This window comes from Amycolatopsis sp. NBC_01488, from assembly GCF_036227105.1.
Classification (GTDB): Bacteria; Actinomycetota; Actinomycetes; order Mycobacteriales; family Pseudonocardiaceae; genus Amycolatopsis.
In genome coordinates, this window is sequence record NZ_CP109434.1 from 3,031,610 (window position 1) to 3,089,280 (window position 57,671).

50 protein-coding genes and 1 tRNA gene (2 of these 51 running past the window's edge) are annotated in these 57,671 nt (G+C 71.2%); 27 read left to right on the top strand and 24 right to left on the bottom strand.

What is annotated here, in order from left to right; all coding sequences use genetic code 11:
- From OG738_RS14700 to OG738_RS14740, 9 genes are all read right to left on the bottom strand, one after another.
- On the bottom strand, positions 1 to 865 hold the 5' portion of the coding sequence (locus tag OG738_RS14700) for an MBOAT family O-acyltransferase (RefSeq protein ID WP_329054405.1). It extends 569 nt beyond the left edge of the window; only the first 865 of its 1,434 coding nucleotides appear in the window; the start codon lies at positions 863 to 865; its stop codon lies beyond the left edge, outside the window.
- Between the two features lie 52 nt (positions 866 to 917).
- A complete protein-coding gene (gene rlmB / locus OG738_RS14705) occupies positions 918 to 1,874 on the bottom strand; it encodes a 23S rRNA (guanosine(2251)-2'-O)-methyltransferase RlmB (protein WP_329054407.1) in 957 nt (318 codons plus the stop codon).
- 29 nt (positions 1,875 to 1,903) lie between these two features.
- Positions 1,904 to 3,292 (bottom strand): cysteine--tRNA ligase, encoded by a 1,389-nt coding sequence (gene cysS, locus OG738_RS14710; RefSeq protein ID WP_329054409.1) that lies wholly within the window; start codon positions 3,290 to 3,292, stop codon positions 1,904 to 1,906.
- Between the two features lie 43 nt (positions 3,293 to 3,335).
- Entirely contained in the window at positions 3,336 to 4,022 is a 687-nt protein-coding gene (locus OG738_RS14715) for an HAD family hydrolase (RefSeq protein ID WP_329054411.1), read from the bottom strand.
- A 22-nt stretch (positions 4,023 to 4,044) separates the two neighbouring features.
- Positions 4,045 to 4,440, bottom strand: a complete 396-nt coding sequence (locus OG738_RS14720; RefSeq protein WP_329054412.1) for a PPOX class F420-dependent oxidoreductase — start codon at positions 4,438 to 4,440, stop codon at positions 4,045 to 4,047.
- Positions 4,441 to 4,450: 10 nt separating this feature from the next.
- On the bottom strand, positions 4,451 to 4,846 hold the full coding sequence (locus OG738_RS14725) for a PPOX class F420-dependent oxidoreductase (RefSeq protein ID WP_329054414.1): 396 nt from the start codon (positions 4,844 to 4,846) through the stop codon (positions 4,451 to 4,453).
- A gap of 186 nt (positions 4,847 to 5,032) precedes the next feature.
- Positions 5,033 to 5,500: a 2-C-methyl-D-erythritol 2,4-cyclodiphosphate synthase gene (gene ispF / locus OG738_RS14730; protein ID WP_329054416.1), complete on the bottom strand. Its 468-nt coding sequence runs from the start codon at positions 5,498 to 5,500 to the stop codon at positions 5,033 to 5,035.
- Complete coding sequence (locus tag OG738_RS14735; RefSeq protein WP_329054418.1) at positions 5,497 to 6,141, bottom strand: IspD/TarI family cytidylyltransferase; 645 nt, start codon at positions 6,139 to 6,141, stop codon at positions 5,497 to 5,499. The genes ispF and OG738_RS14735 overlap by 4 nt, the downstream gene beginning before the upstream one ends.
- Before the next feature lie 54 nt (positions 6,142 to 6,195).
- A complete protein-coding gene (locus OG738_RS14740; RefSeq protein ID WP_004559016.1) occupies positions 6,196 to 6,687 on the bottom strand; it encodes a CarD family transcriptional regulator in 492 nt (163 codons plus the stop codon).
- A 275-nt stretch (positions 6,688 to 6,962) separates the two neighbouring features.
- Here OG738_RS14740 and OG738_RS14745 point away from each other — a divergent pair, with 275 nt between their 5' ends.
- Positions 6,963 to 7,649, top strand: a complete 687-nt coding sequence (locus tag OG738_RS14745) for a hypothetical protein (protein ID WP_329054423.1) — start codon at positions 6,963 to 6,965, stop codon at positions 7,647 to 7,649.
- Positions 7,650 to 7,688: 39 nt separating this feature from the next.
- Positions 7,689 to 9,047, top strand: coding sequence for a DNA repair protein RadA (gene radA / locus OG738_RS14750; protein WP_329054425.1), 1,359 nt, complete (start codon positions 7,689 to 7,691; stop codon positions 9,045 to 9,047).
- Between the two features lie 41 nt (positions 9,048 to 9,088).
- Here the strand turns inward: radA and OG738_RS14755 are convergent, their stop codons facing one another.
- The 4 genes from OG738_RS14755 to OG738_RS14770 are packed head-to-tail and all read right to left on the bottom strand — an operon-like array spanning position 9,089 to position 12,657.
- Positions 9,089 to 10,159 (bottom strand): CU044_5270 family protein, encoded by a 1,071-nt coding sequence (locus OG738_RS14755; protein WP_329054426.1) that lies wholly within the window; start codon positions 10,157 to 10,159, stop codon positions 9,089 to 9,091.
- Complete coding sequence (locus tag OG738_RS14760) at positions 10,152 to 10,748, bottom strand: RNA polymerase sigma factor (RefSeq protein ID WP_329054428.1); 597 nt, start codon at positions 10,746 to 10,748, stop codon at positions 10,152 to 10,154. Before OG738_RS14760 ends, OG738_RS14755 begins: the two co-directional genes overlap by 8 nt.
- 40 nt (positions 10,749 to 10,788) lie before the next feature.
- Positions 10,789 to 12,072, bottom strand: a complete 1,284-nt coding sequence (locus OG738_RS14765) for an alpha/beta hydrolase family protein (RefSeq protein ID WP_329054430.1) — start codon at positions 12,070 to 12,072, stop codon at positions 10,789 to 10,791.
- Between the two features lie 18 nt (positions 12,073 to 12,090).
- Positions 12,091 to 12,657, bottom strand: a complete 567-nt coding sequence (locus tag OG738_RS14770) for an ArsR/SmtB family transcription factor (protein WP_329054431.1) — start codon at positions 12,655 to 12,657, stop codon at positions 12,091 to 12,093.
- Positions 12,658 to 12,776: 119 nt separating this feature from the next.
- On the opposite strand from OG738_RS14770, the gene OG738_RS14775 reads away from it, so the two are divergent.
- Positions 12,777 to 13,595, top strand: coding sequence for a helix-turn-helix domain-containing protein (locus OG738_RS14775; RefSeq protein WP_329054433.1), 819 nt, complete (start codon positions 12,777 to 12,779; stop codon positions 13,593 to 13,595).
- 14 nt (positions 13,596 to 13,609) lie between these two features.
- Positions 13,610 to 13,792 (top strand): DUF397 domain-containing protein, encoded by a 183-nt coding sequence (locus OG738_RS14780; protein WP_329054435.1) that lies wholly within the window; start codon positions 13,610 to 13,612, stop codon positions 13,790 to 13,792.
- Here the strand turns inward: OG738_RS14780 and OG738_RS14785 are convergent.
- The 4 genes from OG738_RS14785 to OG738_RS14800 form a co-directional block, all read right to left on the bottom strand.
- Complete coding sequence (locus OG738_RS14785) at positions 13,770 to 14,297, bottom strand: hypothetical protein (RefSeq protein WP_329054437.1); 528 nt, start codon at positions 14,295 to 14,297, stop codon at positions 13,770 to 13,772. The two genes, OG738_RS14780 and OG738_RS14785, sit on opposite strands and share 23 nt — an antisense overlap.
- Positions 14,298 to 14,382: 85 nt before the next feature.
- Positions 14,383 to 16,914 carry a trehalose-phosphatase gene (gene otsB / locus OG738_RS14790; RefSeq protein WP_442875899.1) on the bottom strand — a complete coding sequence of 844 codons (2,532 nt, stop codon included), beginning with the start codon at positions 16,912 to 16,914 and terminating at the stop codon, positions 14,383 to 14,385.
- Between the two features lie 41 nt (positions 16,915 to 16,955).
- Positions 16,956 to 18,398, bottom strand: a complete 1,443-nt coding sequence (locus OG738_RS14795) for an alpha,alpha-trehalose-phosphate synthase (UDP-forming) (protein ID WP_329054441.1) — start codon at positions 18,396 to 18,398, stop codon at positions 16,956 to 16,958.
- A gap of 82 nt (positions 18,399 to 18,480) precedes the next feature.
- Positions 18,481 to 19,980, bottom strand: coding sequence for a threonine/serine ThrE exporter family protein (locus OG738_RS14800; protein WP_329054443.1), 1,500 nt, complete (start codon positions 19,978 to 19,980; stop codon positions 18,481 to 18,483).
- Positions 19,981 to 20,158: 178 nt separating this feature from the next.
- Between OG738_RS14800 and OG738_RS14805 the strand changes: the two genes are divergently transcribed.
- A tRNA-Thr gene (locus OG738_RS14805) sits at positions 20,159 to 20,231 on the top strand.
- A gap of 587 nt (positions 20,232 to 20,818) precedes the next feature.
- Here the strand turns inward: OG738_RS14805 and OG738_RS14810 are convergent.
- Positions 20,819 to 22,027, bottom strand: coding sequence for a L,D-transpeptidase (locus tag OG738_RS14810; protein WP_329054444.1), 1,209 nt, complete (start codon positions 22,025 to 22,027; stop codon positions 20,819 to 20,821).
- A gap of 426 nt (positions 22,028 to 22,453) precedes the next feature.
- Here OG738_RS14810 and OG738_RS14815 point away from each other — a divergent pair, with 426 nt between their 5' ends.
- From OG738_RS14815 to OG738_RS14830, 4 genes are all read left to right on the top strand, one after another.
- Positions 22,454 to 23,275 (top strand): CPBP family intramembrane glutamic endopeptidase, encoded by an 822-nt coding sequence (locus OG738_RS14815; protein WP_329054445.1) that lies wholly within the window; start codon positions 22,454 to 22,456, stop codon positions 23,273 to 23,275.
- Complete coding sequence (locus OG738_RS14820; protein ID WP_329054447.1) at positions 23,272 to 24,429, top strand: sensor histidine kinase; 1,158 nt, start codon at positions 23,272 to 23,274, stop codon at positions 24,427 to 24,429. The genes OG738_RS14815 and OG738_RS14820 overlap by 4 nt, the downstream gene beginning before the upstream one ends.
- Positions 24,426 to 25,070, top strand: a complete 645-nt coding sequence (locus tag OG738_RS14825; protein WP_329054448.1) for a response regulator transcription factor — start codon at positions 24,426 to 24,428, stop codon at positions 25,068 to 25,070. Before OG738_RS14820 ends, OG738_RS14825 begins: the two co-directional genes overlap by 4 nt.
- Before the next feature lie 89 nt (positions 25,071 to 25,159).
- Positions 25,160 to 26,026: an alpha/beta fold hydrolase gene (locus tag OG738_RS14830; protein WP_329054449.1), complete on the top strand. Its 867-nt coding sequence runs from the start codon at positions 25,160 to 25,162 to the stop codon at positions 26,024 to 26,026.
- A gap of 14 nt (positions 26,027 to 26,040) precedes the next feature.
- Here the strand turns inward: OG738_RS14830 and OG738_RS14835 are convergent, their stop codons facing one another.
- Entirely contained in the window at positions 26,041 to 26,205 is a 165-nt protein-coding gene (locus tag OG738_RS14835; protein WP_329054450.1) for a hypothetical protein, read from the bottom strand.
- A gap of 407 nt (positions 26,206 to 26,612) precedes the next feature.
- Here OG738_RS14835 and OG738_RS14840 point away from each other — a divergent pair, with 407 nt between their 5' ends.
- Positions 26,613 to 26,867: a hypothetical protein gene (locus OG738_RS14840; protein WP_329054451.1), complete on the top strand. Its 255-nt coding sequence runs from the start codon at positions 26,613 to 26,615 to the stop codon at positions 26,865 to 26,867.
- Here the strand turns inward: OG738_RS14840 and OG738_RS14845 are convergent, their stop codons facing one another.
- On the bottom strand, positions 26,868 to 29,057 hold the full coding sequence (locus OG738_RS14845; protein ID WP_329054452.1) for an NB-ARC domain-containing protein: 2,190 nt from the start codon (positions 29,055 to 29,057) through the stop codon (positions 26,868 to 26,870).
- Between the two features lie 369 nt (positions 29,058 to 29,426).
- On the opposite strand from OG738_RS14845, the gene OG738_RS14850 reads away from it, so the two are divergent.
- The 12 genes from OG738_RS14850 to OG738_RS14905 all read left to right on the top strand — a co-directional run bounded on the left by OG738_RS14850 (position 29,427) and on the right by OG738_RS14905 (position 43,617).
- Complete coding sequence (locus tag OG738_RS14850) at positions 29,427 to 30,407, top strand: hypothetical protein (RefSeq protein ID WP_329054453.1); 981 nt, start codon at positions 29,427 to 29,429, stop codon at positions 30,405 to 30,407.
- Between the two features lie 380 nt (positions 30,408 to 30,787).
- Positions 30,788 to 31,366, top strand: coding sequence for a TerD family protein (locus OG738_RS14855; protein WP_329054454.1), 579 nt, complete (start codon positions 30,788 to 30,790; stop codon positions 31,364 to 31,366).
- 46 nt (positions 31,367 to 31,412) lie between these two features.
- Positions 31,413 to 32,492 (top strand): DUF475 domain-containing protein, encoded by a 1,080-nt coding sequence (locus OG738_RS14860; protein WP_329054456.1) that lies wholly within the window; start codon positions 31,413 to 31,415, stop codon positions 32,490 to 32,492.
- Between the two features lie 23 nt (positions 32,493 to 32,515).
- Positions 32,516 to 33,091 (top strand): TerD family protein, encoded by a 576-nt coding sequence (locus OG738_RS14865; protein ID WP_329054457.1) that lies wholly within the window; start codon positions 32,516 to 32,518, stop codon positions 33,089 to 33,091.
- Positions 33,092 to 33,114: 23 nt separating this feature from the next.
- Positions 33,115 to 34,329, top strand: coding sequence for a toxic anion resistance protein (locus OG738_RS14870; RefSeq protein ID WP_329054459.1), 1,215 nt, complete (start codon positions 33,115 to 33,117; stop codon positions 34,327 to 34,329).
- A gap of 4 nt (positions 34,330 to 34,333) precedes the next feature.
- Entirely contained in the window at positions 34,334 to 34,777 is a 444-nt protein-coding gene (locus tag OG738_RS14875; RefSeq protein ID WP_329054461.1) for a hypothetical protein, read from the top strand.
- Positions 34,777 to 35,328 carry a TerD family protein gene (locus OG738_RS14880; protein WP_329054462.1) on the top strand — a complete coding sequence of 184 codons (552 nt, stop codon included), beginning with the start codon at positions 34,777 to 34,779 and terminating at the stop codon, positions 35,326 to 35,328. The genes OG738_RS14875 and OG738_RS14880 overlap by 1 nt, the downstream gene beginning before the upstream one ends.
- The gene (locus OG738_RS14885; protein WP_329054464.1) at positions 35,325 to 36,356 is read left to right on the top strand and encodes a hypothetical protein; all 1,032 of its coding nucleotides are present in this window, start codon (positions 35,325 to 35,327) and stop codon (positions 36,354 to 36,356) included. Before OG738_RS14880 ends, OG738_RS14885 begins: the two co-directional genes overlap by 4 nt.
- Entirely contained in the window at positions 36,353 to 39,031 is a 2,679-nt protein-coding gene (locus OG738_RS14890) for a tetratricopeptide repeat protein (protein WP_329054466.1), read from the top strand. The genes OG738_RS14885 and OG738_RS14890 overlap by 4 nt, the downstream gene beginning before the upstream one ends.
- Before the next feature lie 21 nt (positions 39,032 to 39,052).
- Complete coding sequence (locus OG738_RS14895) at positions 39,053 to 40,837, top strand: protein kinase domain-containing protein (protein ID WP_329054467.1); 1,785 nt, start codon at positions 39,053 to 39,055, stop codon at positions 40,835 to 40,837.
- Positions 40,838 to 40,842: 5 nt separating this feature from the next.
- Positions 40,843 to 42,726 (top strand): ATP-binding cassette domain-containing protein, encoded by a 1,884-nt coding sequence (locus OG738_RS14900; RefSeq protein ID WP_329054468.1) that lies wholly within the window; start codon positions 40,843 to 40,845, stop codon positions 42,724 to 42,726.
- 36 nt (positions 42,727 to 42,762) lie between these two features.
- Positions 42,763 to 43,617, top strand: coding sequence for an ion transporter (locus OG738_RS14905; protein ID WP_329054469.1), 855 nt, complete (start codon positions 42,763 to 42,765; stop codon positions 43,615 to 43,617).
- Here OG738_RS14905 and OG738_RS14910 read toward each other — a convergent pair.
- Positions 43,606 to 44,295, bottom strand: coding sequence for a TioE family transcriptional regulator (locus tag OG738_RS14910; RefSeq protein WP_329054470.1), 690 nt, complete (start codon positions 44,293 to 44,295; stop codon positions 43,606 to 43,608). The genes OG738_RS14905 and OG738_RS14910 overlap by 12 nt on opposite strands.
- A gap of 29 nt (positions 44,296 to 44,324) precedes the next feature.
- Here OG738_RS14910 and OG738_RS14915 point away from each other — a divergent pair, with 29 nt between their 5' ends.
- Entirely contained in the window at positions 44,325 to 45,317 is a 993-nt protein-coding gene (locus OG738_RS14915) for an erythromycin esterase family protein (protein ID WP_329054472.1), read from the top strand.
- Between the two features lie 66 nt (positions 45,318 to 45,383).
- On the opposite strand, the gene OG738_RS14920 is transcribed toward OG738_RS14915, so the two are convergent.
- On the bottom strand, positions 45,384 to 47,711 hold the full coding sequence (locus OG738_RS14920; RefSeq protein ID WP_329054473.1) for a chitobiase/beta-hexosaminidase C-terminal domain-containing protein: 2,328 nt from the start codon (positions 47,709 to 47,711) through the stop codon (positions 45,384 to 45,386).
- A gap of 266 nt (positions 47,712 to 47,977) precedes the next feature.
- On the opposite strand from OG738_RS14920, the gene OG738_RS14925 reads away from it, so the two are divergent.
- Complete coding sequence (locus OG738_RS14925; protein ID WP_329054474.1) at positions 47,978 to 49,219, top strand: S53 family peptidase; 1,242 nt, start codon at positions 47,978 to 47,980, stop codon at positions 49,217 to 49,219.
- 126 nt (positions 49,220 to 49,345) lie between these two features.
- The gene (locus tag OG738_RS14930) at positions 49,346 to 49,966 is read left to right on the top strand and encodes a hypothetical protein (RefSeq protein ID WP_329054475.1); all 621 of its coding nucleotides are present in this window, start codon (positions 49,346 to 49,348) and stop codon (positions 49,964 to 49,966) included.
- Here OG738_RS14930 and OG738_RS14935 read toward each other — a convergent pair.
- On the bottom strand, positions 49,955 to 52,795 hold the full coding sequence (locus OG738_RS14935) for an alpha-L-fucosidase (RefSeq protein ID WP_329054476.1): 2,841 nt from the start codon (positions 52,793 to 52,795) through the stop codon (positions 49,955 to 49,957). The genes OG738_RS14930 and OG738_RS14935 overlap by 12 nt on opposite strands.
- A 151-nt stretch (positions 52,796 to 52,946) precedes the next feature.
- On the opposite strand from OG738_RS14935, the gene OG738_RS14940 reads away from it, so the two are divergent.
- Complete coding sequence (locus OG738_RS14940; protein ID WP_329054477.1) at positions 52,947 to 53,825, top strand: sigma-70 family RNA polymerase sigma factor; 879 nt, start codon at positions 52,947 to 52,949, stop codon at positions 53,823 to 53,825.
- Between the two features lie 23 nt (positions 53,826 to 53,848).
- Here OG738_RS14940 and OG738_RS14945 read toward each other — a convergent pair whose 3' ends face one another.
- Entirely contained in the window at positions 53,849 to 56,977 is a 3,129-nt protein-coding gene (locus OG738_RS14945) for a SpvB/TcaC N-terminal domain-containing protein (RefSeq protein ID WP_329054479.1), read from the bottom strand.
- A gap of 182 nt (positions 56,978 to 57,159) precedes the next feature.
- Between OG738_RS14945 and OG738_RS14950 the strand changes: the two genes are divergently transcribed.
- On the top strand, positions 57,160 to 57,671 hold the 5' portion of the coding sequence (locus OG738_RS14950; protein ID WP_329054481.1) for a S8 family serine peptidase. The gene runs 1,126 nt beyond the window's last position; only the first 512 of its 1,638 coding nucleotides appear in the window; its start codon is at positions 57,160 to 57,162; its stop codon lies beyond the right edge, outside the window.

Sequence of the window (57,671 nt, forward strand, 5' to 3'; positions counted from 1 at the left end):
AGCTCATGTGCCAGCGGCGCCAGAACTCCGTGATCGTCACCGACGAATACGGGCGCGCGAAGTTCTCCGGGAGGCGGAAGCCCAGCATGCGGCCCAAGCCGATCGCCATGTCCGAATATCCCGAGAAATCGAAGAACAGCTGGAGCGTGTAGCCGATCGCGCCGAGCCACGCCGTCGCGAACGTCATCTGGTCCGGTGGCACCTTGAAGCACGCCTCGACCAGGGGGCTCAGCGAGTCGGCGATGATCGTCTTCTTGCACAGCCCGAGCGCGAACCGGGGGAAGCCCGCCGCGATGTCGTCCAACCGGTGCGAACGCAGCTGCGGCAGCTGGTCGGCGATCTCGCGGTACCGGACGATCGGGCCGGCCACCAGCTGCGGGAACATCGCGATGTACGCGGCGAACGAGATCGGGTTCCGCAGCGCCTGCCGTTCGCCGCGGTAGATGTCGACCACGTACGAAATGTGGTGGAACGTGTAGAACGAGATGCCGATCGGCACCACCAGGCTCGCCACCGGCATGCTGCCGCCGAACCAGTGCGCGACGGCGGCGATCTGCTGCGTCGCGAACCCGGCGTACTTCCAGATCAGCAGCACCGTGACGTCGAGCGACACCACGGCGATCAGGATCCGGCGCCGCCGGACGCCGTGGACGTCGAACGGGTCCGGTGCCAGCAGCGGTCCGGCCAGGAAGTTGACGACCATGCAGCCGAGCAGCAGGAACACGAACGCGCCGGCGCCGATCATGTAGAACAGCAGGCTCGCGCCGGCGACGATGCCGTTGCGCCACGTCCGCGGGCACACCAGCACGGCGACGAGCACCGCCGGCATGAAGTACCACAGGAACAGTGGCGAAACGAACGACATCGGGTCCCCTCGGTTTATCCGACGGTGACCTTAACCCGAGTGGGTGGTCGCGTCAGACCCGACCGGCGAGACGACGGCGCCGCGCCACCTCGGCCAGCAGCACGCCCGCCGCGACCGACGCGTTCAGCGATTCCACGCCCGCTGCCATCGGGATCGACACGGTCGCGTCGCACGTTTCGCGCACCAGGCGCGACAGGCCGCGGCCCTCCGAGCCCAGCACGATCACCAGCGGGTCCGCCGCCAGTTCGAGGGAGTCGATGTCCACCGAGCCGTCCGCGTCCAGGCCGACCAGCATCAGGCCCTCGTTCGCCCACGCCTTGAGCTGGCGGGTCAGGTTGGTCGCCACCGCGATCGGCAGCTTCGCCGCTGTGCCGGCGCTCGTCCGCCACGCCACCGCCGTCATGCCCGCGCTGCGCCGCTCCGGCAGCAGCACGCCGTGGGCACCGAACGCGGCCGCCGAGCGGATCACCGCGCCCAGGTTGCGCGGGTCGGTGACGCCGTCGAGCGCGACGAACAGGGGCACCTCGCCCGAGTTGCGGGCCGCCGCCATCAGCTCGTCCGGGTGGGCGTACTCGAACGGCGGGACCTGCAGGCCGAGGCCCTGGTGCACGGCCCGGTTGGTCTTGCGGTCCAGCTCTTCGCGCGGGATCTCCAGGATCGAGATGCCCTTGTCGCCGGCCAGCCGGACGGCGTCGTTGACGCGGTCGTCGATCTCGATGTTCAGCGCGACGTACAGCGCGGTCGCGGGGACGCCCGCGCGCAGCGCCTCGACCACCGGGTTGCGCCCGGCGATCAGCTCCGGCTTGTCGGCCTTCTTCTGCCGGGCCTGGTCGCGCTTGGTCGCCGCGTTGGCCGAGCGGTAGGCCTTGTGCCCGGGACGGTCCTCCGCCTTCGGGGTCGGCCCCTTGCCTTCGAGGGCCTTGCGGCGCTGACCGCCCGAGCCGACGACGGCACCCTTCTTGGTGCCCGTCTTGCGGATCGCGCCCTGGCGCCGCGAGTTGCCTGCCATGGTGAAAGTTTCCTTGCTGTGTAACGGGATCAGTCGGACTTGACTGTCCACTGAGGACCGTTGGGGGTGTCCTCCACCACGATGCCCGCCTGCTGGAGGCGGTCACGGGCGGCGTCCGCGCGGGCGAAGTCCTTCTCGGCGCGGGCCTGCTGACGCTCGGCCAGCAGCCCTTCGACGATCCGGGACAGCGCCTCCTTGGTGGGCGAGTCGGAACCGCCCGCCTCCGACCAGCGCGCGGACAGCGGGTCGAGGCCGAGCACGTCGGTCATCGCGCGGACGGCCGCGGCGAATTCGAGTGCCTTCGGTGTGTCGCCCGCATCGAGCGCGGCGTTACCGTCGCGGACCGTGGTGTGGACCACGGCGAACGCCTGCGGGGTGGCCAGGTCGTCGTCGAGCGCGGCGGCGAACTCGGCCGGGATCGTGCCCAGCGCGACCTCGCCGGACTGCGCGGCGCGACGCAGGAACGTCTCGATCCGGCGGTAGCCCTGCGCGGCCTCCGACAGCGCGCCGTCGGAGTACTCGATCGTCGAGCGGTAGTGCGGCTGCACCAGGTAGTAGCGCAGTTCGGGCGCCCGGTAGCGCTCCAGCATCGACGGGATCGAGACGGTGTTGCCGAGCGACTTCGACATCTTCTCGCCGGACATGGTCACCCAGGCGTTGTGCAGCCAGAACCGCGCGAAGGCGTCACCGGCCGCGTTCGACTGGGCGCGCTCGTTCTCGTGGTGCGGGAAGACCAGGTCGATGCCGCCGCCGTGGATGTCGAACTCCGCGCCGAGGTACGCCGTCGCCATCGCCGAGCACTCCAGGTGCCAGCCCGGCCGGCCGTGTCCCCACGGCGTCGGCCACGACGGCTCGCCCGGCTTCGCGCTCTTCCACATGGTGAAGTCGCGCGGGTCGCGCTTGCCGCGCGTCGGGGTCTCGCCCTGCTGGACGTCCTCGAGGACCTGGCCGGACAGCTTGCCGTACTCGTCGAACGACTTGACCGAGAAGTAGACGTCGCCGTCCGCCACGTAGCCGTGGCCGCTCTCGATGAGGCGTTCCATCAGCTCGACCATCTGGGTGACGTGCCCGGTCGCGCGCGGGTTGATCGACGGCTGGAGGCAGCCGAGCTGCTCGTACGCCTCCTCGAAGGCGCGCTCGTGCGTCGCGCCCCACTCCCACCACGGCCGCCCGTGCTCGGCGGCCTTGGTCAGGATCTTGTCGTCGATGTCGGTGACGTTGCGGACCAGCAGCACGTCCATTCCACTGTGGACGAGCCAGCGGCGCAGGACGTCGTAGTTCAGCACCCCGCGGACGTGGCCGATGTGCGGAACGCCCTGCACGGTGGCACCACACACGTAGATCGACGCCGTTCCGCTACGGACGGGGTGGAACTCCCGCACGCTCCGGGTCGCTGTGTCGAAAAGGTGAAGGGCCACCCTCAAAGGGTACGGGGTGGGGCGTGAGCGACGTCGCAGGCCCTCAGGCCACGCCGAAGCCGCGCAACGCCGTGAGCAGGGCGTCCGGCCGGTCGGCGGTGGGCAGCGGGTCGACCAGCGCGAACTCGCAGCCGAGCGCGCGGGCGCCGCCGTCGGCCTCCTCGCTGTCGCCGACCATCAGCGTCTCGGTGGCCGGGACCCCGAGCGACTGGACGGCCGTCCGGAAGATCTCCAGCTCCGGCTTGATGGCGCCGACCTCGAAGGACAGCACGAACTCGTCGACGTAGGCGTCCCACCCGCGGGCGGTGAAGGCGGGCCGGATGTCGAAGGCGATGTTGCTGAGCACGCCCACCTTGAGCCCCCGCTCGGCGGCGGCCTTCAGCGCGGCTTCGGTGTCCGGGTACGGCGTCCACTGGCTGGGATCGATGAGCCGGTCGTACAGGGCTTCGGCCTGGTCGAAGTGCGGGACGCCGGACTTCTTGAGCACCTCGAGGTACACCTTGCGGTGCAGCACGGGGTCGCGGTCGCGGTGCTGCCAGGCGTGCACGTGCTCGGCGTCCAGCTCGACGACCTGCCCGACCGGCGCGGTCATCCGGCGCATCAGCTCGGCCTGCGCCTCGATGTCGAGCGGCGTGCCCTCGTGGTCGGTCAGCTCGGCCAGCCACGACTCGTCCTGCTCGAGCCGGAAAAGCGTGCCGGAGAAGTCGAACAACACCGCCCTGATCGTCATGGTTTCCAGCCTAACGGGATCGTCAGGCCGAATGCCCTGTGACGTGTTCGGGGACCACGCGCACGAGCACGCGCACGACCTCCGGCGGCTCGGGCGGGAACACCGTGCCGGTGTACTTGCGGGCCAGCTCGTCGTTCAGCTCGCGACCACCCTCGACGGTCACTTCGGCGCGGCCACGGATCTCGACGTAGTTCTCGGGATCGGCGAGGTCGAAGACGGACAGCGAGACGCGCGGATCGCGCTGGATGTTGCGTTCCTTGCGCCGGCCCTGGACGGTCACGAAGAGCACGGTGTCGCCGTCCCGGCGCGCCCAGACGACGGAGCTCTGCGGCGAGCCGTCGGCGTTGGTGGTGGCGACGACGGGGTAGTTGCGGCCGTCGAGCAGGGCCTTGGTGGCCTCGTTGAATGTCACGCCCATGGTCTGGACCCTATTCGACGTTGCCGGCGATCTTTTCGGCTTTGAGCCGGACGACGACGCGTTTCGCCTCGGGGCCTTCGGGCGGCGGGTCCTGGGCGAGGTACTTGTGGCTGAGGGTCTTCGGGAGAGTCTTGCCGGGGTCGGGCTCGATGGTGACCCGGCCGCGGAGCTGGGTGTGCCGGTATGGGTTGGCGGCATCGGTGATCGAGACGCTGACGCGCGGGTCACGGCGCAGGTTGCGGACCTTCCGGCGGTCCTCGGTCGCGCTGAAGACGAGGTCGCCGTCGTCAAGGCCGATCCAGACGACGGAGGTCTGGGGGCCGCCGTCCGGGTCGATCGTGGCGACGGTGGCGAAGTTCCTGCCGTCGATCAGCGCGCGGACACCGTCCGAGAGGGTGAGGGCCATATCACGCCGAACCGGCGCCGGCGCGGCACTATTCCGGGGCGGGCCGGCTCGCAGCCAGTTCCCGCCTCCTCTGGGGGTGCCCTTGTCCAGCGTATCGGGCCTGTCCGACGAAAGCGGAGGTCGCCGCGGCTACGGCCTCGCTGTCCACATCTCGGCCCGGATGTGGACAACCCAACCCGAGCGAGCCTATTCCGCCGCCAGCAGCAGGGCCGTCGCGAAGGCCGCGACGCCCTCGCCGCGGCCGGTCAGACCCAAGCCGTCCGACGTCGTGCCGGACACGCTCACCGGGCCGCCGACCGCCTCCGACAGGACCTTCTGGGCCTCTTCGCGCCGCTTCCCCACGCGGGGCGCGTTTCCCACGATCTGGACCGACGCGTTGCCCACCCGCCAGCCCGCCGCCGAGATCAGGTCGCGGACCTCCGCGAGCATGTCCGCGCCGTGTGCGCCGTCCATGCGGGGGTTGCCCGTGCCGAACACCGCGCCGAGGTCGCCGAGGCCCGCCGCCGACAGGAGCGCGTCGCACAGGGCGTGCGCGGCCACGTCGCCGTCCGAATGGCCCGCGCAACCGTCCACGCCCGGCCACAGCAGGCCCGCCATCCAGCACTCGCGGCCCGCTTCGACCGGGTGGACGTCGACCCCGTTGCCGATCCTCACAGCGTCTCCTCGTTCTTGGGTGCCGCCGCGATCGCCTCGGCCAGGGAAAGTTCGAAATCGGTCGTGACGCGCATCGCGTCCGGGTGGCCGGCCACGATCGCCGCGCCGGTGACGTCCCACGGTTCGGCCGAGCGGAAGGCCTCGAGGGTGTAGCCGATCGGGGTCTGGGCCGTGCGCAGCCGCGAGCGGTCCTCGGTGCCGACGATGAGCGAGGCATCGGTCACCTTCACCGTGTCCGCCATCGGCAGAACGGGCACGACGACCGATGCGTCACCGACCGCGTTGATGACCTCACGCACGGTCGCCGCAGGAATGAAGGCCCGCAGCGCGTCGTGAAGGAGTACAACTGAGTCGAGGGAAAGATCGGGCTCGACGGCGGCGAGGGCCTGCCGCGGCGAGCCGGGGACGACCTGGCAGCCGAGGACACGTTTTTCGAGGTCATGCTTTTCGAGGCCACCGACCGCCTCGGAAAACGACGAAGCACACCGCTGGGGGGCCGCCACGAGCACCAGATCGATTTCCGGTACGTCAAGCAGCCCCCGCACGGTGTGCGTGAGTAGCGCTTCACCATGGACCGGCGTGAGAGCTAGCTCTCCGTCGGAGGCATGATGTGCGACGGTCACGATCGCGACGACGTTCATCGGTTCGCGATCGTAGAGGCACCTGCCCGCCCGTCGAGCAGGACGCCCCTGGGCTCACACCGTCGCGGTTTCCAGAACTTCGTCGAGGAGGACTTCAGCCTTGTCCTCGTCGGTGCCCTCCGCGAGCGCGAGCTCGCTGACCAGAATTTGCCGCGCCTTGGCGAGCATGCGCTTCTCGCCTGCCGAAAGCCCGCGGTCCTTCTCTCGCCGCCAGAGGTCGCGCACCACTTCGGCCACCTTGTTCACATCGCCGGAGGCGAGCTTCTCGAGGTTGGCCTTGTACCGACGAGACCAGTTGGTTGGCTCCTCGGTGTGCGGAGCACGCAGAACGTCGAAGACCTTGTCCAGTCCTTCTTGCCCGACGACATCGCGCACGCCTACGATCTCGGCGTTGTCAGCGGGCACGCGAACCGTGAGATCCCCTTGCGCGACCTTGAGAACGAGGTACTTCTTTTCCTCGCCCTTGATCACGCGGGTCTCGATGGCTTCGATGAGTGCGGCACCGTGGTGCGGGTAGACGACGGTCTCTCCGACCTTGAAAACCATGTGTCCTCTGCCCCTTTCGCTGACTCCATCCTAGCACGGTCCGCCAGCGCCCACCTAGCGGGCCGGACTCGTCCTCGCAGGTCAGCGGCCTGAGCGGGGGTTGACAAACGTCCGACCCCCATGCTCATGCAGGTGACCGCGACGGGTTCCGCCGGACACTGGGAAATCCTTTGTGGACGGTTGATCTTGGGCGCAACGCGGACCGGTTCTGCCCGGGAGATCGCCCCCGGCTAGTCTTCGCGGGGACGAGGCCGTGAAAAGGGAAGGACTGCGACGTGAGGCTGCAGAATCGTCGCGTGCTCGGCGCGGGCGTGCTGGCGCTCGGTGCCGCGCTCGTGCTCGCCGGGTGCGGGGCCGGCCAGATCACCCAGACCGACACGCAGCAGCCCGCGGTCAACGGCACGTATGCCCAGGTCAAGACCCTCGTCCTGCGTGACGCCGCGGTGCAGTACCCGACGTCCGGCGTGGGCTATCCGGCCGGCGCGACCCCGGCGCTGACGCTGACGGTCGTGAACGTCGGCCCCCAGGACGACTCGCTCGTCTCGGTGACGGCCGACGGCACCCAGGCGACCATCGGCGGCTCGAAGGTCGTCGTCGCCGGGCACTCCCTGGTGATCGGCCCGGACGACGCCGTCGAATCCACCAATGAGGTGCTGACCACACCGCCGAGCGCGCCGGCCTCGTCGTCGTCGGCCTCGACGCCGACCAGCTCGAGCGCCACCGGTTCGGAGACCAACACGCCGGGCAGCCTGACGGCGTCGTCGACGTCCGAGGCCCCGTCGTCCGGCCCGGCCGCGACGCCGACGGCGCCCGAGAAGGTCGGCCAGGCCACCGTGACGCTGCCCGCGCTGAAGCAGCCGCTGTGGCCGGGACAGACCATCAGCGTGACGTTCGTGTTCCAGAACGCGGGCCAGCTGACCGTGCAGCTGCCTGTCGCGGCTCCGGCGCACGTCAAGGAGTAGGTCCCCGGTTTTGTCGGTGGTCGCCGATAGCCTCGCGGGGTGAAGAAAGGGACCACCTACCGCTGCGGGAGCTGCGGGTACGAAGCGGCCAAGTGGCTGGGCCGGTGTCCGGAGTGCCAGGAGTGGGGCACCCTCGAGGAACGCGGGGCCCCGTCCAGGCCGGCCATCCAGCGCGTCGCCGCCGGGGCACCCAGTGCGCCCGCGCGGCCGATCGGCGAGGTCGACGTCGAAGCCGCGCGAGCCCGGCGGACCGCCGTCTCCGAACTCGACCGGGTGCTGGGCGGTGGCCTCGTGCCCGGCGCCGTGGTGCTGCTCGCGGGTGAGCCCGGCGTCGGCAAGTCGACCCTGCTGCTCGAAGTCGCCTACCAGTGGGCGAAGACGGTCGACCGGTCCCTGTACGTCACGGGCGAGGAGTCCGCGGGCCAGGTCCGGTTGCGCGCTGAGCGAACCGGGAACGTCCACGACCGCATGTACCTGGCCGCCGAGAGTGACCTCGCGGCCATCCTCGGGCACGTCGACGACGTCAAGCCGGGCATGCTGATCGTCGACTCGGTGCAGACGATGGCGTCGCCGCAGGTCGAGGGCTCACCGGGCGGGGTGACGCAGGTCCGGGCGGTGACGTCCGGGCTGGTCGCGCTGGCCAAGGAGCGCGGGCTGCCGGTGGTGCTGGTGGGCCACGTCACGAAGGACGGCTCGGTGGCCGGCCCGCGCGTGCTGGAGCACCTGGTGGACGTGGTGCTGCAGTTCGAGGGCGACAAGCATTCGACGCTGCGGATGCTCCGCGGCATCAAGAACCGGTTCGGCGCGTCCGACGAGATCGGCTGCTTCGAGCTGCAGGAAGAAGGCATCGTCGGGGTGCCGGACCCGTCGGGCCTGTTCATCAGCCGCACGGCGGAGCCGGTGCCGGGCACGGCGATCACGGTGTCGATGGAGGGCAAGCGGCCGCTGCTCGGCGAGGTCCAGGCGCTCGTGTCGTCGACGTCGGCGCCCCAGCCGCGCCGTGCGGTGAGCGGGCTGGACTCGGCGCGGGTGGCGATGGTCCTGGCGGTGCTGGAGAAGCGCGGCGGGCTGAAGCTCGGCGACAAGGACGTCTACACGGCCACCGTCGGCGGCATGAAGATCACCGAGCCGGGGATCGACCTCGCGGTGGTGCTGGCGTTGACGTCGTCGTTCGGCGACGTGGCATTGTCGCCGCGGCTGGTCTCGGTGGGCGAAGTGGGGCTGGCGGGCGAGATCCGCCGGGTGCCGAGCGTGGGGCGACGGCTGGCCGAGGCGGCCCGGCTGGGGTTCACGCACGCGCTGGTGCCCCCGGACTCGGGAAAGCCGCCGGCCGGGATCCGGGTCCTGGAGGTGGCGAACGTCGCGGATGCGTTGAACGCGGCCAACCACGCACGCTGAGCGGAGGGCGTCCCCGCCGCGGGAACGCCCTCCGGGGCGGCTCAGTGGTCGGTCTCGGTGACCGTGTACCAGTAGCTCACCGCGAGCCAGACCTGCTGCGGGGACGCGGGCAGCCCGGACTTCGGCCTGGAGGTGCCGGGAGTGGGGTCCGGGGGTTCGGTCCGGCCGATGAGCTGCGCCGTCGCCGGGTCGGCGATCAGCGTCTCACCCGTGGCGCGGGCGGTGAACCCGATGCCCGTGCGGCCGTCCGGCGCGCGCGTGCCCGGGGCCGTCACGATGCCGTCGATCCGGGAGAGCGCCCGCCAGAGCGCGACCCGGACGTCGCCGCGGGGCAGGCCCGTCTCCAGCACCTGGTAGGCCATCCGGATGACCAGCGCGGGGCTGTTGGGCGTTTCCGGGCTCGGCGAATGCGACGTCGTGCTCCGGTCGGCCAGCAGCCGGGTGCGCAACCGGTCGGCGTCGGCGGGCAAGGTCGCGATGAACTTCGCCGTCGGGATGTTCCACGAACCCGCGAAGCCGGCCGGGAGGTTGTACCCGGCGGTCGGGAACAGCCCGCCGGGACCCGACAACTGGTCCTCCGAGTGCAGGGGGACCGGATTCAGGTGCGGTGCCGGGACCGCCAGGCCGGGGAGGTCGTTCGAGGCCTTCGACCGCAGATGCCACGGCGTGGCCGGGTCCGCGGGGATCCACAGCTCCGTCAGCGTGCCGAGGTAGCCGGCCGGTTCGCCGCCGGGACCCTTGGTCCGGAACCACATCGAGCTGGTCGTGTGCCGGAACTCGCCGGGGCTGACCGGGAGGTCCGTGCCGCGCAGCTGGTCGAGGCCGGGCACGGCCGGCGTGACGACGGCCGGTTCCCGGTCGGTCACCTGGGTGGCGACGACCAAGCCGCCGGTCAGCGCGGCGACCGCGGCCGCCACCGCGATCCAGCGCCACGAGCCGCGGGACTTCGGTCGTGCGGCCGGCTCCTTTTCGGGCGGAGCGCCCGCGGCGGCCAGCAGCGACGTCCGGACGAAGGCGAGGTCGTCGTCGGATCCGGGGTCGGCGTGCAGGTCGGCGAGGGCCGTGTCGAGCTCGGCGTCGGACCAGATGGGCCGGACGTTGTCGTCAGCCACGGTTCTGGGCCTCCTTCGTGTTCTGCGGGGCGTTGGTCCGCAGCCAGCGCCGGATGCGGTGCAGCCGCGACCGGACGGTGCTCGGCGGGATGCCGAGGACCTCGGCGACCTCGGCGGGGTCGAGCCCGGCCCACGACACGAGCAGCAGCGTGTCCCGGTCGGCCGGGCTGAGCTGGGCCAGGGCCCCGGCCAGCTGCGCGGCCCGGGTCTGCGCGTCGACCTGCTCGGCGACGCGCCCGTCGTGCGGCGCGTGGCTGAGCTCGCCGGCGCGCGCGAGCCGGGCGGTGGCGTGCAGGCCGCGCAGCTCGGACCGCACCTGGTGGCGCAGCAGGTTCGTCGCGATGCCGTAGAGCCACGACCGGGCGGTGCCGAGGTCCGGCCGGTAGGTCGTCCGCCGGCGCAGCGCGACGAGGAACGTCTCGGCGACGAGGTCGTTCGCGGTCTCGGCGCCGACGCGTCGCGCGAGGTACCGGCGCAGCAGCGGGGCGTGGACGTCGAAGAGCCGGGTGAACGCCGGCCCGGGATCGGCACCGCCGAGGTCGGGCCGGTCGTGGCCCCACACCTCCGCGCCGTCTTGGATCACCTGCATGCCCCCTGTTGCCCGCAGCGCCCGCGAGCGTTCACGGCGGCTACACGCCCAGTAGCCCCCAGTAAATCGCCCAGGGGACGAACACCACGCCGCCGGCCAGCACGACGCCCAGCCGTGGGGTGCGGTGGCGCCACCACGCCACTGCCGTGCCGATGGCGGCGGCCACCGCGCCCAGGGACAGCAGCTGCAACGCCAGCCACGGCAACGGACGGCCCCCGAGCACCGGGCCCAGTCCCTTGCCCATGGTGACCTGGATCAGCACGTCGACGACCACGAAGCCGACCACCGTGAGCAGCCCGGTAGCCGCCAGCCAGCGGGCGGGCCGTGCCGCGCCGCGGCCCAGTCCGAAGCCGAACGCCGCCAGCAAGAACACCAGTACCGCGAGTTGCAGCCAGGTCGACTCGTACCAAGCCAACGGCGTGAGCGCGAAGCTCGGCCGGTCCTGCGCGGGCGGCGCGTCGGCGGACGAAGCGGCGGGCACGTCGTGCACCCACGTGCCCACCAGTTCGAGGTAGCCCGGCGCGTAGCCGGGCAGCTTGTCGTAGCCGTCGGAGGTCCGGCGCAGCTGGTGCTGCGCGTCCGGGAAGACCCGCAACGTGTAGTGCGCCAACGACTCCCGGAAGAGCCGGACGGCTTCTCCCGGCGGCGTCAGGACGTCCTTCGCGCCCCACAGGCCGAGCACCGGCTGACGCAGGCTCTTCAGCACCGGCACCGGGTCGTAGTGCGCCTCCGGGAACACGCCGCCGCCGACGAGCTGGCGCATCATCGTCGACGACGCCATCCGCACCATCGACCCGGCCATGTCCAGTTGCCGCAGCTGGTTTTCGGTCGCCCACGCCTGCTGCCGCGACGGCTCGACGCCGTTCGCCCCCAGCGTCACGACGAACGCGACGTGAGAAGAACGGGAAGCCGCCAGCGGTGCCACCCAGCCGCCTTCGCTCAACCCCCAGACGCCGACCCGTGCAGGATCGACTTCCGGCCGTTTCCGCAACGCCTCGACGGCGGCCAGCGCGTCGTCCGCAAGCGTCGAATACGACCGCGAGAACTGCGAGTACCCCTCGGTGCGCTTGTCGTAGATGAGTGTCGCTATCCCTTGCCGCGCAAAGGCTTCCGCCTGATCGCGGTAGTCCTCGCGGCTGTGCGCCCCCGAGCCGTGGACCATCACCAGCCCCGGCAGTTTCGTGCCGCCGGGCGGTGCGACGACGCTGCCGTGCAACGTCACGCCGCCGTTCGTGAACGTCACGTCCGAGCTGTCGGCGGCTGACGCCGGCGGTGCCGGGAAAGCCAGGATCACCCCGGCCAGTAGCAGTGCCCCTGTTCGCATGTGCGTCCCCCTGTCATGTCATTCCCCTGGTTCCGGGAACGCGAGCAGGCGCACGAGCACGCGCCGCGCTTCCGGTGACCGGTCGTCCTCGGCTCGCCAGTACCGCCGGAACAGCTCCATGTAGTCGTTCCAGAACTGCGTCAGTTCCTCCGCGGTGAGCCAGGTGCCGCCGCGTGCGTAGAGCAGCGCGTCCGGCCAGTCGCCGGGCAGCTCGTCCCGCTTTTCCGCGAACCGGTTGAGCTTCTCGAGGTCTTCCTCGAACCCCTGGCGCTGCATGTCGTCGAACAGCACCCGGGACTCGGCGCTCTGCTCGCTGCGGCGCGGCCAGCGGATGTCCCGTGGCCGCGTCCGCCACCACCGTTCCTTGCCCCGCGCCAGCTCCGGGACGTCTTCGACGAACCCGAACCGCGCCAGCTCCCGCAGGTGGTAGCTGGTCGCGCCGCTGTTCTCGCCCAGGGCCTGTGCGAGCTTCGTGGCCGTCGCCGGGCCGGCCGACAACACGCCGAGTATCCGGCGACGCAGCGGGTGCGTGACGGCCTTGAGGGCGTCCGGGTCGAGTTCTTCCGGTGGTGGAGCGCTGGTCATGACGCCACAGTAGCCGTGCAAAGGAAACTATGCAAAGAAACTTGTGCATGCGGGAATCCCAGATTGTCGGACCCGGGCCTTACTATCCGTGCCCATGTGGTTCCGAGGGGTCAGACGACGTGGGTGAGCCGAACCTGCCCGCCCGGCAGATGGGGCGCCAGCTGAAGCGGATGCGCGAACGGCTCGGCATGACGCAGGACGAAGCCGGTGCGCCGCTGCGCATGTCGACGAGCAAGATGTCCCGCATCGAGATGGGCTACCTGCCGCCCTACCACGACTTCCGGGCGCTGCTGGACCGGTACAACGTGGTCGTTTCGGACTGGGACGAGTACATCTCCGCCTACGACCGCGCCAAGGAGAAGGGCTGGTGGCACCACTACGGCGTGGGCAACCGCGGGTTCCTGCCGATCGAGGCCGAGGCGAGCAAGGTGCGGGTCTTCCAGTTCGGCTACATCCCCGGGCTGCTGCAGACCGAGGCGTACATGCGCGAGGTCTTCGCCGCCGGGCGGCGGCCGATGAAGCCGAAGGTGCTGGAAAACGAGGTCACCGTGCGACTGCTGCGGCAGCTGCGGCTCACCGACGCGCCCACCCTGAAGTACCACGCGATCGTCGACGAGCACGCGATCCGGAAGCCGATCCTCGGGCGGGCGGAGCAGGAGGAGCAGTTGCGGCACCTGGTCGACCGGGCGCGGCTGCCGAACGTGACGCTGCAGGTCGTGCCGGAAGATGCCGGTGCCTACGACGGGCAGAACGGCAACCTCATCATCGCAAGCTTCGAGGATGCCGAAGAACCTGATGTCGCCTACGTCGAGCACATCTTCGGCTCGGTCCATGTTGAAAAGGAGGGCGAGGTTTCCGCTGCTAAGCTGGCGTTCAAGGATTTCGCCGATCGGGCCCTGGATGCGGAGGATTCGATCGCGCTGATCGAACGGCTCTGATCGGGGAGGCTGCGGTGTCCACTGTAGACGCACGGTGGTTCAAGAGCAGCTACAGCACCAGCGGTCAGGGTAGCGACTGTGTTGAGGTCTCCCTGGGTGCGCCGATCGGTGTGCGGGATTCCAAGGCGCCCGAAGGCGAACTGCACCTGAGCGCCGCCGCGTGGTCGGCGTTCCTCACCAAATCGGGTGGTCGCTGAACTTCCGGAGCGTCTGCACCGACGGCCGCACGTAGAACATCCCCGCCAGGAAGCCCATGGTGGCGAAGGCGAGCGTCGAGAACGTCGTGAGCAGGTCCGGCGCCCGGAACTGCGGGGTGTCGCGCCACACCCGGAACACGATCGGCACCGCGAAGGACCCGAGGATCAGCACGAGCGTCAGCACGTACGTGAACACCAGCGCGTTGCGGGCCGACGCCGCACTCGCCACCACCAGGTAGTCGCCGCGCAGGCACCGGCGCGACGAGAGCACCAGCACCGCGATCGCCAGCACGCCCAGCGGCGGCAGCACCGTCGCGGCCTTCCCGACCAGCGCGTCGGGGAACGCGTGGCCGTGGACGATGCCCTCCAGGAACGTCGTGAGCCCGAACAGCAGCACCATCCCGGCGATCATCGAGCACCCGACGACCACCGAGCCCCAGCGCACCCGGTCGGCGAACCGGGGTGGCAGCGGCACGAACTCGACCTGACCGAAAGTTCCCTGCATCCACCACCTCCGAATGCCGTCAAGGCCACTTTACGGGCGTCGGACGCCCGCAAGGTGGCCTTGACGGCAGTTCGGACCGAAAGGGCTAACTGGCCGCCAGCAAGTTGGCGCACCGGATCAGCCCGATGTGCGAATACGCCTGCGGATGATTGCCGAGGGACCGTTCGGCGATCGGGTCGTACTGCTCCGGCAGCAGGCCCGTCGGGCCGGCGGCCGCGACGATCTGGTCGAACAGCTCCTGGGCCTCGGTGCGCCGCCCGGTGAGCAGGTACGCCTCGATCAGCCACGCCGCGCAGATGTGGAAGCCGCCCTCACCGCCCGGAAGGCCGTCGTCGCGGCGGTAACGGTACACAGTGGACCCACTGCGCAGCTCCGCCTCGATCGCGGTCACCGTCTGCTGGAACCGCTCGTCGGCCGGGTCGATCAGGCCGGTGAGCCCGACGAACAGCGAAGCCGCGTCGAGGTCCGTGCCGTCGTAGGCCGTGGTGAAGGCCTGGACCTCGTCGTTCCAGCCGTGGGTGAGGACGTCGCGCTTGATCTCCTCGCGCAACCCGTGCCAGTTGCCGGGGATCTCGCGGCCGTACTGCTCGCCGAGCTTGATCGCGCGGTCGATGGTCACCCAGCACATGACGCGGGAGTAGACCCGGTGGCGCGGCACGTGCCGCTCCTCCCAGATCCCGTGGTCGGGCTCGTTCCAACGCCGCGTCACGGCTTCCGCCATCGCGCGGACCAGCTGCCAGTCCTCGTCGCGCAGTTCGGTGCGCGCCGCGGCCAGCGTGCCGACCAGCTCGACGACCGGGCCGAAGACGTCCAGCTGCACCTGGTGGTTCGCCAGGTTGCCGACCCGAACCGGGCGAGAACCGGCATAACCGGGCAGCGATTCGATGACCGCTTCGGCGCCGATCACGCTGCCCGCCAACGTGTACAGCGGGTGCAGCCGCTCCGGGCCGGCCAGCGTGGCGAGCACGCCGTGCAGCCACTTGAGGTAGCCCTCGGCCTCCTCGAGCGAGCCCAGGTGCACCAGCTCCCGCACGGTCATCGCGGCGTCGCGGATCCAGCAGTAGCGGTAGTCCCAGTTGCGAACGCCGCCGATCTCCTCCGGCAGCGACGACGTCGCCGCGGCCAGCACGCCGCCGGTGTCGGTGTTGACCAGGCCGCGCAGCGTCAGCGCGGAGCGCAGCACCAGGTCGGTCTGCACCGTCGGGAGCCGCAGCTTCGACGTCCACTCGCTCCAGTAGCGGCCGGCGCGGTCGCGCCGCTCCACTTCGGACAGTTCGTGCGGGCCGAGGTCCGTGGTGCCGCAGCGCAGCTCCAGCACGACCGGCTGGGTCGGCGTCGGCTGGACCAGCGCCGTCGCGGTGTCGTGCAGGCCGTCGGAGGTGATGGTCCACTCGACGCCCGGCGAGTACAGCACGAACGGCTCCGACGTGCCGAGCACCCGCACGCCGCCCTCGGTGATCTCCAGCTTCACCGGCACGCCGCCGAACTCGGGGCGCGGCGCGAACTTCACGCTGGCCACCGCCTCGCCGGAGACGACGCGGATCAGGTCCGTCCGGTGCTGCGGGCTCTCCGGCTCGAGGTAGTCGGTGACGAGCAGGCGCGACCAGCGCGTCTCGACCGTCATCGTGTTCGGCAGGTAGCGCTGGCCGAGCGGGAGGCCGTTGCGGTGCGGCTTGATGGAGAAGTGGCCGGCCCCCTCGCCGCCGAGCAGGTCGGCGAACACCGCGGGCGCGTCCGGGCCGGGGTGGCAGAGCCAGGTCAGCTTCGCGTCCGGCGTCAGCAGCGCGACCGAGCGCTCGTTGGCCAGCATCGACAGCCGCTCGATCGGCGGCGCCGACTCGCCGTAGAGCCAGTTGCGCCGCTCTTCGAGCATGAACGCCAGCACCAGCGCGACGTCCACGGTGTCCGGGACGCGGTACCCGGCCAGTGTCTCGCCGTCGCCGACCTTGATGCCCAGGTCCGGGCCGGACAGGCGGGCGAAGGCCTTCTCGTCGGTGACGTCGTCGCCGAGGAAGATCGCCGCGGTGGCGCCGACCTGGTGGCGCAGGATGTCGAGCGCGCGGCCCTTGTCCGTCTGGACGACCGCGAGCTCGACCACCTCCTTGCCGTCGGTGGTCGACACGCCCTCCCATGTGGACGGTCCGTTGTGGACGTCCGCGAGCACGCGGCGCCCGGCCTCGTGCTCGGCGCGGCGCACGTGCACCGCGATGCTCGCCGGCTTGACCTCCAGGGACACGCCCGGGACGTCCAGCACGAGCTGCTCCAGCTCGGCCTCCAGCCGCCGGTGCAGCTCCCGCGCCTTCTCGTCGAGGGCGTGGATGAAGCCGATGTCGAACTCCGAGCCGTGGCTGCCGACGAGGTTCACCTCGGAGGGCAGCCGTGAGAGCGTCGCCAGGTCACGCAGGGCGCGGCCGGAGATGACCGCGGTCGTCGTCTCGTGCAGACCGGCGAGCGATCTGAGGGCGCCCACGGACTCGGGCAGCGGGCGTGCCTCGTCCGGGTTGAGGGTGATGGGTGCCAGCGTGCCGTCGTAGTCGCAAGCGACCAGCAGGCGCGGCGTGCGGGCGATCTGGACGATCGCACGCCGCAGCTCGGCGGGCAGGGCCTCGGCAGTCAACACTCCTCCTCGGGAGCTCGTGCATGGGACTGGGGACTATTTCAGTCGACCGCCTCCGCGCCCAAAGCCTGCAGGAACGAGCGCGCCCATCGGTCGACGTCATGAGTGAGGACCTGGCGACGCATGGCGCGCATCCGGCGACGGCCCTCAGCCGGGTCGAGCGTAATGGCAGCTACCAACGCGTCCTTCACCCCGTCCAGGTCGTGGGGGTTCACGAGGAATGCGCTAGAGAGCTCGGCGGCCGCGCCGGCGAACTCGGACAGCACGAGCGCGCCTCCGAGGTCGTGCCGGGCGGCGACGTACTCCTTGCAGACGAGGTTCATCCCGTCACGCAGCGGCGTCACGACCATGACGTCCGCGGCGGTGAAGAAGGCGGCCAGCTCGGTGCGGTCGACCGATTGGTGCAGGTAGTGGACGACCGGGTGGCCGACGCGGGAGAACTCGCCGTTGATCCGGCCGACCATCTGCTCGATCTCGCCGCGCATCCGCTGGTAGTGCTCGACGCGCTCGCGGCTGGGGGTGGCGAGCTGGACGAACGTGACGTCGTCCGGCTGCAGCCTGCCCTCGTGCAGCAGCTCGTGCAGCGCCTGCAGGCGCAGGTCGATGCCCTTGGTGTAGTCGAGGCGGTCGACGCCGAGGATGACCGTCTTGGGGTTGCCGAGGTCGCGCCGCAGCTGGGCGGCGCGCTCCTGGACGCCCTTGGTGCGGGCGAGCGTGTCGAGCCCGGCGGCGTCGATGGAGATGGGGAAGGCGCCGACCCGGACGGTCCGGTCGCCGACCTGCATGGTGCCCGGCCGCGACCGGACGCCGACCGCGCCGCGCGTCGACTCGAGGCCGATCAGCTGGCGGCACAGCCACAGGAAGTTCTGCGCTCCGCCGGGGCGGTGGAAGCCGACGAGGTCGGCGCCGGTGAGGCCGCGGATGATCGCGGCGCGCCACGGCATCTGCATGAACAGCTCGACCGGCGGGAACGGGATGTGCAGGAAGAAGCCGATGCGCAGGTCCGGTCTCAACTCGCGGAGCATCGCCGGCACGAGCTGCAGCTGGTAGTCCTGGATCCAGACGGTCGCGCCCTGGGCGGCGACGTCGGCGCTGGCCTGCGCGAAGCGGCGGTTCACCTTGACGTAGCTGTTCCACCACGCCCGGTCGAACACCGGGCGCTCGACGACGTCGTGGTAGAGCGGCCAGAGCGTGGCGTTGGAGAAGCCCTCGTAGTAGTCGCGGACCTCGTCGGCGCTCAGGGAGACGGGGTGCAGCACCAAGCCGTCGTCGTCGAACTCCTCGACGTCGACGTCGGGGACGCCCGGCCAGCCGACCCAGGCGCCCTTGCGCGACCGCAGGAACGGCTCCAGCGCCGAGACCAGCCCGCCCGGGCTGGCCGTCCAGCGGCGTTCGCCGTCGGTCGTGCGTTCGAGGTCCACCGGTAGCCGGTTCGCCACCACGACGAAATCGGCCTGGTTCCCGTTCTCCTTCTTCTCACTCACGTCAGCTGCTCCTCGCGTCCTGGGTCGCGGCCCCAGAGTGAAACCCTATCGCGTGAGCGATGAACAGCGCGTGACCGTCGGGTTACTCCAAGCTTCTCTCGGTCGGTTCGAGCGGACCAGCCATCCTCGGCCCGGCGAACCGGCGTTCGAGCCTGCCCAGGCCGGTCCGTACCGGCTGGGCGAGCCATTCGCCGAGTACCACGCCCGCTGCCAGCGCAAGCCCGATTGCGACGGCCGTCATGAGCGTCGAGATGTCGCCACTGGGCTCGACCCCGATCCGATACAGACCACGGTAGGTCGACAGCCCCGGAAGCAGCGGAGTGATCCCGGACACGGCGACCACCAGTGGAGTAACCCCGAGCCGCCGGGCGAGCACGCCACCGCAGAACCCGACGAGCGTCGCGGCGATCGCGGACGAGCTGACGCCGTCGAGCTGGGCGAGCATGAGCGAGCCGTAGACGGCGGCGCCGATGCCCCCGGCGGCCGCGGCGACCAGCATCGCGCGCATCTTGGCGTAGCTGGCGAGCGCGAAGCAGCCGGCGGCGCCGGCCCCGCCGAGCACGACCATCGGCAACTGCAGCGCGGTCGACGTCGGCACGTCCGGCAGCGGCGTGCGCGGCAGGCCGAGCATGACCGCGATCCGCAGGGCCAACACCACGCCGGAGATCAGGCCGGCCGACATCAGGACGGTCTCCATGGTGCGGCCGGCGGCGGTGACGTTGTAGCCGGTGATGGCGTCCTGGACCGCGGAGACGGTGGAGAGCCCGGACAGCAGCACGGTGACCGCGGCGGCGACGACCAGCGTCGGCTTGTCCGTGGTCAGCACGTTGCTGCTGACGATGACCATGGCCGAAAGCGTCGCGACCAGGCCGCCGATCACCTGCTGGAAGAAGAACGGCAGCCCGTAGCGGTTCACGAACCGCCCGATCCGGTCGATGACCCCGCTGATGACGAAGGCGACGAGCGCGATGTCGAGCCCGCCCCCGAGCAGCAGCGTGATGAAGGCGGCGACCCCGCCCCAGGCGAGCGTCGCGGTCCAGCGCGGGTAGGGGTGCGTCGCCGAGGTGATCCGCTCCAGCTCGGTCTGCGCCTGCTCGGCCCCGATGTTCCCGCGCACGATCTGCCGGATGAGCTTCTCGGTCTCGGTCAGCCGCGTGTAGTCGAGGCTCCGGCTCCGGACGACGCGCAGCGCGGTGACCGGCGTGAGGTCGGTGCCCCGGTGACAGGTGACGGTGATCGAGGTGAAGATGACGTCGACTTCGCAGTGCGGCAACCCGAGGGCGCTCGCGATGGCGAGGATGGTGGCGGTGACGTCGGACGCGCCGGCGCCGCTGGCCATCTGCACCTCGCCGATGCGCAGGGAGAGGTCGAGCACGAAGTTGACGGTGGCCTCGTCGGGCAGCTGAGGCCCCATGGCCTCGTCGGCGTCGACGGCGGGCAGCTCACCGGTGGGAGCTTCGAGAACGTGCCACGGACGGCCGCGCAGAAGGTTGGGCCGGTGCGTCCGGGGCCGTGAGGCGGGTGGTTCCAGCACCGGCCATCTGGTCGCCTTGCCCTCGTTGGTGCGCTCGTTGATCTTCATGATCCATCCACCTCCTCGCTCTCTCCCTCGGACCATCGACGCCCACCCGCCGACCGTTGCACGGATCATGGAGTGGCGTCCACCACGTTGCCCCATGGTGGCCTGGAGCTGCGGATCCTGCCTCTCGGGAGGATCTTGGGACGAGCCCGATACACTGGGTGCGGCGCTCCGGCGCCAGGCCGCTATAGCTCAGCTGGTAGAGCATCTGTCTTGTAAACAGAAGGTCAGGGGTTCGAGCCCCCTTGGCGGCTCCGGTAAACCCGCGTTCGCCCTGTGCTTTTCATGAAGTTCGGGCATATTTTGCTGTCGTAGCTGACCGCTGGGGCTGAAAAGTCATCGCGGCCGTGCTGCTCGGCACCGCGCTCGTGTTCCCGCGACGGCCGACGCGGTCCCGACCCACCCGGCCCCCGCGACCGGCCTGCTGTGGTTCGACAGCGATCTGTCCGGCGACAATTCCGGGCAGCTGTCGCAGTGGACCCTCGACGGCACCGGAGCCGTCTACGGTCCCGATCCGTGGGCGCTGGACTGCATCAACGGCACCCAGGCCTGCGACGGGTACCGACCCGGACCGCCGGGTTCCCGACCTGCCGCCCGTCTGCCGTCTCGGTCGCGGCACCTGAGCGGTTGGCCCGTTCGATCGATTGTGATCGCGAACGCCACCGCGAGGTGGGTCATCGGCGCGCCCGCCTCGTCAGCGAGCGGGATGAGTTGCTCCACGGCGCCGATTCGGCGCTCGTCGCTGATGCTGGTGAGCATTTCGGCGCGGCGGAGGTCAGCTGCCGGTCCTTGCGGACGCGCCCGGTGAGCATCCCTTCCCGCCACCGTGCCGGGGCGGGACTCAGCCGTGCAGGGCGCTGCCGGCCTGCCAGGCGTTCCAGCTGATGGCCCAGTCGCCGTGGCCGTTGTTGATGGCCAGTTGCGGGCCGCCCGAGTTGGTGATTTCGACGACGTCGCCGACGTTGAAGGTGTCGAAGAACCACTTGGCGTTCTCGGTGTTCATGTTGAGGCAGCCGTTGGAGACGTTGTCGCGGCCCTGCACGCCGACCGTCTTCAGGTTCTCGTGCAGGTATTCGCCGTCGTTGGAGATCCGGACGTCCCAGTTCTCCGGTGCCTTGTAGTAGCCGGGGTCGCCCTCGCACACGCCGTAGCTGCAGGAGTCCATGATCGTGTGGTCGACCTTCGACAGCACGGTGTGCGTGCCGTTGAAGGTCGGCGTCGGGCCCCGTGGCGGGGTGTCGACGGTCTTGCCCATGCTGATCGGCGCGGTCTTCACCAGCTGCCCGTTGTGGAACGCGTTGATCTGGTGCGTCTTGCCGTCGGCCTTGGCGATCCAGGAGTCGTGCACCTTGTAGGTGGCCGAGACGTCCTGGCCGCCGTACACGCCGCCCCCGATCGGCATGCCGAAGGTCGTGGTCTCGAGCTTCACGGTCGAGCCGGCCTTCCAGTAGTCCTTGGGCCGGAAGTGCACTTCGCGCTTGTTCACCCAGTACCAGCCGCCGTCCTGGGCGGGCGAGGACGTCACCTTGAAGGACTTCTCCACCGTGGCTTTGTCGGTGATGTCGTGGTCGAACTTCAGCCCGATGATCAGCCCGACGCCGAAATCACCCGACGCCGGCTGGAAGAGCGCCGGAGTGGCGACCCCGGCCGGCTTGAGCGTGTGCACTTCCCCGCGCTGCTCGCTCGCCGCACCCGCCTGGTTCACCGCGGTCGCGACCACCTGGTACGTGGCCGCGTACCGCAGGTGATCGGTGCTGGTCCACGTCGTCTTGTCCGGCGAGAGATCGCCCTTGACGGTGTTGCCGGTCTGCGGGTTCGTGACCGTGACCGCCTGCAACGTGCCCCCCGACGCCTTGACGACGATCGGGTCCTTCGGGCTCAGCTGGTCCCCGCCCTCGAACGCCACCGTCGCGGCCGGCGCCCCGGGCACTGTCGCCGTCCCGGCCGCTCCGGCTGCTCCGACCGCTTGCGCGACCCCCACGGTGTCGGTCTGTCCACTACACGCAGCCAGCAGTAAGGCCACCAGGCCGAGGCCGCCGATACGGATCACTCTCACGACCCATCAGACGTCCCATCCCCCGCGAAGTTGTGTCACGATCCGATCTCTGGAGGACATGTTGCCGCCCGTCTCGTCGCTCGTCGGGGGCATGAGCGTCTGCGGCGGCGAAGTCAACTCCGCCGAGAGGTCGGGCGCTGAGGCCCCCTCTCGCTCATCTGCCCCAGACCGACGTTGGCGCGCTCGCCGCCCTGCCGCGGGACGACGTCCGGTGCTCTATGCCGCCTCGCTGGGCCCACCTCGGTGAACCGGCAGCCGCGATGCCCACTTCCCGGCGGGGGCGCGGCACTCGCCGACCGCTTGTCCCCCTGGCGAGCTACTCGCAACTGTCCACCGCACGGTGACGTTTCCCGCCCGCGAAATCCCTAGCGTCTTCCTGGCCGCGGTACCTCCGCCGCGGGTTCTCGCCAAGGAGTCGTCGTGCGATTGTTCTTGCAGCTCGTGACCGTGGCCGCAGTGGCCCTCGCCGGCAGCCTGGCCGTTGGTGCCGTGCAGTGGAACGCCCCGCTCACCCTGGTCCTCGGGCTCGGCACCGCGGCACTGGCCGTGCTCGCCTACCGGTGGATCGTCCGGAAGACCGAAGACCGCGTCCCGGTGGAGATCACGAAGAACCGCGCCGCTCTCGGCCGGGGGCTCCTCATCGGGGTCGGGTTGTTCGCCTGCGTCATCGGAGTCATCGCCCTCTTCGGCGGCTACGACGTGCTCGGCTGGGGTTCCGTCGGCGGCGCCGTCGCGCTGTTCGGGTTCAGCGCGGCCGCCGCCGTCACCGAAGAGCTGATCTTCCGGGGAATCCTCTTCCGGATCGTCGAAGGACGCATCGGCACCTGGCTCGCGCTGACGCTGACCGCGCTGCTCTTCGGCCTTTCGCACCTCTTCAACGCCCACGCCACCCTCTGGGGCGCCCTCGCCATCGCCGTCGAGGCCGGGGGCATGCTCGCCGCCGCCTACGCCGCCACCCGGAACCTCTGGGTGCCGATCGGGCTGCACTTCGGGTGGAACTTCGCCGAGGGCGGGCTCTTCGGCACCGACGTCTCGGGCACCAACGCCCCCGAAGGCCTGCTGCACGGCGTCATGTCGGGCCCGGCCGCGCTCAGCGGTGGCGAGTTCGGGCCGGAGGCGAGCGTCTTCTCGGTGCTGGCCGGCGTCGTCGTGACGATCGTGTTCATGGGGCTGGCCCGGCGCCGCGGCCACGTCGTGCCTCGCCGGGGACGGGCCGCCGCGACCGCTACTGTCCTCCCGTGATCGACGTCTGGCGGCGACTCGACGTCACGGTCCGGGACCTCGCGTTCGCGTTGCTGCTCGCCGGCCTGGCGCTGATCCCGGCGCTGGGCGGCTACGGCACCCAGGTCGGCGACCTGCCGACGCGGCCCATGGACGGCCTCACCTTCGCGGTGGTCGCGCTCGAGTGCCTGCCGCTGGCCGTGCGGCGGCGGTGGCCCGCCGGCTGCCTCGCGCTCGTGTCGCTCGGGTTCGCCGTGGACCAGCTCGCGGGCTACCACACGGTGGCCGGCACGGCGTTGCCGATCGCGCTGCTGAGCGCGGCGGCGCACCTCGAAGGCTCCCGGTGGACGACGGTGGCAGTGGCGTCCGCGGCGTACGTCCCGCTGGCCGTCGCGCTCGCCCGGAAGGGGTCGACCGAGGGCGTGACCGGCTTCGTCACGTTCTACCTGGCGCTGGGCCTCGCGTGGGGGATCGGCGCCTGGCTGCGGCAGTCCCGCGCCGCCGAGGCGGAACACCGGCGGCACGTCGCCGAGACCACTCGCACCGCCGAACGCACCCGCATCGCGCGCGAGCTCCACGACGTCGTGACGCACCACGTGACGGCGATGGTCGTGCAGACCGAGGCGGCGCGCTACCTGACCGCCGCGCCGGAGCGGCTCGACCGGACGCTGACCGCGATCACCGACACCGGCCGGCTGGCCATTTCGGACCTCCGGCAGTTGCTCGACCTGCTCAACCCCGGCCACGGCGCCGAACCGCCCACCGTCGGTTCGCTGCGGAGCCTGGTCGAGCAGACGCGGCGGGCCGGTCAGCCGGTCGAGTTCACCGAGTCGGGTGACCAGGCGACGGGCCCCGCCGACGCCATGGCCTACCGCGTCGTGCAGGAAGCGCTGACGAACGCGCTCAAGCACGCGCACAGCAGCCGCACCGACGTCCGCGTGCGGCACGACGAGAAGGAGATCCTCGTGGCGGTAACGACTTCCGGGCCGCCGAAACTGTCGGTGCCGTCCGGTAGCGTGGAAAACGGGGGCGCCCCCGCGGGCCCGGTGGCGCTCGGCGGAAGCGGGCGCGGCCTGGCGGGGCTCCGCGAACGCGTCAGCGCGCTCGGCGGCGAGTTCTCCGCGGGCGGCGGTGACGGCGGCGGGTTCGCCGTCCGGGCTCGGATCCCGCGGTGATCCGGGTTCTCGTCTGCGACGACCAGGCGCTGATCCGCACCGGGTTCGCGACGATCATCGACGCCCAGCCCGACCTCGAAGTGGTCGGCGAGTGCGCGGACGGGCGCACCGCGGTCGAGCTCGCCGGGTCGTTGCGGCCCGACGTCGTGGTGATGGACGTCCGGATGCCGGTCCTCGACGGCATCGAGGCGACGCGCCTGCTGGCCGGCGCCGGGGTGGCGCAGCCGGTCAAGGTGCTGGTCGTGACGACGTTCAACCTCGACGAGTACGTGTACGAGGCGTTGCGCGCGGGCGCCAGCGGATTCCTCCTCAAGGACGCGCCACCGGCCCAGCTGCTGCACGGCATCCGCACGGTCGCGACCGGCGCCGCGCTGCTCGACCCGGAGGTGACGCGCCGCCTGGTCGGCAAGTACGCGGCCCGGATCCGCCCGGCCGCGTCCGGCGAAGTCGCTTTGGCACCAAGGGAACTCGAGGTGCTGCGGCTGATCGCGAGCGGACTGTCCAACAGCGAGATCGCCGGGACGCTGGTGATCAGCCAGGAGACCGTCAAGACGTACGTGTCACGCATCCTGACGAAGCTGGACCTGCGCGACCGTGTGCAGGCGGTGGTGTACGCGTATCGGACCGGGCTCGTGAGTTGACCAGCGGAGCCTGCTCCACCCTGCGAGACGCCGGAAACTGTCGGTGCCCCGGTTTACGCTTCCCCCGAGTCCGGAACAGGGGAGGAACCATGGCCACCACGTACACACTGGAAACGCCGGAAGCCGACGTCGTCTACGACGTGCACGGGCCCGCGCCCGCCGACAGTCCGAGGCCTCCGCTGCTCATGGTCGGGCAGCCCATGGACGCCGGCGGGTTCAGCACCTTGGCGTCGTACTTCCCCGACCGGACCGTCGTCACCTACGACCCGCGGGGGCTCGGGCGCAGCGTTCGCAAGGACGGCCGGGAAGACCACGTGCCCGCCACCCAGGCGGGGGACATCCACGGCGTCATCCAGGCGCTCGGCGCCGGCGCGGTCGAGGTGTTCGGCAGCAGCGGGGGCGCCGTCACCGCGCTCGCGCTCGTCACCGCCTATCCCGATGACGTCCGGACCCTCGTCGCGCACGAGCCGCCGCTCGTCGGGGTGCTGCCCGACGCCGCCGCGGCCGAGCGGGCCGGGCAGGCCGTCCGGGACGCCTACCAGGCGCGCGGCTTCAGCGCCGGCATGGCGGCCTTCATCACGATGACCTCGTGGAAGGGCGAATTCACCGACGACTACTTCGCCCTGCCCGCGGCGGACCCGGCCCAGTTCGGCATGCCGCCCGAAGACGACGGCCGCCGCGACGACCCGTTGCTGACCGACCGCTCCCTGGCGGTGACCAGCTACCGACTCGACGTCGAGGCGCTGCACGCGGCGCCGACCCGGATCGTGATCGCGGTGGGCGAGGAATCCGCGGACGTGATGACCGGACGCACGGCACTCGCGACCGCCGAGCGCCTCGGCCAAGAGCCGACGGTCTTCCCCAGCCACCACGGCGGTTTCCTGGGCGGTGAGTTCGGCTACGCCGGCCAACCCGAAGCCTTCGCGCGGAAGCTCCGGGAGGTCCTCGAAGGCTGACGTCACGGCGGTGGTCAGTGCTCGACGGGCTCGCTGGTGGACGTGGACACCGCCGGGCCCTGGCTCGGCGTGCCCGCCGGCGTCGTGGGGCCCGCCAGCGACAGGCCGGCCACCAGGGCCACCGCGACGAGGAAAAGCGCGGTGCGGACGAGCGCGGAAAAAGAACAGACGACCATCATGGCAGGCTCCTCGCGAAAGGGGGATTTCAACGATCCGCGGAATTCGGGACTGCACTGATGGTGCGCGCCTGGACGTTGGCGCGACAAGGCGTTTCCGGTTGCCTGAAACGGCGTGTCCCGGAAACGGTCATGGTGACTTCGGTGCTCAGTGGGTGGTCATGACGGCGTCCTCGCAACGGTTTCTGCTTCTCAGAGCTTGATCGCCACCTCCGGCGGCTTCGCTACCGGCTCGCGCCGAGTGTCGTGTTTCTGACCGGTTTCCCGGCGGGGAGAATCCCACCGCCCGGCGGTCCGGTGCCTGCCGGACGCGTCAGAAGCCGGACAATGCGCGTGCTTCCCGCAACGCGTTTCGCGGGCTCGGCGACTGGTGGGCAGAAATGCCGAATTCGCCACGCAGAGGAGCGATCATGAGTGCAGAACCGCAGTCACCGGCCGGCCCGGGCGCCGAAGTCCGTCCCTACAGCGAAGGCCGCCGCGTCGGCTACGGCCTGCTGTGGACGGCGTGGACCGTCGTCCTGGCCATCGGCGGATTCTTCCAGCTGGGACACGGCTCGGTCGCCGGCGGCCTGCTCTGCCTGGCCCTGTCCGCGCTGGCCGGACGCTACGCCTGGCGGATCTGGACCTGGCAGGCGAAACGGCTCATCTTCTTCATCGTCTACTGATCACTCGAGCCGCTGCCGGTGTTCGGCCTCGCCCAGCACCGCGGGCGCCAGCGTGACCCGGTACGCGTCCGCCTCCGCCCACCAGCGAACGGCCGTCCCGCGGTCGTCGCGGGCGGCTGCCGTGTTGCCGAGGCCCGTCAACGCGCGTGCGCGCTCGTACTCGCTGCCCGCGTCGTCCGCCAGCTCGGCCGCGCGGCGGTAGCAGCTCTCGGCGTCGGCCCACTGCCCGGCGCGGAACCGCACCCACGCCTCGCAGTTGGCCGACATCGCCCGGTCGACCGGTAGCTGAGCCAGCTCGGCGGCCTCACGTGCGCGCGACAGCGCTTCGGGAAACCGTTCCAGCGCCGTCGAAGCGAGCGCGATGCCGCGCAGCGCGATGACCACGTTGCGGGTCCGGCCGGTCCGGCGGTAGACGTCCAGCACCGTCGTCAAATCGGTCACCGCCGTTTCGGCCTCGCCGCGGTACAGGCGCGCCCACGCCAGGCTCGACAGCGCGTCGATCGCGCCGCGATCGTCGCGGGCCTGCGCGAAGCACTCCTGCGCCTCCTGGTGGAACCGGACGGCCTCGTCGACGCGACCCGACTCGACGTGCGCCATGCCCAGGTTGTTGAGGATCATCCCGGTCGCGCTCGGGTCGCCGGCCGCCCGGGCAGCCTCGAGCGCGCACTCGTGCGTCCGGATCCACGGCTCGAACAGCTTCTCCCGGAAGAAGTACGCGCGGAGCACGAACGCGAGCTGCCAGCATCGCTCATTGAGGCCGTGCCGGAACGCGGCGTCGACGATCTCGGCCAGCATCGGCCACTGCGCGGCGAGCCAGGCGAGTGCGCCGTCCGCGTCGGCGAACGGCACCGCGGGCGCCGCCGCGATACCGGTGGCCGGGCGGAACCGGTAGGGCTCCGCGAGTTCGTCGGCCGCGAGCGTCGTCATGAGCGCGTGGTCGACCAGCCGGCTCATGGCGACTTCGCGATCGTCCGGCTCGACGTCGGGCAGCGCGTGCGTCGCGGCGAACATCCGCATCAGGTCGTGGAACTCGACGTACCCCCGCTCGTCGCGGACGACCAGGTGGGCGTCGTGCAGCCGGTCCACCAGCCGGTCGGCTTCGCCGGGTCCGAGGCCCGCGAGCGCTTCGACGGCGGCGATCTCCGCGGCCGTCGCGGGGTGGAGGGCGAGCAGGCCGAGCAGCCGCCGCTGGTCGCGGGGCAGGGATTCGTAGGAGACGGCGAACGCCGTGGCGACGCTTCGCTCGCCGTCGTCGAGCATGCCGAGCCGGGTGGTTTCGTCGGCGAGCCGGTCGCGCAGCTTCGCCGCCGTCCAGCCGCCGGCGACGAACCGGGCGGCCACGATGCGCACCGCGAGCGGAAGCCGTCCGCAGTGCCGGACGATCTCGGTCGTCACGTCTTCGTCGTCCGGTGCGTGCTCGCCCGCGACGGACCGCAGCAGCCGCACGGCTTCCGCGAGCGGCAGCACGTCGACCGGGAAGTGCCAGGCGTCGTCGAGCGCGGGGAGCCGGCCGCGGCTGGTCACCAGGATCCGGGACGACGTCTCGCCCGGGACGATCGCCCGGATCTGCTCGGCGGAGCGCACGTTGTCCAGCACGAGGATCATCCGCCGGCCGCGCAGCTGGTCGCGGACCAGGTTGGCCAGACCGTCCTCGTCGGCGGGCAGCTGGTCGGCCGAGACGTCGAGCAGCCGCAGCAGCCGGCCCAGTGCCTCGGCGGGCGAAAGCTCCGTCGCGCCGGGCGTGTGGCCGCGCAGGTCGAAGAAGAGGCAGCCGTCCGGGAAGGCCCGCTCGACGCGGCGGGCCGCGGCGACGGCCAGCGCCGTCTTGCCCGCGCCCGCCATTCCGTGCACCACGCCGACCCGGGCGTCGTCCGGGTCCAGCAGCAGCGCGGAAAGCGCGGCCAGCTCGGTTTCCCGGCCGACGAAGTAGCGGCCGCCGTCCGGCAGTCCGACGATGCCGCCGGCGCTGCGGCGCGCGGGCAATCCCGCTTCCGCGACGAGCGCGAGCAGTTCTCCCTTGGCGTCGAGCACGCGGTCGCAGGCCTTGGCCAGGTCCCGGTTCACCCGGGCCTTGCCGTTCTCCACCTTGCTCAGATAGCCCTTGGTGAAATGGACGGCCGCCGCGAGTCCGGTCAGTGACATGCCGACCGACGTCCGCCGACGTTTCAATTCCGCTCCAAAGTCCTGCATCGGTCAATCATCCTGTATTCGGCGATCGGGGGGAAGGACGGCCGGCGGCCCGGGCCCGCCGGCCTGCTCCTGGTCAGCCCAGCAGGGTGACCAGCTGGTCGAGCACGATGATGAGGTGCGTGTGCATCGCGTTCACCTTTCCGGATCGAATTGCTTCGGTTCGCCGAGGAATTTCGGCGATCCCAGCTTCACCCGGTGAATTCGGTGCTAAAAGACGTTTCCCGTTGCCACTCGAGAGGAAACGGTGCTGACCAGTTGGACCTGCGCGGTTTCCCGCTTCCGGAAACCGCCGGGAAACGGGTGAGGGCTTCGGGCGGGAGGCGCACCATGAGTACACTTCCCCGCAGGCGACAAGACGGAGGTGGCGGCTTGGCTCAGGAGGCAGCCGAGGCGAAGATCAACGCGCTGTCAGCGGAGCTGAAAATGCTTCGCAAAGGCCTGGGCGTCCAAGCGAAGAACCTGCCTGGTCTCGTCGGCGAAGAACTGCGCGAGGTGTGCGGGGTCCACGAGGACGACGGGCCGGGGACGGTCCGCGCGAAAGTGGTCGCCACGCTGCTGGCCTTGATCGAAAAATTGCCCGAACCGCAGCGGAGAACGGCGCGGATCGTGCTGGGCTTCGGCGCCGGCGCGAACGAGCGCTACACCGCGCGCCTCGAACTGCTGGGCACCGGCGCCGACCGCAACATCCGCACGATGCAACGCCGTGCCGACGACGTCGTCTACCTCATCGCCGAGGCCGCGTACGGGACGCCGGCGGCGTTCGGGAGCCCGGCGGCGATCAGCCAGGGCCCGTGGCACACGTCGGCGCTGGCGGTCCGGCTGACGCTCACCGGCGGCGCCGCCGAGGTCTTCGAAACGCGGCGGATCGTCAGCCACGTCGCCGGGCTCGCGGAAATCGAGCACAGCGTCTCCCTCGCGCGGCCCGCCAGCACCACCGGCCGACCGGACCTTTCCGGGCTCGGCATCGACGTCGTCGCGGGCGGCGAGGTGCATTCCGTGCGGCTGGTTTCGTCGACCCGGGTGGCGTTCCGCCTGCGGCCACCGCAGGCACTCGACGCCGGTGACCAGCACGAATTCTTCTTCCGCATCCGGCTGGAGGAAATGCCGGCGCCGTACTACTGCTGCACGCCGGAATTCCCGTGCGAGACTTTCGACCTCAATGTCCGCTTCGATCGAGCGGACCCGCCGCAGCGGATCTGGCGCATCGACGGCGACCTCTCCAAGGACGCGGGCGATCCGCTGCCCGCGCGCAAGCCGCTCTTCCTCGACAACGCGGGCGAGGTGCACACCGGTTTCCGCGACCTCCAGCCCGCGCGGTCCTACGGCGTGGGCTGGCAGCCGGCCCCCTGACCGGCCGTGCGGGGTGCGCGCCATCCTTCTCCTCGCGTGAGCGGCTTCTTCCAGCGTGCCCTATCCGGGCACGGAAAGCCGCGTCGAATCCGCGACAAAAACGCGACACTCCCGCCCGGCCGTCCGGCGATGACCGGATGACGCCGTTTCCCGGTCTCCTCTCACACATTCGGAATTGGTGACGATCCGGTCAAGCGCCGGACCGCCGGTAACGGGCCGGGCGGATCCGCCGACTGGGGGTGGTGTCCACCGTCGATCGGTGGCACCCGGAAAGTGAAAGCACCTTCGGGGTGTAACGGGAACCATTCTTCTGCCGACCTCGGCGGGCGCCGCGAATTCCCGCGGAGCCGCGCCGAATTCTCGGCGACCGAGGAGGAAAAATGGGCGTCAGCCTGAGCAAGGGTGGCAACGTTTCGCTGACCAAGGAGGCGCCGGGGCTGAGCGCGGTCACCGTCGGCCTCGGCTGGGACGAGCGGACCACGAGCGGCGAGGAGTTCGACCTCGACGCGAGCGCGATCGCGCTGGGCGCGGACGGCAACGCCCTGTCCGACAAGCACTTCGTCTTCTTCAACAACCTGGCCACGCCGGACGGCGCGGTGCGGCACACCGGCGACAACCTCACCGGCGGCGGCGACGGCGACGACGAGCAGATCACCGTCGACCTCGCGAACCTGCCGGCCGAGATCGAGAAGATCGTGTTCCCGGTCTCCATCTACGAGGCCGAATCCCGCGGCCAGGCCTTCGGGCAGGTGCGCAACGCCTTCATCCGCGTCGTGAACCAGGCGGACAGCGCCGAACTGGCCCGGTACGACCTCTCCGAAGACGCGTCCACCGAGACCGCGATGGTCTTCGGCGAGCTCTACCGCAACGGCGGCGACTGGAAGTTCCGGGCCGTCGGCCAGGGCTACACCTCGGGCCTGGCCGGAATCGCCAAGGACTACGGGATCAACGCCGCCTGACCGGACGGCGGCCGCCGAACGGGATTCACACGGAAACGGGAGTGGAATGGTGCTGAAGACCTTCGGCGGCGCGTTCGCGATCACGGCGGCCGGCCTCCTGCTGGCGTTCTGGTACGGCGGGACGCTCGGCCTGGCCGTCGTCGCCGTGCTCGCCGTGCTCGAGATCTCCCTTTCCTTCGACAACGCGGTCGTGAACGCCGGCGTGCTCGGGCGGATGAACCGGAAGTGGCAGCGGCTGTTCCTGACCGCCGGCATCCTGGTCGCGGTCGTCGGGATGCGGCTGCTGTTCCCGGTCGTGGTGGTCTGCCTGACCGCGAAGCTGTCGCCGGCCGAGGCCTACCACCTCGCCATGGCCGGCGGCGGCGTCCACAGCCCCGGCACGTACGCCTTCGTCCTGCACGAGGCGCACCCGGCCATCGCGGCCTTCGGCGGTGTCTTCCTCCTGATGCTCTTCCTGAACTACATCTTCGAAGAGCGTGAGCTCACCTGGCTGTCGTGGCTGGAGCGCCCGCTCGCACGGATCGGCCGCCTCAAGCAGATTTCGGTGGTCGTGGCGGCCGGCGCGCTCCTGTTGGCTGCGGATTTCCTGGCCCCGGCCGGAAAACCGGCCAGCGTCCTCGTTTCCGGCGCGCTCGGCCTCATCGCGTACCTGCTCGTGAGCGGGCTGAGCGAGCTGTTCGAACCGGACGGCGAACGCGGAGCGCGGCCGGTGGCCGTCGCCGGCAAGGCGGCCTTCATGGTGTTCCTCTACCTCGAGGTGATGGACGCGAGCTTCAGCTTCGACGGCGTCATCGGGGCGTTCGCCATCACGTCCGACCCGGTCGTCATCGCGCTGGGCCTGGGCGTCGGCGCCGCTTACATCCGCGCCCTGACGGTGTTCCTCGTCCGCAACGGCACGCTCAACGAATACGCCTACCTCGAACACGGCGCGCAGTGGGCGATCGGGGCGCTCGCCGTGCTCCTGCTCTGCACCATCCGCTACGAGGTGCCGGAGATCGTCACGGGCCTGGTCGGCGTCGGGTTCATCGGCACCGCGCTGCTGTCGTCGGTGGTCCGCAACCGCCGGCTGTCGCGGGCCCGCCCGGCCGCCGACCTCGGCACGTCCCGGCTCACCTCGGCCCACTGACCCACCGAAGAAAGGACACGAAGATGACTGTGACACTGAGCAAGGGCGAGCGCGTCTCGCTGACCAAGGCGGACGGCCACACGCTCACGCGGGTCCGGATGGGCCTCGGCTGGGACGCGATGCGCAAGCGCGGCCTGTTCGGCAGCCGGGCGCAGACCATCGACCTCGACGCGTCCGCGCTGCTGTTCGACGCCGGCGACCGGCTCGTCGACCAGGTCTGGTTCAAGCAGCTGAACAGCACCGACGGCTCGGTCCGCCACACCGGCGACAACCTCACCGGCGAAGGCGAGGGCGACGACGAGTCGATCCGCGTCGACCTCGGCCGGGTCCCCGCCAAGGTCACCACGATCGTCTTCACCGTCAACTCCTTCACCGGCCAGGACTTCTCCCAGATCGAGAACGCGTACTGCCGGCTCGTCGACGAGACGAACGAGGGCGAGATCGCCCGCTACGACCTCTCGGGGTCCGGCCGCCACACCGCCCAGATCATGGCGAAGCTGACCCGCGAACCCGGCGGCTGGGCGATGACCGCGATCGGCGCGGCGGCCACCGGCCGGACGTTCCGCGACCTGCTGCCCGCCGTGTCCCGGCACCTCTGACCCCGGACCCAGGAGGCGTTCCGATGTCGGATCTCGAGCTCGGCGGGCCACCGCCGGCCGCGGCGCAGGCGGCCGGGAGCGGGCTGTACCTCGCGCCGCCGGCCCCGGTCCGCCTCGTCGAGCAGCAGGAGGCGGCCGGCGCGGTGCCGATGGATCCCGCGAAACGCGCGGAGCTGCGGCAGAAGGCCCGCGCGTTCGTCGCCGAGCTGGCCGAACTGGACTTCCACTCGCCGGTCTACGCCCAGAAGATCCAGGGCATCACGTCGATGGGCGACCGGGACATGCGGGCGGCGGCGGGGATGTCGAACCGGATGCTCGACCGGCCCGCCGCCAAGCTGCCCGGCAAGGGCGGGCACCGCGACGACGCGCAGACCCGCGTGTCCGCAACGCTCATCGATCTGCGTTCGACGATCACCGAGCTCGACCCGAACCGGGCCGACCTCAAGGGCGTGCGCAGGCTGCTGAAGTTCCTGCCCGGCGGCGACCGCGTCGACCGGTACTTCGCCAAGTACCGGACCGCGCAGTCGCACATCGACGCCATCATCCGGTCGCTCGACTCCGGCCAGGACGAGCTCCGCAAGGACAACGCGAGCATCGACACGGAGAAGGCCAACCTCTGGGCCACGATGGGCAAGCTCACCGAGTACAACGAGCTCGCCGGTGCGCTCGACGCCGAGATCGAGCGGAAGGTCTCGGACCTCCAGGCGCTCGGCCGCACCGAGGAAGCCGACACGCTCAAGTCGGACGCGCTGTTCGGCGTCCGGCAGCGGCGGCAGGACATCCTGACCCAGATGGCGGTCGCCGTGCAGGGGTACCTGGCGCTCGACCTGGTGCGCCGCAACAACATCGAGCTCATCAAGGGTGTCGACCGGGCGCAGACGACCACCATTTCGGCGTTGCGCACCGCGGTCATCGTCTCGCAGGCGCTGGCCCGGCAGAAGCTCGTCCTGCAGCAGGTCACCGCCCTCAACGCGACGACGTCGGACCTGATCGAGGCGACCTCCCGGCAGCTCCAGCAGCAGGGCGCCGAGATCAACCGACAGGCGGCGTCGTCGACGATCGAGATCGGCAAGCTGCAGGCGGCGTTCGACAACGTCTTCGCGACCATGGACGCGCTCGACACGTTCCGGGCCCAGGCGACGGACTCGATGGCGGACACCGTGGCCGCGCTGCAGGGCCAGCTCGACCGCGCCAAGCCGTACCTCGAGCGCAGCCGTCGGCACGAGGGCGCGGGGTGAGCCGATGGCCTGGCTGCGCAGGGAAACCGCGCTTTTCCCGCTGTCCGCCGAGGCGCCTCCGGACGACACTCCGGAGGCGCTGCGGGACGGGCTCGCGGCGCTGATCCGGTCCGTCAACGCGCGGTCGGGCCGGCTGCCGCCGTCCGCCGTGGTGACCGCGCGGGAGATCACCGACGTGCTGGCCGAGCTCCTCGACGTCGGGCGGACGCCGGACATCCACACGCGCGTGGCGGTCGCCGGGATCGTCACCGACCACCTGCCGACGACCCTGGACGCGTTCCTCCGCGTGGGCGACAGCGCGAGCGGATCCTTGCTCGGCCAGCTCGAGTCCCTGCTCGACGAGGTGATCTCGCTGCACGAAGCCGAACACGGCCGGGCCGCGGACGCCCTGCGCACGCAGGAGTCGTTCCTCCGCGCCAAGTTCTCGAACTCCGACCTGGACCTGTGATGGCTGATCTCAGACGCGGCTCGAACGTCGAGCTGACCCGCGAAATCCCGGACCTGCCCGGCATCGTCCTCGGCGTCCGGTGGGAAGCGGGCCCGGAACCGGCCCTGGCCGACAGCCTGGTGCTGGCCGCGATCCTCTGCGACTCCGCGCGCCGGGCACTTTCGGCCGGGCACTTCGTGTTCTTCAACCAGCTGACCGAGCCGAGCCGGTCGGTGGCCGTGACCGGAGACGACGTCGAGCAGGTCGAGGTCGTGTTCGGCGCGGTGCCGGACGAAGTTTCGCGGATCATCGCGGTGCTGTACGTCAACGAAGGCAACGGCCTGCGCCGCGGCCTCGGCCGGCTCCGGACGCTGACCGTGCGCGGGCTCGACCCGCGGGACGACCGGGAGCTGGTCCGCTCGGAGAACCTCGCGCCCGCGCTCGACGGCGAGACCGCGCTGGCGCTGGGCGAGGTCTACCGGCACCACGGGGGCTGGAAGTTCAAGGTGCTCGGCGACGGCTACCGGGCGGGGATCGCGGCGCTCGCCGAGGACTACGGGGTCCTGCGATGACCCTCGACTTCACGACGCCCAGCGAGCCGGGCCCGCGCGGCGATCTGGTGTTCCTCCGGCGGCGGCGCAGGGCGGCCGCGCCGGTGGCCGGTAGTGCCTTGCCGGACCGTGAGGGCGGAGCGCCGGGTGCCTCGCTGGACCTCGACGGCGGAGCGTCGGTGCCGGTGGTCGCGCCGGTGGATTTGGCCGCTCGACCTGCGGTGCTCGGCGGTGTTTCGCTGGATGTCGACGGCGAACCGGCTGTACCGGTGGTCGCGCCGGTGGATCTGGCTGCTCGGCCCGTGGCGCTCGGCGGTGTTTCGCTGGATCTGGACGGCGAACCGGCGGTACCGGTGGTCGCGCCCGTGGACTTGGCGGCTCGGCCCGTGGCGTTCGGCAGCGTTTCGCTGGATCTCGGCGGCGAACCGGCGGCACCGGTCCGCACGTCGCTCGATCTCGCCGCCCCGCCGCCGGTGCCGGACACCTGGCCCGCGCCACCGGCTCGCCGCTCCGGACGGCCGGTGGTGCGGCTCGCCGCCGGGCGACGGCTGCAGCTCGGGCCGAAGGCACCGGCGATCACCCTCGACCGCCTGCAGAGCGCGATCGGGCTGCTGACCGTCGAAGCCGTGAGCGGGGCCGCGGCACTCGGGTGCGCCTACGAGCTGACCGACGGCCGGTCCGCCTACCTCGGCTCCGGGACGACCGCGTCCCGCACCCCGTTCCTCGCGGTGCGCCGACGGTCCGTGTCGGCCGACCTGCGGCAGGTCCGGCAGCTCGTGCGGCTGGTCGTGATCGCGGTGTTCCCGCCGGCCGAACCGTCGCCCGGGCTGCTCGTGGTGTCCACATGGGACGGTGGCAGGCTCGAACTCCCGACCGGGGGGTCCGGCCGCGTGACGGTGCCGCTCTCGGTCCACAACGTCGGCGGAGAGCTGGTCCTCCGTGCGGAAGCGGGGGAAGCGCTCACCTCACCGCGCGCCGCCGTCGAGGCGTTCGGCTTCCACCGGATCAGCTGGCTGGACGACTTCACGTGCGCAGGAGGTGTGGCGTGACCGCGCCCTATGACATCTTCCTCAGCTTCACCTGGGCGGACACCGTCGAGGTGACCGCGCTCCAGGACGCCCTCGAAAAAGCCGGGTTGCGGGTCTTCCGGGACAAGGACATCCACCGGTTCGAGGGCATCACGGAACGGCTCGACGCCGCCCTCGCCGAGTCGAAGGTGCTGCTCGCCTACTATTCGCGCCGGTTCCCGACCCGGTACGCCTGCCAATGGGAACTGACGTCGGCCTTCCTCGCGGCGCAGCGCCACGGCGATCCCCGGCGGCGGGTGCTCGTGGTCAACCCCGAGTCCGACGGCAACCACATCGCCCCGGTCGAGCTGGAGGACGCCGCCTACGCCGCCCGACCGAAGAACGACCGGGAACGCACGCTCGTCGTCGACCGGATCGCCGAGCTGGTCCGGGCCGCGGCCGCCCCGCTGGGCGCGGTGCGCAGCACGGCACCGGTGCTGCCCCGGCTGCTGCGGCCCCGGCGGTTCGTCGGCCGGTACCGGCAGCTCTGGGCGATCCACAGCGCGCTGCACGCCCGCGAGCTGCCGGCCACGACGCCACGGACGTCGGCGGCGCTCGCCGTCGTGCGCGGGTTCGCCGGGCTCGGGAAGACCAGCCTGGCCGAGCAGTACGCGTTCCTCTTCCGGGACGCCTTCCCCGGCGGGGTGCGGTGGCTGGGCCTGTTCGGCCAGGACGACCCCGTCGGCGCGCTCGCACGATTCCACGAGCACGTCCGCGCGATCGCGGCGGACCTCGGTGCCGACGTCGGCGACCTGCCGCCGGAGCAGGTCCGCGACGTGGTCGCGCGGCGCATCGAAGCCGCCCGGGAACCGCAGCTGTGGATCATCGACGACGTCCCGTCGGAGCTGCAGGCCGAGGTGCTCGACCAGCTCGTCATGCCGACGTCGTTCGTCCGCACGGTGCTCACCACGAGGTCCGGCAACCCGGACTGGCCCGCTCCGGTCGTCGACCTGACCGGCTTGTCCGAAGACGAAGGATCCGTGCTGTACACGGAAATCGCCGGCTCGGACGACCCCGGGGAGCTCGCGGCCGTGCGGCGGTTGGTCGAACGCTGCGGCGGCCACCCGATCGTCTTGACGAGCGTGGTCACCGCGTACCGCGACCGCCGGGGCGCGACCGGCTTCGCCGAAGCTCTCGGTTCCGTGCCGGAAACCCCGGTGGCCGCCCTGCGCCAGGCGGTCGGCGCGTGCGGGCCGACCGCGCGGCGGATCCTGCGGATCGCCGCGGCCATCTCCCGGGCACCCGTGCCACCGGAACTGGTCGAGCGAGTCCTGCCCGGGGAGCCGATCGCCGACGCGGTGGCCGAGCTCGCCCGGCGCGCGTTGCTGACGCACCTCGGCGGCGAGTGGGACGTCCACGCCCTGGTCCGCGACGCCGCGGGCCTCGACGACGACCTCACCCGCAAGGCCGCGTCGGCCGTGCTGGAGCCGGCGGGCGGCACCGGGCACCGCCACCAGCACGCCGCGGCGCTCGCCGCGCACGACTGCGTACCCGCCGGCCAGCGGACCCGCTTGCTGCGGATCGGCCTCGACTGGTTCCGCGGACAGGGCGACGTCGTCGCCGCGAGGGCGGCCGCGAAGCGGATCCTGACCGTGGACGCCGGCCCGGCCGACCGCGTGGCCGCGGCGGCGGCACTGGTCGACGCCGGCGACTTCGAGACGGCCGTCGAGGTCTGCCGCCCGCTTCTGGACTCCGGAGACGCGTTCCGCGCCCGGCTCACCTGCGCCCGCGCGCTCGACCAGCTGGGCCGGTTCGCGGAAGCCGACCCGATCTGGCCGGAACCGCCGCCGGACGGGGAAAACGCCGACGCGCGCGTGTTCATGGCTGTCGCCAAGCGGATGCGCGGACGCTTCCGGGAAGCGCTCGACCTCCTCGACGCCGCCGACCCGAACCCGTGGGCCCGGATCGAGCTGGCGCGGCTGAAGCTCGTCTTCGGCGACGTCAAGGAGGCGCGGACGATCACCGAAGCGATCCTCCGTGAGCACGACACGCCGGACCACGAGCGGCACCCGGTGCGACTGGAGGCGATCGGCGTCCACGCCGAAGCCGAGATGTCGCTGGAGCTCACCGAATTCAAGGCGCGCGACCAGAACTTCGACACGCTGGAGGCGCACCTGCGCTCCGTTCGCGACGAGCTGACCGGGCTGCTGGGCCCGGAAAGCCCGCTGACCCTGGTCGCCGGCGTCCGGTGCGCGCGCACGTCGGTCACGCGCGGCCGTCCGAAACGAGCGCTGCGGGAGTTCGCGGAGCTGGCACCGCTGGTGGACCGGGTCTTCGGCGATCGCCACCCGCTGCACCACTGGATGAGCTATTCGGCCGCGCAGGCGCACGCCCAGCTCAAGCAGTACGCAACGGGCGCCGGCATCCTGCGATCGCTGCTGGAGCGGCAGCGGGAATCGATCGGGCCGCACCACCCGGACACCATGATGACCCAGCTCGACCTCGGCATCTCGCTCATGCTCACCGGCGACAAGACCGCGGCGGTCCCGCTCGTCGCCGAAGCCGAACGCCGCATCGGGCAGTCCCTCGGCTGGCGGTCCGAACTCCGCAACCGCGCCGGGGTCACGCGGTTGCTGATGAACCTGCCGGTGCTCGTCTGGCAGCTCTTTCCCCACCTCGACACCCTCTTCGGGAAGAAAAGTCCCGAAGAAGACTGAACCGTTCTGGAGGTCTTCGACATGGAAAAGGCGTTGGGCAGCCGGTACCGGCTGGGCGACCAGCTGGGCACCGGCGCGATGGGGCGGGTCTTCGCCGGCTCCGACGAGCAGGGGAAGGCCTACGCCTTCAAGGTGCTGCGGGACGAGCTCGTCGAGGACCCGGAGTTGGTGGCGCGGTTCCTGCAGGAGCGGTCCATCCTGGTCGGGCTGCGGCACCCGAACCTCGTCGGCGTGCACGACCTGGTCGTCGAGGGCGAGACCGTGGCGATCGTGATGGACCTGGTCGGCGGCGGCGACCTGCGGGCCCGGCTGACCGCGGAGAAGTCGTTGCTGCCGGCCGAAGTCGCCCGCATCGGGGCCGGGGTGGCAGCGGCGCTCGCGGCCGTGCACCAGGCCGGCGTCGTGCACCGGGACGTCAAGCCGGAGAACGTCCTGATGGACGGAACCGTGCCGCGCCTGACGGACTTCGGCATTTCGCGGCTCGCGACCGCCACCGATCTGGGCCGCCGGTCGCTGCTGGTCGGGACTCCGCAGTACCTCGCCCCGGAGCTCGGCAAGGGCCTCGAGGCGACACCCGCGTCGGACCTGTATTCGCTGGGCATCCTGCTGTACGAGCTGTGCTGCGGGGTGACGCCGTTCGCCGGCCAGTCGACGTTCGCCGTGATCCGGCTGCACGAAAGCGCGCTGCCGGGCCGGCCCGCCGGGGTCCCCGACCAGCTGTGGGACGTGCTGACCTGGCTGATGGCGAAACGGCCGGCGGACCGGCCCGAATCGGCCCAGCAGGTCGCGACCATCCTGGACGCGCTGGTGCTGGAACTGATGAAGGAGCCGCTCGTCCTGCCGCTCACCACGCCGCCGCCCCCGGTGCCCCTCAACGAAACCGGCCTGGGCACCCAAACCGTGTACGGCACCCCGGCGCCACCCCCGCGCCGTCCCGTGGCGACCACCTCGCCGAGCCTGCCTTCAGGAGTGAACGTGGCCCCTCCGAAACGCCGTCGCCGCGGCCGGGTCGTGTTGATCCTGGTCGTCGTCCTGGCCCTGCTGGCCGGTGGCTGGTTCGCCTTCCGGCCGTCGCAGACCACGGCATCGCCGGGTCCCACCACGGTCCCGACGACGTCGGCGCCCACGCCGGTGTCCACAAGCGACTCGCCGTCGGTGACGACCACGGCGAAACCGAGCGTGATGCCGAACGTCGTGGGCAAGAAGCTCGCGGCCGCGCAAGACGCGCTGCCGGGCATCCAGGTGACCACAGTGGACAAGATCGACGCGACGGCCGACGACGGCACGGTGATCGCGCAGGACCCGGCGGCCGGTGCGGCGATCGGCGCCACGGTGACGCTGACGGTGGCGCGCCAGGCCCAGCTGGTCTACCTCGACTCGGCCCAGCCCGCCAGTGGCAGCTGGGACGCCAACCAGAACGCCAACATCGCGGGCAAGAACTACCTGCACTCGCTCGGCGCCCAGGTGGCCTCCGATTCGCGCACGGAAGCGGTCGAATACAACGTCTCCAAGGGCTTCCGCCGGTTCACCGCGACCGCCGGTATCGACGACAACGCGGGCGATTCGTCGTTGAAGATGCAGCTCGAAATCTTCGCCGACGGCCGGGAGATCTTCAACAAGCCGGTGGCCTACGGCACGCCGACACCGATCGACCTGGACGTGAGTGGCGTGCTGCGGCTGCGGTTCCAGTACGAAGGCGTATCGGGCAACAGCGAATGCTGCGCCCGGAGCTACCTCGTGCTCGGGACCGCGGAACTGCTGGGCCTGCCCGGCGAAGTTCCGACGTCGACGACCACGACGAGCTGACCGACGTGTGGATCGGCAACCGGGTCCGGATCACCATCGGCCGGGCCTCCGACAACGACATCGTGCTGGGCGACCTGCAGGTCTCCCGGCGCCACGCCCGGCTGGAACGCGTCGGCGGGGCGTGGCGGCTGACCGACCTCGGCAGCCGGAACCCGACGCTGGTCAACGGCGTCCCGGTCGCCGGGCGCTCGCCGATCGCCGACGGCGACCGGATCACCGTCGGAGCCACCGATCTCCGCGTCGACGGCGACCACCTCGTCGCGACCGGCGGCGAGCGGACCCGGCTGGTGGCCGACGACGTCGGGTTCGCCGTCGGGGGCCGGTCGCTGCTGTCGGGCGTCTCGCTCGACCTGCGGCCCGGGCAGCTGGTCGCGGTCGTCGGGCCGTCGGGCGCGGGCAAGTCGACGCTGCTCAAGGTGCTCTCCGGCGAGGTCGCGCCGACCAGCGGGCGCATCACCTACGACGGCTACGACATGCGCCGGCAGCGGTCGGCGGTGGCGCGGCGCGTCGGGGTCGTGCCACAGGACGACGTCGTCCACACGCGACTGACCGCCCACAGCGCCCTGTCCTACGCGGCGAAACTGCGGTTGCCCGACGACACCGGTGCGCCGGCCCGCCGGCAGCGGGTGGCCGAGACACTCGCCGAAGTCGAGCTGACCGAGCACGCGCGCACGCCCATCCACCGGCTGTCCGGCGGGCAGCGCAAGCGGGTGTCGATCGCGCTCGAGCTGCTGACCGCGCCGTCGCTGCTGATGCTGGACGAGCCGACCTCCGGCCTGGACCCGGCGCTCGACAAGCAGATCATGGGCCGGCTGCGCGAACTCGCGGACGCCGGCCGGACGGTCGTGGTGGTGACGCACAACGTCACCCACCTCGACGGCTGCGACCTCGTGCTGCTGCTGGCGCCGGGCGGGGTTCCGGTGTTCAGCGGGCGGCCCGCGGAGCTGCGGGCGCGGTTCGGCACCGCCGACTGGGCCGACATCTTCCACCGCGTGGTCGCGGGCACCGCACCGCCGCACCAGCCCGCGCCCGTGGCTTCGGCGCCACCGCCGGAGGTTTCCGCCGCGCCGCCGCCGGTGCACGCCGGGCTGGGGCACCAGGTCGGCACGCTGGCCGCCCGGCACCTGCGGCTCATCTTCGCCGATCCCGGGTACGCGCTGTTCCTGCTGCTCGTCCCGGTGGTCCTGGCCGTGCTCGCGCTGGCCGTGCCCGGCCACGAAGGGCTGCGGCGATCAGTGCCCGAGCACCCGACGGAGGCCGCGCAGATGCTCGTGCTGGTCTTCGTCGGGGCGGCGTTCATGGGCGCGGCGGCGTCCGCGCGGGAAGCCGTCGCCGAACGCGCGATCTTCCTGCGAGAACGGGCCGTCGGCCTGCGGCCCGGCGCGTACGCGCTCGCGAAGGCCGTCGTCTTCACGCTGGTCGCGGCCGTGCAGTCGGCGGTGCTCGTCGGCGTCGTCACGACGGTCAAGCCGGGGCCGGTCGACGCCGTCCTGCTGTCCCGGCCGGTCGCCGAGCTGGCGGTCGCGGTCTGGCTGACCGCGCTCGCGTCGTGCCTGCTGAGCCTGCTCGGTTCGGCGCTGGTGCGCTCGCTCGAACAGACGACGCCGGTGCTGGTCGTGACGGTGATGGCCCAGCTCGTGCTGTGCGGCGGGATGATCCCGGTGGCCGGGCGGCCGGTACTGGCCCAGCTGGCGTGGCTCGCGCCCGCGCGGTGGGGTTATGCCGCCGGGGCAGCCACAGTGGATCTCCCGCAGCTGGGGACCCCGGACCGGCTGTGGACCCACGACTGGCCGTGGTGGCTGGGCTCGGCCGGCGCGTTGCTGCTCACGGCCGCCGCCTGCACGGCGCTGTTCGCGGTCCGGACGAGGAGGCTGCGCCCGGAGCGGTGAAGCGGCTGATCAGCACGCTGCGTGCCATCATCGGGCATGGCCACCCTTCGCGACGCCCGCGAGCCGGAGCTCAACAGCGGGATCCTGCCCGGGAACGTGCGGGCCGACGACTGGATCATGCTCATCCTCGCCGCCGGTTCGGTCGGGTTGCTGGGGTTCATGGTGCTCAGCCCGCCCGCTCGGGACGTCGGGCTCGTGATCTTCTTCATCGACTGCGGGATCTGCGGGATCTTCCTGCTCGAGTTCCTGTGGCGGTGGCGGAAGCGCCGGTGGGCGCGGAAGTTCCTGGTGCGCAACTGGTACGAGCTGTTCGCGATGATCCCCGTCGCGCATCCCGCGATGGTCGCGCACAAGTTCGTCACCGTCGTCCTGCTGCTGGTCCGGATCGGGCGGGCCGCGGACCGGGCCGTCGGGGAGCAGTTCACCTACCGGCTCGTCGACAGGCTGTCCGAGCCGATCGTCAAGGCGATCAAGAAGCCGATCACCATCGCGGTGCTCGACGAGGTCGTCAAGGTGCTGGAAACCGGCAACTACCCGGAAAACCTGGCCAAGTCGCTCGGCGCGAGCAAGGACGAGCTGCGCACGATCATCGCCGAGAAGATCGCCGAGGACCCGCAGCTCGGAAAGCTCAAGCGGCTGCCGTTCCACGACGAGATCGTGCGGACGGTCGTCGACACGTCGTTCCGCGTGCTGCTCGAAGTCCTCGTCGACCCGCGGATCGACGACTTCTTCTCCGCCGTCGTGCGCGACAACCGCGAGCAGATCCGGCTGGCCGTCCAGCTCGGGCTCAACGAGGTCGACGACGACGACAAGGAGACGGCCCTGCGCGTGCGGACCCAGCACTCGGCCGCCCTCGAGTACGACCGGCTGCACCCGAAGTCACGGCTGTGAGGCGAGGTACGCGCTGAGCAGGCCGGCCGCGCCGAGCATGGCCAAGCCCCGCGCGGTGAGCCGTTCCTGCCAGGTCTCCAGTGCGTCGGCCAGGGATTCGGTGCCGCCGGCCGTGCGGACCTGGCCGACCACCGTCGCGATGTGCTCCAGCGGGTAGCCGCCGCGCCTGAGCAGGTGGGTCAGCTCGGCGTCGCGGATGTCGGCCGGCCGGAAGACCCGGTAGCCGGTCGCGGGGTTGCGCGCCGGGACGAGGATGCCGGCACGCTCCCACGCCCGGATGGTGGCCGCCGTGACGTCGAGGCGGTGGGCCAGCTCGCCGATCGACCAGTCGGCCCCGGCCGGCCGAGGGGCCGCCTCGGCGGTCAGGTGGCCGATGGCCTTGCGCACCGCGTCGAGGGTTTCGCGGTCGCGCAGCAGCTGCAGGTGCCCGCGGTCGACGAGCGTCAAGGCGCGGTCGAGGTCACCGGAGTGGACGGCGTGCATGATCCCGCCCGCCGTCGCGTGCCCGTACGCCGTGACCAGCGCGAGGAACGCCCGCAGCGCCGCCGCGTGGGCAGGCGTGTAAACCCGGTAGCCGCTCGGCGTGCGGGCGGCCGTCGGGAGGAAGCCGTCCTGCTCGTAGTTGCGGACCGCCTGCGTGGAGATGCCGTGCTCGCGGGCGAGGTCAGCAGGTCTCAACCGAGTGTTCAAGGATACGATTCAACCACATGGACATCACGGACTTCACCGCCGAACTGCTCGCCTTCGGGGAGCCGACGCACTTCGAACCGGCCTTCGCGCGGATCCGCAACGACCTCTTCGCGCGGCTGGCCGGCCACGGCTTCCGGTCGATCGCGCTGGAGACCGACCGCGTCGCCGCGCTCGACGGCGGGTTCTCACACGGCTTCGGCGAGGTGCCCGCCAACCGGCAGCTGCTCGCGTGGCTGCGTGAGTACAACGAAACCGCCGGCGAGCCGTTGACCTTCCACGGCTTCGACGCCCCGGCCGAGACGTTCAGCGCGCCCAGCCCGCGCAGCTACCTCGAACACGTCCGCGACTACCTCGGACTCGACGTCGACGTCGCGGCCCTGACCGGCGACGACGAACGCTGGAGCCGTTCCGAAGCGATCCTCGACCCGGCCGAATCCCCGGGCGCCACACCGGAGGCCCGCGAGCTGCGGGTGCTCGCCGACGACCTGCTCACGACGCTCTACGCTCGCGCGCCTCGGCTCGCCGGGGAGACCGCGTGGGTGCGGGCCAAGGTGCACGCCACCGCCGGGCTCGGCCTGCTGCGCTACCACGCGGCGTCGGCCCGGCCCGGCGACCGGGACACGAGGATCGCGCGCCTGGCGGGCATGCGCGCGGTTCTCATGGCGCAGAACCTCCTCGACATCCGCGACATCGAACGTCCGCGAGGCCGGACGCTGGTGTTCGCGCACAACGGCCACCTGGGGTCCGGCGCGGGGGCGATCGTCGCGTCGCTGCTCGGCGACCGGTACGCGTTCATCGCCGGGAGCCTCGGCCACAGCGAAGCCCTCGGCCTGGCGGAGCCGGCCGCGGACACCTACGAAGGCGTCCTGCAGCGCGACACCGGGACGTGGAAGCTGACAGCCGACATCCCCCGCGGCCGCAAGCGCACCGACACCCGGCCCGACCGCGGCTACTTCGGGCTCGACCAGGAGCTGCTCGACAGTGCCGACGCCGTGCTGCACGTCGCCTAACAGGTCGTGAGTGAGAAACAGTGTTCTAACCCTGTTTCCCACTCACGACCAGTCGCGGCAGACCGCTTACGGGTAGCTCACCACGTTCACCGGCACCGTGCCCGAAGGCGTGGTGCCACCGGTGTCGTTGATGACGTGCGTGATCGTGCCGCGGTAGTTGAGCGAAACCGTCAGCAGGCTGTGGAACTTCACGCCGCTGGTGTTCGGCACCTCGAACGCGTGGTAGCTGGACACCGCCGGGTTCGTGTCGAAGAAGCAGTAGCTCCCGAGACCCCAGGCCTCATGCGAGGTCACGTTCGCCCCGACCTTGTAGGCCGCGTACCCCGCGACCCCCGATGGCGCGTTCCACGACGCCTGGTTCGGCACGTCGTAGGGCATTTCGTTCTGGAAGAAGATCGTCTTCCCGCCCTGGCCGTTCCAGACCACCTGGTACTTCTGGTAGTGCTCGACGAACAGGCCGGTCGCCGTCACGTTCGCGCCGTTGACCGTGAGCCCGGTGTCGGCCGTGTTGGTGGTCCAGCCGACCGTGCCCGCGTTGCCGTGGTCGGCCCGCCACGCCCAGATGTGGTCGATGATCGTGTTGGCGCTGTTGACGACCAGGCTGTTCGTCGCCTTGCCGGCGAGCTCGCCGCCGATCCGGAAGAAGACGTCCTGGACCGTCGTCGGGTTCGACGCGTGCGACGCCGACGACCCGGACTGGCCGACCGTGAGCAGCGCCTGCGAGTTCGCCGTGCCCGCGTCGAAGAGCAGGCCCTTGAGCCGGACACCGTCCACATCGGACACCTGCATCGCGTTGACGCCGTTGTCGGGCACCAGCGTCGGGTAGCCGATGCCGAGGATCGTCGTGCCGGCGCGGGTCACGTTGAGCGTCTGGTCGAGGTGGTAGATGCCCGGCGTGAAGAACAGGTTGCAGCCCGCCGCGAGCGCGTTGTTGATCGACGCGGCCGTGTCACCGGCCTTGACGACGTAGAACTGGCTCATCGGCGCCGACGTCCCGGGGGTGCTGCCGCTCGCCCAGCTCGGGCCGGAGGCGTTGGTGCGCAGGGAAGGCAGGAACACGCGGTACTTGCCGGTGCCGTCGACGTAGAGGTAGGGCACGTCACGGGACACGGGCGTGGTCGCCAGCGTGGTCTCCGGCGGGTTCGGGAACGTGTTCGCCGGCGCGCCGCTCGTGCCGGAGAAGACCATGTTCCACACGCCGCCGTTCCAGCTGCCGAGCGCCGAGTCGCGGGTGTACCACTGCTGCTGCGAAACCGACGCGGCCTGGCCGGACACCTTCGTGTCGGCGATGTAGCCGCCGCTGGCGTAGCCGTAGCTCGCCGGGTACAGCTGCAGCCCGCCGCGGACGTCCATCCGGCGGAACGGCGCGGCCTGCGCGACCGCCCAGCGGTCGTTGCCGCTGGAGGGGTTGACGGCCATGTTCTCCGCCGAGCGCCAGAAGTTCTGCAGCGCGACGCCGTTGTCGGACGGGTTGAACGCGTCCACGGTGATGTCGCCGTTGATCACGACGTCGTCCGGGTTCTGGCCCAGGCCCGCCACCGACGTATAGAAGCCGACGTTGTCGTGCACGCCGTAGGTGCCCGGCTTGAAGAGGTGGGCGACGCGCCGGTCGGCGAACTGCGCCGTCTGCGTGTCCTTTTGGTTGTTGAAGTCGGTGTCGAGCTGCGCCTGGATGGTCGCCGCGGACATGCTCGGGTCGAAGATCCGCACGTTCGGGCCGAAGTTCGGGGTGTCCGACTGCGTCGGGCAGCCCGCCTGGGTGCCGATCGTGTAGCTCGCGCTCGACACCGCGGAGTTCGTCGAACCGGACTTGAGCGCGATCGCGTTGACCGTGCGGGAGTTCGGGACGCTGATCGGTCCACTGTAGAGCGCCGAGGACGCGGTGGGCGTCGAACCGTCCACTGTGTACCGGATGGTGGCGCCCGCGGTGGCGCTGCTGATGGTCACCGTCTGGGCGGTGGAATACGTGCCGCCGGGCGGGCTGAACGTGGGCGCCGCGACCGTCGTCGTGCCACCGCCGCCCACGGTGTAGGTGAAGTGCGGGGTGTCGTACTGCGGGCCGCTCTTCTCGTAGGTGAACCAGTAGTCGAGGACGTTGCCGCTGCTCAGGCCGCCGACGGTGGTGCGCCAGGTGCCGGAGCCGTTGGTCATCCGGATGTTCTGCTGGCCCAGGCCCGGCACGCCGGTGTAGTGGACGTCCACGTACAGCGCGGGGGTGGTCGGGGTGAAGTTGAGCTGCACCTGCGTCGAGCTCAGCTGCGTGACGCTCTGCGTGTAGTCGTCCGCGGCGAGCGCGGCGGGGGCGGTGAGCCCGGCGCCGAGCAGCAGGGCCGCCGCGATGAGGGTGACGACGCCGCGCCGGCGCCGTCGAAGCTTGCCAAAGGTCCGGTTCACGCCGTGACACCTCCGCCGTTGGGGATCCACGAGCATTTGTTGCGAGTCACAACAAAGTAGCTCCCGCTCAGCGGAGCTTCGGTCACTTTTTGGTAACAGTTGTCTGGACCAATCACGCGGCCGGGTGAGACGTTGTGGGGCCGATGGTCCGGTTTGCCGCGTAGTGGGCGAATCACTGAACCGAGAAACATCCATCAGGCGGGTGACCCTGAACGAGTGACATGCGACGATCCCGTGCCACACCCGGTCCCCTACCGAGGAGTAGCATGGCGCCTTCGCGTGCAAAACGGCTGTTCCGGTCCCTCGTCGCCCTCTCCCTCGTCGCGGCCCCGCTGTCGGTCGCCGCGGCCTCACCCGCCGAAGCCGCGCCGCTGAAGAGCGGCGGCGTGGTCAACTTCAGCTGTGCGACCTCCGGCAAGTTCCACTGCCTCGGCAAGGCGATCCGCTCGCCGAAGGGCAACGGGCCGCTGGTCACCGCCACCCCGGTCGGCTACGGACCGGCCGAGATCCAGGCCGCGTACAACCTCGGCGGCCTGCACTCGAACGGCAGGACGGTCGCCATCGTCGACGCCCAGGACGCGCCGACGGCGGAGGCGGACCTCGCGAAGTTCCGTTCGGCGCGCGGGCTTTCGGCCTGCACCACCGCCAACGGCTGCTTCAAGAAGGTCAACCAGAACGGCGCGGCGAGCCCGCTGCCCACGCCCGACTACGGCTGGGCCGAAGAGATCAGCCTCGACCTCGACGCGGTGTCGGCGACCTGCCCGGACTGCAAGATCCTGTTGGTGGAAGCCAATTCCCCGGACACCGACCCGCTGATGACGGCGGTCGACACAGCCGCGGCGACGCCGGGCGTGGTGGCGATCTCCAACAGCTACGGCGGCCCCGAGGACTCGACGATCCTGGCCGCCGACGCGCACCTCAACCACCCGGGCATCGCGGTCACGGCGTCCTCCGGTGACTCCGGCTACGGCGTCAGCTGGCCGGCTTCGTCGCCGTACGTCACGTCGGTGGGCGGCACGACGCTGAAGAAGGCGACGAGCACCCCGCGCGGCTGGACCGAGACGGCGTGGAACGGCAGCGGCAGCGGATGTTCGACGCTGGAAGCGAAGCCGTCGTGGCAGCACGACACCGGCTGTGCGAAGAGGACGGTCGCGGACGTCTCGGCGGACGCGGACCCGGCGACCGGGCTCGGCGTCTACGACACGTACAACAGCTGCGGCAGCTCGTCGTGGTGCGACTTCCTGCTGGCGCTGGGCCTCGCCCAGGGCGCCGACGGCTGGGTGCAGGTGGGCGGCACGAGCTTGTCGTCGCCGGTGATCGCGAGCGTGTACGCGCTGGCGGGGAACTCGGTGACGTCGGGGTCGTACCCGTACGCGCACACGGCCGGGCTGAACGACGTGACATCGGGCTCGAACGGCAGCTGCGGCGGCAGCTACCTCTGCACGGCCGGCGCCGGCTACGACGGGCCGACCGGCCTGGGCACGCCGAACGGCACGTCCGCCTTCTGACGCACGGCGAACCGTGGGGGCCACCTCGGCGACTTCGAGGTGGCCCCCCGTCGTGCGTCCTCCACGGACGGGTGACGTTCGCGTGCGGCATTTTCGCGCGTCGCGGCGCGGGGTAAGGATGTCTGCATGCTGGACACCGAAGTGCTGTCGCGGGCGGCTCCGCGGGCGCTCGACGTCGCCACTCCGCTCGGTGACGTGCGGTTCGCCGTGCGGATCGGGGGCTGGGACGTGCCCTCGAGACCCGAGCACACCTGGGGGCTCGATTCCGGCGCGCGGCTGTGCCGGTGGCGGCACCAGTCCGTCCGGCTCGACGTGGTCTCCGGGACCACCACGCCCGAGCAGCCCGGCGTCACCCGGGAGACCGTCGTCTTCCGGGTGCTGGCCCGGGAAGCGCTCAGCGAGTTCGTCGTCCAGGCCGAGCTGAGCGGGGCGCCCGAGGACGTCGAGGCCGGCGAAGGCGCCTTCACCGCCAGGACCGCCGACGCCGTCGTGAGCGTCGGCGGTCCCGGCGTCGAAGAGCTGCGCCACTGCTCCCGGGCCGGGCAGCATGTGCCGCCGTACTGGTCGAGGCAGCTGGCCGACGCCGTCGAGCTCGACGGGGCGCGGCTCACCTGGCAGCTGCCCGGTGTCGACCGCGGGGACTACGCCGAGCTGTGGGTCTCCGTCGCCTGGAGTGCAGCGGGCGGCGACCCGGGCCGTGCCGTCGACGTCGACCCGGCCCGGGTGCTGCGCGAGTTAACCCAGTGAAATCCGGTCCAGGTCCGGGGCGCCGTCCCGGTCGTTGCCGATCCGGATCACGTTGGCGCCCGCGTTCAGCGTCACCGGGACCGACGTGGTGTACGGCGTGCTGTTGCCGACGCCGCTGACCTTCACCTCCACCGGCGCGCCGCCGTTCACCGACACGAAGTACGACCGGTCGCCGTTGACGGTGAAGTCGAGGTAGAGCAGGTACTGCCCGGCCGCGCCGACGGTGACGTCCGGGAACGTGACCGCCGCGCCCGCGCTGCCGCCGATGTTGCGCACCTTCTGCCCGCCCGAGCACGACGAGCAGCTCGTGACGCCGGCGTCGCCGATGTCGTTGGCCGAGTCCTCCGCCTCGCGCATGAACACCCGGTCCGCCGGACGCGGTCTCACCTGCACCGGCTTGCTCACCGACTTCGCCCGCCCGAGCGTCGTGAACGACGCCGTGACCGGGATGGTCGCGGCCTGGGCGGCCGGGGCCGTCACCGTCCACGATCCACTCAGGACCTGGCCGAGCCGCAGGTTCGACGCGGTCACCGGGGCACCTTGGAGCGTCCAGCCCGCCGGGACGACCGGAGCGAGGGACACCTGGTCGATCGGGTCGTCGACGTCGAGCCGCAGCGACGCGGTGACCGTCAACGACTGCTGACCCGGCGAAACCCATTGCACACCAGCGGGTTTCACGGTCAACGTCGTCGTCGGCGTGTACGACTCGGGTGGCAGCGGCGCCACCGCGATCCGGTCGAGAGCCGCCGTCCCGGACACCTTGATCGTGTTCGGTCCGGCGTTGAGCGGCACCGGGATCGCCGTCGAGGTCACCACTCCGGGCGCCGACGGCGGGATCGTGACCGCGATCGGGGCCGCGCCGTTCACGCTCACCGAAAGCGCGCCCGGCCCCGTCGTGTCCAGCTGCAACCGCGAGGGACCCGACGCCGGGACGTCCCGGAAGGTGACCGCGCCGCGGTCGAGCCCGGTGACCTCGGCCGTGCCCGAGCACGCTTCGCACCACACCGGCGATGCCTTGCCGTCGAAGCCGTTGTGCCACGACTCCGCTTCCAAGGGAACCTCGCCGCGGGGATCGGGGTAGCCGTAGGCGACATCGATCTCGTCGAGTGCGAGCTGCTGGAAGAACGGCTTGGCCTGCGGGCCGGACCACGTGTTCAGCACCTCGAGCTTGAGGTAGCGCGCGTGCACCTCGCCGACGTCGACGAACTGGACGCCGCGGGTGCTCGGCAGGGCGCCGGTACGCACCGGCTGTCCCCAGTTCTTCCCGTCGTCACTGGCGTAGACGCGGTAGTCCTTGATCCGCGCGGAATCCTCGGCGCGGCCGAAGGACTCGCGCGCCGCCGTCGGCGACGACTCGCGCTCGTGCACCGCCAGGTAGGCCGTCGACCGCTTCTTGCCCAGGTCCAGCGTCACCGACACCGGCTGCCGGCCACCCGCGTCCCAGTAGTTCAGATAGCTGCCGTCGACGAGGTTCGACGCCGGATGACCGGGCGCCGACGCCGACGCGGTCGCCGTGATCGTGCTCTTGTCGTAGAAGTACTGCTGTCCGGCGGTGTCCACTTTGAACACGGTGTCGTAGGTGTCCCAGTCCGTGATGTCCAGAATGGACAGATAACCGCCGGACTGAGCGAACTTCACCGGCTTGCCGGTGCGCACGTCGGACACGCCGGTGACGCGGTAACCGTTGTCGCGCAAGCGGACCAGGTTCGTCGACGGCCGGGTGACGACGTGCACGTACTGCGTCTTCGCCCCGGGCTTGACGGTGATGACGCCGTGCGCGCCGTCGTTCCAGAAGCCGGGTTGCAGGCCGCCGTACATGTAGCCGCCGCCTTCGGTGCCCTGCAGCGACTCCTTGATCGGCTGCGTCCAGGACGCCATGAAGTTGTTGAACGCCTCCTGCTGCGGCGGGAACTTCCCGTTCAGCATGGCGGTTTCGGCCATCAGCGACTTGATCGACGAGCCCGCGTTCGTGATGTAGCGGCCGGTGGAGAGCCGGACGTCGACGGCCTGGTCGCCGCCGCTGTACCACCAGTCGCCGTTGGTCGGCAGCTTGTAGTCGGCCTCGGTGAGCCGCGGCATCGGCGTGTAGATCGCCTGCGGGTAGTCGTAGGACGGCGTCATGCCGGTCTTCTGCTCGTTGCTGACCGTGTCCATGATCGGCGTGTCCTCGTTGTTGTTGCTCAGCAACCAGGACGGCCGCTTCTCGCGGATGTGCTCGTAGAGCCCGTGCTGCTCCCAGTACTCGTTGTCGTTGTCGATCCAGAACCCGGCGAGGTCCGAGTAGCGGTCCATGACCTCGTCGAACAGGTCGTAGCTGAACTCGCCGAAGCCGGGACGGGTGGTCAGGTCGACCGGGTGGCCCTTGTACGCCGAGTAGGCGGCCGAGTCGAGCGACTCGTGGCCGCTTTCGTTGTGCCACTGGGGATCGTCGGTCATGTAGAGCATCACGCGGACGCCCTTGGCCTTGCCCGCGGCGATCAGCTCGCCGAGGAAGTCACGCTGGGTCGAGCAACTGCCGGGGATCTTCGACGGCCACGGCCGCGCGTAGCCCAGCCGGCTGTGGAAGGTGGTGAGGACGACGTAGGACGCGCCGAGCTTCGTCGCCTCGTCGATCCAGTAGTCCGGCGTCCAGCCGCCGGCGGTGACATCGTGTTCCCAGGCGGCGCAGTCGGTGTGCCGCGGCGCGGTGAACATACCCCAGTGCAGGAACAGCCCGGCCGTCGAAGCCCGCAGCCAGTCCTGGCGCGGGTTGAACAGCTCGGCGTTCGCCGGGGTGACCAGGCTCGCCAGCAGCACGATGACCGCGGCGAGGCAGGCTCGGACTCTCATGGCCGCTCCTTCGTCGGAGAGGTCCGATGATTATGCGGTCATATATCGTACGTCAAGGGCAGATGCCGCTGAGCGGGATGCAGTCGTCAGACCTGTCACATCCGCGCCGCGCGATACGTCAAGGTGGAGACGCACGCGAAAGGACTAGCCCGTGAACGAAGACCTGCTGGCCCGCAGCTTCGAGACCCACCGCGATCACCTCCGGTCCGTCGCCTACCGGATGCTGGGCTCGCTGAGCGAGGCCGAAGACGCCGTGCAGGAGTCGTGGCTGCGGCTGAGCCGGAGCGACTCGGCCGCCGTCGAAAACCTCGGCGGCTGGCTGACCACGGTCGTCGGGCGCGTCTGTCTCGACATGCTGCGCTCGCGCAAGGCCCGCCGCGAGGAGCCGTGGGACGTCGTGGTGCCCGACCCGATCGTCAGCCGCGAGGACGCCGGGCCCGAGCACGAGGCGCTGATGGCGGATTCGGTCGGCCTCGCGCTGCTGGTCGTGCTCGACACGCTCACCCCGGGCGAGCGGCTGGCGTTCGTGCTGCGGGACATGTTCGCGATGCCGTTCCAGGAGATCGCGCCGATCGTCGGCCGGTCCGAGGCGGCGACCCGGCAGCTGGCGAGCCGCGCCCGGCGGCGCGTCCAGGGTGCCCCGGTCGCGCCCGACCCGGACCTCGCCCGGCAGCGCGAAGTCGTCGACGCCTTCCTGGCGGCGGCCCGCGGCGGCGACTTCGACGCGCTCGTCTCGGTCCTCGACCCGCAGGTCGTGCTGCGCGCGGACCGCGGCGCGGCGGGCGGCTCGGTCGAGGTGCGCGGCCCGGCGGCGGTGGCCAACCAGGCGCTGACGTTCTCGCGACTCGGGGCGGGCGGCGGCACGGTCCGCCGGGCCCTGGTCAACGGCGCGGCGGGCGTGGTCGGCATCCGGGAGGGGCGGCCGTTCTCGGTGCTCGGCTTCACCGTGGCCGGCGGCCGGATCGTGGAGATCGACATCCTCGCCGACCCCGAGCGCCTCGACCGCCTCGACCTGGCCGTGCTGGACTGACGTCGTGAGTGGGAAACAGTGTGCTAACGCTGTTTCTCACTCACGACCTCGCCGGTCTCGTCGGTGATCAGGGCGATGCCGTCCGCCGCGTCGAGGTGCAGGTAGTGGCGGCGGCCGTCCGCGTGGCAGCGGACCGTGCCCGCCACCACGACCACCAACTCGCCGTCCTCGACCGCGTACAGCTCGTCCGGGGTCAGGACCTCGTGGATGCGCGTGCCGTTGGTGACCAGGGTGCGGACGCGGCGGCCGGCGTGGTCGTAGCCGTACAGCGCGTTGACGCCGTCGCCGTGCACCCCGCGCAGCCTGCCGAACGCGTCGTGGATCTCGCTGCCCGACGGCGGATCCTCGGGCTCGCGGAGCGCGACGTCGTGCCGCAGGCCGCCGGGGCCGGTGATGACGTGCTTCGGCACGAAGTGCTCGCTGACGCCGTTCGCGTAGTGCACCGCGGTGCGGCGGCCGCGCAGGTCGTACTGGACGGCGTCGACGAAGCCCGGCACGCTCACCAGCCGCCCGGCCTCGTCGTACTGGTGGCGGACGGTCAGCCGCCCGTCGCCGGCGTCGGGGTAGACCACTTCGGACAGTCGCCCGTCCGCGCGGCGCAGGACGTCGAGCCGGTACTCGACGGCCACGTGCGCCGGCCGCCAGCGCCGCTCGGCCGGGTACCCGAGCGCGTCGTAGCCGAACAGCGTCACGCCGGATTCGTCGGCGATGCGCACCAGCCGCCCGCAGCTGTGCGGCCCCGCTTCGGGCGGCACGGGTAGCCCGCCGTCGTGGTAGGTGAACGTCGTGACCGGGGTACCGCCCGGGTCGTCGACCAGCACCGCGACCACTCGGTCGGCCGCGTCGTGCACGCGGTACACCGTGTGGCCGCCCGCGGTCCGCGTCTCGACCGGGTTGCCCGCGGCGTCGCGGGCGTGCACGACGCCGCCCGCGTCTCGCAGCTCCCGTCCGAGGAGGTCGCGCACGACCGTCGAGGGACTGTCCGATGTGGACGTCCCCAGTGGACGGCCCAGTGCGTCGTAGCGGAATTCTTCGGGTGCGGTGGGCGGATCGCCGTCCCGGAACGCCCGGCTCGTGCGGCACACGAGGCCGCGCGCGCAGTACTCGTGGTGCTCGTCGACGACGTCGCCGAGCAACTCGGCGTGCCGGCGCCGCAGCAGCCGGCCGGCGCCGTCGCGCACCTCCGCCGTCACGATCACCTCGACCTCGCCCGACACCGCCCGCTGCTCGGTCGTGACTCCCGTCGGGTCGTAGCGGTACCGGACCGTCGGCAGGTCCGCCGAGTCACCCGGGCGCACCACGGTTTCCGGACGCCCCAGCGGGTCGAGGGTCACCGTCGTCACCGCGCCCGCCGGATCGGTCACCTCGCACACCCGCGCCGTCCGGACGTCGTAGCGCGTCGAGGTCACGTTCCCGAGCGGATCCGAGGCGATCTCGGGAAAACAGCGGTCGGCGGAATAGCGCACCTCACGGGTGTGACCGTGCGGGCCGGTCGTGGTGGTGCGCAGCCCGGCGACGGTGTCGAGCCGCCCGTGGAACGTCGTCACCCACCAGCCGTCCTCGCCCGGACGGCGGTGGTAGCCGTGGTGGCGGAAGTCCGGCACGATCGGGCCGTAGACGTCGGCCACGAGCGCGTCGGTGAGCACCAGCTCCTCCCGCGCGGTGAGCAGGCCGTGCGTCCCGGCGCTGCCGTCCGGCCGCTCGTCGTAGCGGAACAGCTTGTCGGACACCACTTTCCCGGTTCCGTCGAGCATGCGGACGCGGGCGGGCAGGGCGGCGAACCGGCGCTCGGGCGCGGTCGCGTACGTCGTGCGCGTCTCGCGGATCACCGGTTCGCGGCCGGGCCGCTTGGTCGTTTCCACCTCCCGGACAGGGTTGCCGGAGGCGTCGAACGCCGTCTCGGTCGTGGTGACCGAGACGGGCCGCTCGCGGCGTTCGAACACGGTCGCGACCGACCGCGTCCACTTCGGACGGCGAGCGTGCTCGACCCGGTGGTACGGCCGGTCCGCCTCGGCGGATCCGTCGAGGCCGTAGGTCTCTTCCTTGTCGAGGAGGCCGCCGTCGCCGAACCAGCGCACGGTCCGCAGCGTCGGCGCGTACGCGTCGCCGAGCTCGTCCTGGACGACGCGGCCGAAGCCGGTGGCCCGGCCGTCGTGGTACTCGAACTCGGTGACGCCCGCCTGCCCGGTGACCACTTCCCGCTGCGTGACGCGCCGGACCACCGACGCCGCGTCGACGGTCGCGTACTCGACCGACGTCCGCAGCCCGAGCCCGTTGTCGATCTCGCTCAGCCGCCCGGTGCGCGGGAGGTCGGCGGGCTCCAAGGAGAAGTAGGGCACGGAGTCGCGGAGCAGCAGCACGCCGCCGCCGGTCCGGGCCTTCGCGGCGAACTGCACCCGCCGCGCGGCCGGCGGTTCGACGCGGGCGTAGGCCAGCCGCAGCGGTGGCGCGGCCGTCTCGCCGCCGTGCGCGTCGAACCCGGTGAGCGCAACGGACGTCAGCAGGGACGCGCCGGTGACGTCGTCCTCGCCGTAGCCGAGGGTCCAGCGCCGGACGAGCGGCCGGGCGTCCGCGGGCACCCGCAGGTCGACCCGGGTGCACCGCAGTTCCGTCGTGACGAGGGTGCCGCCGCGGCCCCAGCGCAGCACGTCCGGCCGCGAGTCGTAGGTGAAGTCCACTTCGTACGGTCCGTAGGAGACGCGCGCGAGGTACGCCTGGCCGCTGTGGTGCGCCCAATCGAACTCCGCGGCGTTGCCGAACGCGTCCTCGGTGCGTTCGAGGTACCAGGCGGAGCCGGCCGACCGGCCGCCGTCGGTCGTGCCGAGGACGTGCCGGAGCCCCGACCGGGTGGTGAGCACGAAGCCGTCGCCCCGCCGGGTCAGCCGGCCCTCGTCGCCGGAACGCGCGCCGCCGTCGGCCAGGCGGACCTGCGGCAGCGGCAGCGCGAACCCGCCGCCGAAGGCGCCGTTCGGCGCGCCGGTGATGTAGCGCAGCGCCAGCGCGGGCGCGATGCCGCCGGGGCCGGGCGGCAGGTCGAGCGGCACCGCGAAGCTGCCTCCGCCGGTGGCGGGGTCCGGGGTGAACGCGCCGCCCAGCCCCCGCACCGGCGCGGGCCGTCCTGCTTCTTGCGCGCTCGCCCCGAGCGGAACCATGCTGATCTCCCCGGCTCGATCCGTGACTTCCGGGGGCCAAGTGGGTGAGGGACGGCCGCCAGATACGTCGTCACCCGTTTGCCGCGCCTGTTACCCATTCGTGATGTCCGTGTCGTATTCCAATGGCGGCTCACCGGTCTTTCCCGGGTGCCATCAGTGATCAATGGCGGAGGGTGGACCCGATGGTCGTCAAGTTCGTGCGGGACGAGACCGCGGAAGTGACTGAAGCCTCTTCGGAGGACGCGAGCACGCTCAACGAGCTCCCGACCCCGCCCAGACAGTTGCTCGACCGGCACGGCGCGCGGGTGCTCGACCCGGCGACGGCGGTCGTCGCCGCCGGGCAGCCGGTCCCGCGCACGACCGTCTACCGGCCGGGCACCTTCCTGCTCCCCAACCGGTACCTGCGCGACCAGGAGACCCTGGCCGCGATCAACGCCGTGCTCGCCCGCATCGGCATCTACGCCGTACCGGCCGACCGCGGCGGCGACAGCTTGGGGTACGCCCGCGCCCGGCAGCTCGACGACCTGCCCGTCCGCGCCCTGCTGAGGGTCCGCGAAGACTCCGACCCGGTCGTCGTCGACTGCTGGAAAGCACTGCAGCTGCTGCGCTCGGCCGCGTCGGGCGAGAAGCCCGAGATCGACCCGGAAGTCGTCAAGCTGATCTCCGTCGAGCACCTGCTCTTCACCTCGCCGGT

Coding starts and splice junctions, on each gene's coding strand:
- rlmB (WP_329054407.1), bottom strand. CDS start 1,874: ATGGCAGGCAACTCGCGGCGCCAGGGCGCGATCCGCAAGACGGGCACC.
- OG738_RS14715 (WP_329054411.1), bottom strand. CDS start 4,022: ATGACGATCAGGGCGGTGTTGTTCGACTTCTCCGGCACGCTTTTCCGG.
- OG738_RS14720 (WP_329054412.1), bottom strand. CDS start 4,440: ATGGGCGTGACATTCAACGAGGCCACCAAGGCCCTGCTCGACGGCCGC.
- OG738_RS14725 (WP_329054414.1), bottom strand. CDS start 4,846: ATGGCCCTCACCCTCTCGGACGGTGTCCGCGCGCTGATCGACGGCAGG.
- OG738_RS14735 (WP_329054418.1), bottom strand. CDS start 6,141: ATGAACGTCGTCGCGATCGTGACCGTCGCACATCATGCCTCCGACGGA.
- OG738_RS14740 (WP_004559016.1), bottom strand. CDS start 6,687: ATGGTTTTCAAGGTCGGAGAGACCGTCGTCTACCCGCACCACGGTGCC.
- OG738_RS14760 (WP_329054428.1), bottom strand. CDS start 10,748: ATGCAGGTGATCCAAGACGGCGCGGAGGTGTGGGGCCACGACCGGCCC.
- OG738_RS14765 (WP_329054430.1), bottom strand. CDS start 12,072: ATGCGAACAGGGGCACTGCTACTGGCCGGGGTGATCCTGGCTTTCCCG.
- OG738_RS14770 (WP_329054431.1), bottom strand. CDS start 12,657: ATGACCAGCGCTCCACCACCGGAAGAACTCGACCCGGACGCCCTCAAG.
- OG738_RS14785 (WP_329054437.1), bottom strand. CDS start 14,297: ATGCAGGGAACTTTCGGTCAGGTCGAGTTCGTGCCGCTGCCACCCCGG.
- OG738_RS14800 (WP_329054443.1), bottom strand. CDS start 19,980: ATGAAGATCAACGAGCGCACCAACGAGGGCAAGGCGACCAGATGGCCG.
- OG738_RS14830 (WP_329054449.1), top strand. CDS start 25,160: ATGGCCACCACGTACACACTGGAAACGCCGGAAGCCGACGTCGTCTAC.
- OG738_RS14835 (WP_329054450.1), bottom strand. CDS start 26,205: ATGATGGTCGTCTGTTCTTTTTCCGCGCTCGTCCGCACCGCGCTTTTC.
- OG738_RS14840 (WP_329054451.1), top strand. CDS start 26,613: ATGAGTGCAGAACCGCAGTCACCGGCCGGCCCGGGCGCCGAAGTCCGT.
- OG738_RS14845 (WP_329054452.1), bottom strand. CDS start 29,057: ATGCAGGACTTTGGAGCGGAATTGAAACGTCGGCGGACGTCGGTCGGC.
- OG738_RS14855 (WP_329054454.1), top strand. CDS start 30,788: ATGGGCGTCAGCCTGAGCAAGGGTGGCAACGTTTCGCTGACCAAGGAG.
- OG738_RS14860 (WP_329054456.1), top strand. CDS start 31,413: ATGGTGCTGAAGACCTTCGGCGGCGCGTTCGCGATCACGGCGGCCGGC.
- OG738_RS14865 (WP_329054457.1), top strand. CDS start 32,516: ATGACTGTGACACTGAGCAAGGGCGAGCGCGTCTCGCTGACCAAGGCG.
- OG738_RS14870 (WP_329054459.1), top strand. CDS start 33,115: ATGTCGGATCTCGAGCTCGGCGGGCCACCGCCGGCCGCGGCGCAGGCG.
- OG738_RS14875 (WP_329054461.1), top strand. CDS start 34,334: ATGGCCTGGCTGCGCAGGGAAACCGCGCTTTTCCCGCTGTCCGCCGAG.
- OG738_RS14880 (WP_329054462.1), top strand. CDS start 34,777: ATGGCTGATCTCAGACGCGGCTCGAACGTCGAGCTGACCCGCGAAATC.
- OG738_RS14885 (WP_329054464.1), top strand. CDS start 35,325: ATGACCCTCGACTTCACGACGCCCAGCGAGCCGGGCCCGCGCGGCGAT.
- OG738_RS14895 (WP_329054467.1), top strand. CDS start 39,053: ATGGAAAAGGCGTTGGGCAGCCGGTACCGGCTGGGCGACCAGCTGGGC.
- OG738_RS14905 (WP_329054469.1), top strand. CDS start 42,763: ATGGCCACCCTTCGCGACGCCCGCGAGCCGGAGCTCAACAGCGGGATC.
- OG738_RS14915 (WP_329054472.1), top strand. CDS start 44,325: ATGGACATCACGGACTTCACCGCCGAACTGCTCGCCTTCGGGGAGCCG.
- OG738_RS14925 (WP_329054474.1), top strand. CDS start 47,978: ATGGCGCCTTCGCGTGCAAAACGGCTGTTCCGGTCCCTCGTCGCCCTC.
- OG738_RS14930 (WP_329054475.1), top strand. CDS start 49,346: ATGCTGGACACCGAAGTGCTGTCGCGGGCGGCTCCGCGGGCGCTCGAC.
- OG738_RS14935 (WP_329054476.1), bottom strand. CDS start 52,795: ATGAGAGTCCGAGCCTGCCTCGCCGCGGTCATCGTGCTGCTGGCGAGC.
- OG738_RS14945 (WP_329054479.1), bottom strand. CDS start 56,977: ATGGTTCCGCTCGGGGCGAGCGCGCAAGAAGCAGGACGGCCCGCGCCG.